Source organism: Mesorhizobium sp. USDA 4413 (genome assembly GCF_056280365.1).
The window spans coordinates 3,445,809-3,498,825 of the sequence record NZ_JBVPRP010000001.1; the positions used below are offsets into that span (position 1 = coordinate 3,445,809).

Consider the following 53,017-nt stretch of genomic DNA (forward strand, 5'->3'; position numbering starts at 1 on the left):
AGATGGGTGTGGCGCAGCGCTATCCCGTCGAGCACGCCGCCTTCCTGAAGCGCTGCCATGAGGAGGGCCAGACGAGGCCGACGCCGCTCCTGCTGCAATACGGCCCCGGCGACTTCAACTGCCTGCACCAGGATCTCTACGGTGCGCTCGCCTTTCCGCTTCAGGTGGCAATCCTGCTCTCGGAGCCCGGCGAAGATTTCACCGGCGGCGAATTCGTGCTCACCGAGCAGCGCCCGCGCATGCAAAGCCGCGCCGAGGTGGTGCCGCTCAAGCGCGGCGACGCTGTAATCTTCGCCGTGCACAACCGGCCGGTGCAAGGCACCAAGGACTATTACCGGGTGAATTTGCGCCACGGCGTGAGCCGGTTGCGTTCGGGGCAGCGGCATACGGTGGGCATCATCTTCCACGACGCCAGGCAGTAGGCAGTAGGCAGTAGGCAGTAGGCAGTAGGCAGTAGGCAGTAGGCAGTAGGCAGTAGGGTTACGTCGAGGCCATGCAGCGATGAGGGGTTCCCTTATTCGGCGCATTCGCTTATTGGCCCTACTCCCTACTCCCTACTCCCTACTCCCTACTCCCTACTCCCTACTCCCTACTCCCTACTCCCTACGAGCCCATGATCCGTCTCGAAAATATCGGCAAGCAGAACGGCCGACAGATCGTCTTCATCGAAGCCTCGGCCGCCTTGCAGAAGGGCGAGAAGGTCGGGCTCGTCGGCCCGAACGGCGCCGGCAAGACGACCTTGTTCCGCATGATCATCGGTCAGGAGCAGCCCGACGAGGGACAGGTCTCGATCGATCGCGGCGTGACCATCGGCTATTTCAGCCAGGATGTCGGCGACATGGGCGGCATGAGCGCCGTCGCCGAGGTCATGGAAGGGGCGGGGCCGGTCAGCGCGGTGGCCGCGGAGATGCGCGAGCTAGAGCACGCCATGGGCGATCCCGAGCGCGCCGGCGAGATGGATCAGATCATCGAGCGCTACGGCGAGTTGCAGCACCGTTTCGAGGAACTCGAAGGCTATGCGCTGGACGGCCGCGCGCGCGAGGTGCTGGACGGCCTCGGCTTCAGCCAGGAGATGATGGACGGCGACGTTTCAAAACTCTCCGGCGGCTGGAAGATGCGCGTGGCGCTCGCCCGCATCCTGTTGATGCGGCCTGACGTCATGCTGCTCGACGAGCCGTCGAACCATCTCGACCTCGAAAGCCTGATCTGGCTGGAGAAGTTCCTGAAGGACTATGACGGCGCGTTGCTGATGACCTCGCACGACCGCGAGTTCATGAACCGCATCGTGTCGAAAATCATCGAGATCGACGCCGGTGCGCTGACGTCCTATTCCGGCAATTACGAATTCTACCAGGAGCAGCGTGCGCTGGCCGACAAGCAATTGCAGGCGCAGTTCGAGCGCCAGCAGGCGATGCTGGCCAAGGAGATCGCCTTCATCGAGCGTTTCAAGGCGCGCGCTTCGCATGCGGCCCAGGTGCAGAGCCGGGTGAAGAAGCTCGACAAGATCGACCGCGTCGAGCCGCCGAAGCGCCGCCAGACGGTGGCCTTCGAGTTCCAGCCGGCGCCGCGCTGCGGCGAGGACGTGGCGACGCTGAAGGGCATCCACAAGGCCTATGGCAGCCGCACCATCTATTCAGGCCTCGACTTCCAGATCCGCCGCCGCGAACGCTGGTGCGTGATGGGCGTCAACGGCGCCGGCAAGTCGACGCTTCTGAAGCTGGTCGCCGGGGCTTCCGAGCCGGACGAAGGCACGGTCGCGCGCGGTCCGAGCGTCAAGATGGGCTATTTCGCCCAGCACGCCATGGAGTTGCTCGATGGTGAGCGCACCGTCTTCCAGACGCTGGAGGATAATTTTCCGCAGGCCGGCCAGGCGCCGCTGCGCGCGCTTGCCGGTTGCTTCGGCTTCTCCGGCGACGAGATCGAGAAGAAGTGCCGCGTGCTTTCCGGCGGTGAGAAGGCGCGGCTGGTGATGGCGCTGATGCTGTTCGACCCGCCCAACCTGCTGGTGCTCGACGAACCGACCAACCACCTCGACATCACCACCAAGCAGATGCTGATCGAGGCGCTGTCGCAGTACGAAGGCACCATGCTCTTCGTCTCGCACGACCGCCACTTCCTGGCGGCGCTGTCGAACCGCGTGCTGGAACTGACGCCCGATGGCATCCACACCTATGGCGGCGGCTACACCGAATATGTCGCCCGCACCGGCCAGGAAGCGCCGGGGCTGAGGGGATAGCGACCGCTTCTCAGCCGAACAGCTTGGTCACGAAGCCGCTGAACCAGGCATGCTGCGCTGTGTGGTGGGCTTCCATCAGCCGGTCCTGTTCGTCCCGGTCCTGCGCGCCGAGCGTTCCATAAGGCGCGCCTTGCCGCTCCTGCCATCGCCGGAAGCCGGCCGGACCCTGCTCGGCGTGGAATTGCAGCGCGTAGGTGTTGCCGCCGATCCGGAACGCCTGGTTGGGAAACGTTTCGCTCGAGGCGAGATGCACCGCGCCGGCCGGAAGGTCGAATGTGTGAAAATGGTTCTGCGGCAGGAAGAGCGGCCGATCGAGGAAATCGCCGGCCTCGGCCGTCGGCGTGATCTCGAAATAGCCGAACTCCCTGATGCCGCTTTCCACCGGCCCGACATCGGCGCCAAGATGCCAGGCGATCTGCTGCGCGCCCTGGCAGATGCCGAGCAGCGGCAGATCGTTGTCAAGGCAATGCTCGATCAGCGCCGCTTCGTGATCGAGGAACGGGTGCTTCTCGGTGTCGAAGACGTTGAACGGGCCGCCATAGATCACGGCGCCTTCGACATTTTCGAGATCGATCGTCTCGCCCTTGAACGGCATCGCGGTCGTGACCGCATGGCCGTTCGCTTCAAGGGTCGTCTGGACATGATCGTCGCCAGGCTCTTCCGAGTGCCTGACCAGAACAATGCGCTTCATCGGGGCTCCCGCCGCTCATTCCGCAGAATACTCGATAAAGCTTAGCAGGCTGCTGGGAATGTGCCAGCGCCCAGTTCCGACTGGACGCTGACAGACTGCACAAGCGCGCCACCGGCGCGCTTACCCCTTTGCCAAGCCGCGATCAATCAACCGTGCGAGGCGCGCCGAGAAAGCCTTGGCGTCCGCCGGCTTGTCGCCGTCGAGCACGCGCGCTTCGTCGTAAAGCAGATGCGCGGCATCTTCCTTGAACGCCTTTTCGTCCTCGCCGAGCTTTGCCAGCGCCGCGACGCGCTCATGGCGCGGGTTGATCTCGAGGATCGGCTTGGCCGCCTTGTCGAGCCGGCCGGCGGCGTTGAGCAGGCGCTCGAACTGGCGGTCCGGGCCATGCTCCGGCGCGACAAGGCAGACGGCGCTTTCCGTCAGCCGGTCGGAGGCCTTCACGTCCGACACCTCCTCGCCGAGCGTCGTCTTCACGAAAGCCAGGAACGTCGTGATGTCCGATGACGTTTCGGTGCCCGGCTTCGCCGCATCGTCGGGCAGCGGGATGTCGGCAAGCTCTGCCGCGCCCTGCGTCACCGACTTGAACGGCTTGCCGTCGAATTCCGGCGCCATCGTCACCCAGAAATTGTCGACCGGATCGGTGAGCAAGAGCACCTCGATGCCGCGTGCGCGAAACCCTTCGAGCTGCGGCGAGGCCTCCAACCGGGCACGGTCGTCGCCGGCCATGAAGAAGATAGCTTTCTGGCCCTCCTTCATTGCTCCGACATAGTCGGCAAGGCTGCGCCAGCCTTCGCCCGAAGCCGTGGAACGGAAACGGGCAAGCTTCAGCAACTGCTCGCGCCGCTCGTAATCCTCATAGAGACCTTCCTTGAGGACGACGCCGAAATTCTCCCAAATTTTTGCGTAGGTTTCGGCATCGTTTTCGGCTGTTTTGGCGAGGTCGCCGAGAACGCGGTTGGTCACGCCCTTGCGGATCGAGGCGAGCAGCGGGCTTTCCTGGATCATCTCGCGCGACACGTTGAGCGGCAGGTCGGCCGAATCGACCAGGCCGCGCACGAAGCGCAGGTAACGCGGCAGGAGATCGGCATCGTCGGTGATAAAGACACGCCGCACATAGAGCTTGATGCGGCCCTTGCGGTCTTGGTCGAAGAGATCGAACGGCCGCGATCCGGGCACGAAAGCGAGCACGCTGTATTCCTGGCGGCCCTCGGCGCGGAAATGGATCGTGGAGGCCGGCTCGTCATACTGGCCGGCGATGCTGCGGTAGAAGTCGGTATATTCCTCCGGCTTGATCTCGCTCTTCTGCCGCACCCAAAGCGCCGTGCCGTCGGCGATGTCGCGCGGCTCGGCGCCGGGTTTCTCGACAAGCGTGATCGGCACCGGTACATGGCCAGACTGCGACTTTGCCAGCCGTTCGAGCCGGTAGGGCGTGGTGTAGGAAGAAGCATCTTCCATCAGATGCAACACGACGCGCGTGCCGCGCTTGGGCGCCGCCTCAAGTGGCGCCGGTGCGATCTCATAGGTGCCCTTGCCATCGGACGACCAGCGGAAGGCCTGGTCGCTGCCGGCCTGGCGGCTGATGACGTCGACCCGATCCGCGACCATGAAGGCAGAATAGAAGCCGACGCCGAACTGGCCGATGAGCTGCGTGTCCTCCGCCGCCTTGCCGGACTCGACGCGCTCCATGAAGGCGCGCGTGCCGGAGCGCGCAATCGTGCCCAGCGCCTCCGCCATCTCGTCGCGGCTCATGCCGATGCCGTTGTCCTCGACCGAAAGCTGCTTATTGTCCGGGTCGGCGGCGATGATGATGCGCGGCTTCGGATCCTCGCCCAAAAGCTCGGGCCGGCTTACCGCCTCGAAGCGCAGCTTCTCGCAGGCGTCCGCCGCGTTGGATATCAGCTCGCGCAGGAAGACGTCGCGGTCCGAATAGACCGAATGCACCATCATGTGCAGCAGCCGCGAGACATCCGCCTCGAAAGTCCTGGTTTCCGTCGTCTTGGTGTCAGTCGTCATTCAAAATTCCTGGGTTGGTTATTTTGTCCGCCGCGCCAGCACGTGCGGGGTTCAATCGTCAGCCATTGTTGCTTGTGGAGGCCCGCCGTGCCAGCGCTGCGGGCGCCATCGAAACCATGTCCGGCGCCAGAATATCGTGGCGGCGGGCGAAGGCAACAAGGGTTGCCCGCACCGTTTCCGGGTCGATCTCGCCGGCAATGCCGGCCTTGCAGGCGTTGAGCGCGATCACATGCGCGCTGCTCCTGCTCACAGCCGGCCAATCCTGCAGCAGGGCATGGGCTTCCGCCACGGTCTCGATCCGCGCCGGCAAACCCATGCCGACGAGCACGGTGACAGGTTCTTCAAAGCGGTCGTGGGTCATGGTCCGAAGCTCCTGTTGGATGCATGCCCCTGATTCCGGGGCGAACGCCGGCCGTCCCGGCCAGCGCATGTCGGCGCGGGTAGGGCGGTTGCAGGACGATGCCATGCGGCTGGCCGGGGAAGGCGTGCACAACCACCGGCCCGGCCGACGTGATGTGCGTCGCTGAACTTTGCTGGTTCAGGCGCGGCGGCGGCAGCGCGCCATGCGCCTTGGTCAGGGCTTCGATCCAGGCGGCGACCGCCAGCGGCACCGGCGCGCGCCCCTCGATCCAGCGCGCCGCATCCGTCCTGGAACAGTCAAGCTCCTGCGCAAGATCGGCGGCATCCCATCGCAAGGTTCTCAGGCATTCCCGCAAACGTCCCGCAATCATGGCAATCGTGTTCCCCGTGCAAGCGTCTTATCCCATTTCGATGCAGTTGATGGACCCCGCCCGCGAGGGGCGGGGTCGATCTCGTTCAGTTTCACGCGGGTGTTTCGGCGGCCGACACCTTCTGTGCGGCAAGAAACATCAAGGTCGAGGCGACGGTCCGCCGATTCCATCCGGCGGCTTCGGCCGCGTCGAGCAGGCCTGCCAACAGCGGCTTTAGTGCGCTTCGGCATTCGGCTTCATAAGCGAGGAATTCGCTTGCCGGATGCGTCGGCGCCGGAATTGAGCCGTTGCCGCTCATCATATTCATCAGGGCCCTCCCATCTACCTGTTGAAGCGCCCGCTCCCGTAGCCGGGAGCGAGCTTTTCGTCAGCGTCTTAGAAGTCCATGCCGGCGCCGGCCGGCATGGCGGGAGCGGTTTCCTTCTTCGGCTTCTCGGCCACCATTGCCTCGGTGGTGACGAGCAGACCGGCGACCGAGGCCGCATCCTGCAGGGCGGTGCGCACGACCTTGGCGGGGTCGATCACACCCTGCTTGTAGAGGTCGCCATATTCGCCAGTCTGGGCGTTCCAACCATAGGCGAATTCAGTCTTCTCGCGCAGCTTGCCGACGATGATCGACCCTTCCGATCCGCTATTCTCGGCGATCTGGCGCGCCGGAGCCTCGATCGCGCGCCGCACGATGTCGACGCCATATCTCTGGTCTGGGTTGTCGACGGCCACCGCATCGAGCGCTTTCGCAGCCCGGAGCAGGGCAACGCCGCCGCCGGGCAGGATGCCTTCCTCGACCGCGGCGCGCGTGGCGTGCAGTGCATCGTCGACACGGTCCTTCTTCTCCTTGACCTCGACTTCCGTGGCGCCGCCGACGCGGATCACCGCGACGCCGCCGGCGAGCTTCGCCAGCCGCTCCTGCAGCTTCTCGCGATCGTAGTCGGAGGTGGTCTCCTCGATCTGCGCCTTGATCTGCGTGACGCGGCCCTGGATCTCGGCCTTCTTGCCTGCGCCATCGACGATGGTGGTGTTCTCCTTCTCGATGGCGACCTTCTTGGCGCGGCCGAGCATTTCCAGCGTGACGTTCTCCAGCTTGATGCCGAGATCCTCGCTGATGGCCGTGCCGCCGGTCAGGATGGCGATGTCCTCCAGCATGGCCTTGCGGCGGTCGCCGAAGCCCGGGGCCTTAACGGCGGCGACCTTCAGCCCGCCGCGCAGCTTGTTGACCACCAGCGTGGCCAGAGCCTCGCCTTCGACGTCCTCGGCGATGATCAGCAGCGGCTTGCCGGACTGGACCACGGCTTCCAGCACCGGCAGCAAGGCCTGGAGATTGCTGAGCTTCTTCTCGTGGATCAGCACATAGGGCTCTTCGAGCTCGACGCGCATCTTGTCCTGATTGGTGATGAAGTAGGGTGAGAGATAGCCGCGGTCGAACTGCATGCCTTCGACCACTTCCAACTCGGTCTCGGCGGTCTTGGCCTCCTCGACGGTGATGACGCCCTCATTGCCGACCTTCTGCATTGCCTCGGCAAGGAAGCGGCCGATCTCGGCATCGCCGTTGGCTGAGATCGTGCCGACCTGAGCGATCTCGTCATTCTTGGTGATTTTGCGCGCGTTGGCCTTGAGTTCGGCGACCACCGCATCGACCGCTTTGTCGATGCCGCGTTTCAGATCCATCGGGTTCATGCCCGAGGCGACCGCCTTGGCACCCTCGCGAACGATCGCCTGGGCAAGCACCGTGGCCGTCGTGGTGCCATCGCCGGCAAGGTCATTGGTCTTCGAAGCGACTTCGCGCACCATCTGCGCGCCCATGTTCTCGAACTTGTCCTCGAGCTCGATCTCCTTGGCGACGGTGACGCCGTCCTTGGTGATGCGCGGCGCGCCGAACGACTTGTCGATAACGACGTTGCGGCCCTTCGGTCCGAGCGTCACCTTCACCGCGTCGGCGAGGATGTTGACGCCGCGCAGCATGCGCTCGCGAGCGTCGGAATGGAATTTGACTTCCTTGGCAGCCATTGGATCACTCCTTGCTTAGGCAGTTTTCATTGACTGGGTTGCGGTTCGATAGAAGCCCCGGTCAGGCGGCTTTCTTCAGCGTCGCGGCCTGTTCGATCACGCCCATCACGTCGCTTTCCTTCATGATGAGCAGATCCTCGCCGTTGAGCTTGATCTCGGTGCCGGACCACTTGCCGAACAGGATGCGGTCGCCGACCTTCACGTCGAGGGGCACGAGCTTGCCGCTCTCGTCGCGGGCGCCCGGGCCGGCGGCGATGACTTCGCCTTCCTGCGGCTTTTCCTTGGCAGTGTCGGGAATGATGATGCCGCCGGCCGTCTTCTCTTCGGCCTCGATGCGGCGGACGAGTACACGGTCATGCAATGGACGGAACGTCATATCGTTCTCCTTCAGGACAAACAGATTGCGAGAGGTTCCTCCGCTCCGGACCGGCAGGACCGGAGCGGGGCTCGCGCGACCCTTTCGGCATCGCGCGCATGTCGAGCTAATTTTGCCTTCTTCTACTTTCAAGGGGGTGTCGCAAAATTTTTGGCACTCTCGACCATGGAGTGCTAGCGCGCTGAAAACATGCGGTAAATTCGATCGGGCCGATAAGGGAGAGGCTTGAATTTGCGATTGAGCTGAACAAAATTATCGGCGCCCGGCAGCGCCGGGTCTGCGGAGAAATTGAATCCTGAAACAGCAAGGAGTTTTTGGAGACGGAGGACAGAAATGGACCGACAGACACTTTCGCCGATCATTCCTTCCCTAGCTCCCGAAATATCAGACCTTTCGCTCGACCGGCTGCTGTCCCCGGCCAGCCATTTCCAGCACCCGCAGGATGTGCTGGAGGACAGCTCGCTCGACATTTGGGAAAAGCGGGCGATCCTTTCGTCCTGGGCATCCGACGCCTGCGCCGTGGAATCGATGCCGGCGCTGCGCCAGCCGCCAGGGGCCGAACGGCCGGTCTCCTTCGACGAGATCATGGATGCGCTGCGCCGGCTGGATGCGCTCGCTCCGCTGCCGACCGGTCCTGCCGATGAGGACCACCGGCAACTGGTCGACCGGCTGAGCGCGTGAGGGCCCAAGGCGATGGCGAGCACGGTCAGCGCGGAATTCCGCTTGCAGATGAATGGCTATGGCTTGACCACTGCCGAGATCCACTACCATCTGCCCGACCATCCCAGCCTGCTCCAGCTCTACGTGTGGCAGGACTATGATCTGGCCCCGGATTTCCCCACGCTGAGGGGTTTTCTGGGATTTTGGGAGCGCGAGCTGGCAGGCGTCTTGCATTCTGTCCGCGTCGCCCATCATCGGCTCATCAGGCCATCGGAATGGCGGGCCGTCGACGGGATCATCGCGATCCATTGAAGATCGGCTCCGCCGCCAAGGCGCTCGTCGTGCGGCCGCTCTTCCGCATGCAGGCGAAGACTTTTTCACGACGTTGAAAGCGGCTTCCGGGCTGGGCCTTGACGTCCCGGCCCTGAATTCCCAGATCGATTTCGCCGGTGCTTGAGAGACCGGCAAGGTCAAGGGGCGCCGCTTCCTTGGCGCCCCTCGTATCTATGTTGCTCAATGGAGGATGTAGCTATGAGAACCACGTTTGACTTCAGTCCCCTGTTCCGGTCGAGCATCGGTTTCGACCGAATGCTGAACGCTCTCGAAACGGCGAGCCGGATCGACACCGTCGACAATTGGCCGCCCTACGATATCGCCAAGACCGCGGAAGACGACTACCGCATCACCATGGCGGTGGCAGGCTTCGCGCAGGACGAGCTGGCCATCACCCAGGAGCAGAACATGCTCATGGTCTCAGGCCAGAAAGCCGGCGAGGATAAGGGTGAGTACCTGCATCGCGGCATCGCCGGTCGCGCATTCCAGCGCCGCTTCGAGCTTGCCGACCACGTCAAAGTCGTCGGTGCCAGCTTGGTGAATGGCCTGCTGACGATCGATCTGAAGCGTGAGATTCCCGAAGAGATGAAACCGCGCCGGATCGAGATCGCAGCCGACAAGGCGCCCAAAGGCGCAACGAAGAAGATCGAAGGCGAGAAGCAGGCCGCCTGAGGAGCCGCCTGTCAGCGAATCCGCGCAACGCGCCGGGCACATTGCCCGGCGCGGCAGGAAGCTTTTGCAAGCCGGTGAACAGAAAGGAGGAAAGCATGAGCGTCCGTGATCTGATTCCCTGGGGCCGGAGCAGCGGCAACCAGGTTCCAAGCTTGTTCCGCGACGGCGAGCGCGATCCGTTCCTGTCGCTGCATCGTGAGGTGAACCGCCTGTTCGACGATGTCTTCCGCGGCTTCGACAGCCGGTTACCGTCCTTTGGCGGTGTTTCCGCCGTCGGCGCTGGTTGGCCCAGCGTCGAGATCTCCAACGGCGAGAAGGAGATCAAGGTGATGGCCGAGGTGCCGGGCCTCGAACAGAAAGACATCGAGGTTCTGCTCGACGACGGTGTGCTGACGCTGCGAGGCGAAAAACGCTCCGAGACGGATGACAAGGATAGACAGTTCTCCGAACGTTATTATGGCCACTTCGAACGCCGCATCCCGGTCGGCTACGAGGTCAAAGAAGACGAGGTGGAGGCGCGCTTCAGGAACGGCGTCCTGACCGTCACCCTGCCGAAGAGCGAAAAGGCCCAGTCGCAGGTCAAGCGCATCGACATCAAGAGTTGATGCATCGACGCGGGAGGTCGGTCGATGCGCCTCCCGCGTCGCAATCCCTAAGAACCGCGGCGACCGGACGCTCGCGCAGCGCAGGCCGCCGAGGACAGAGAAATCCTAAAAAGCGGGAACTTCTCTTTTTTGTTCAGACGTCTTCGCATCGGTCATGTGAATGATGACAAACAGCTCGCTGTCTTTCTCCTTTGCAGCGCCTGCTTTTAGCCCTGCCGATTAACACATGGTGGGAGCGGAAGAGGGGATCACTCGGCTGCGGATCCGCATGGATTGAAACGACGATAACCTTAATTTTGGTTCCTTTGCAGAGGCTTCCCGAACGGAAGGTAAAGGGATAGATTAGCAATTCGTTAAGTACGTCCGGGGCGAGCGTAAAAGGTATGTCGTTGAGCGTAAGGGATGTGTCGTGATGAATTTCAAGTCTCTGATCAAACGGGCCGAGGACGTCGATAAGGAATTTCAGGAACTGCAATCGGATCTGGCGGAAGCATTCGAGGACGTTCTTAAAGATGATGAACAGCCGCCGGCGGAGAATGATGTCGTTGCCGGCCAGGAACTGGTGGCAAGCGATGAGAATCCGCCGCCCGAAGCTCAGCCCGAGGCAGCTCCATCGCGGCTGACGCCACATACCCAGACGCGGCTCGCCGCCTTGGAGGCGGTTGCCGGGCTTTTCCGCGATGGGCAGGGGCATCTGCAGGAGATCGAGGCGAAACTGGCGGAGATCGCCACCGCGCATCATATGACGCGCGAAATCCTCAATGTCTTTCATCGCGACGTGTTGCGTTCCAACGAGCTGGAGCTGGCAAACCTCGCGCTCACCACCGAGCACAAGGCGCTCTCGGAACAATTGCTCGACGCCGCACGCAAGCAGCGTGAGCGCGACGGCGCGGCCGAGGCCTGGCAGCAGCGCGAGGCGAGCCTCGTTCAAGACCGGGAGCAGTTGCGCTCCGCGTTGGCGGCCGTGCGCCTGGAGCTGGTGGAGATGAGCAATGAGAACGCCAGGCGCGAGAAGGAGTTCGGCGAGATCGTCAAGGTCCTGACCGCCAAGACCGTCGAAGTCGACAGGCGCGGCGCCGAGAACAAGCTGCTGCGCGAAAAGCAGGTCGGCCTGGCGGTAGATCTGGAGCAGGCGCAAAAGCGCGAGGCGGAGGCCCGGCACAAATTCGACGAGTTCGCGGCAACCCACGCCAGCGAAACCGCCCATATCGCCGAGCTGATGGCTCAACTCGGCAACCACGAAAAGGAAGAGACGCGGCTGCAGAAGGCGCTGGAGGCAACTCAGGCCAAGCTTGCCGAAACAGCCGAGGCGGCGCGGATCGCCGAAAGCGACAGCGCCGCCGAATTGGCGCGCAGCCAGGCGGAAATGCGCGGTTTGCGTGCCGAGATCCAGGAGCTGCAGTCGCGTCTGGATCAGGTCTCGACCGACAATGGCGAAGCCACGGCCGAAATCACCAGGCTCAAGGCGCAGTTGAGCGACGCTGCCACCGAACGCCAGATTGCGGAGGAAAGGCTCGCCGTACTCAAGGACGAGAGCGACGCCGATAAGAAGAACCTGTCGGTAGTCACCACCAATCTCTCACAGCTTTCGCTGCAACAGGCTTCCGAGCAAATCCAGCTCGATATCCAGAAGCAGGAATGCGAGGATCTGCGCGCCGAGGTCGAAGCGCTCAATGCCCGCATCCGGGAATTGCTGCCTTACGAGCGCCTGCATCGGGTGACCGACGCGAGGTCGCGCAAGGATGGCGCGCCTCAAGCCAATGGGATCATCGCGGAAACGGTGCGTCCCGCCCCGCGGCGTGTCCCCCGGCGCAACATGCGGGCGAACGGAAGCTGAGAAATTTCTGCGCAGTTTCGGAGATCGCTCTGGCCGGCTATTTCCCCGCCATGTCGTCGGCGAGGTCCTGCGCCTGCTTGAGCAGCGCCGGGAAGGAAGGATCGCCGGGCAGGCGCTGGGCCATGCAGGCACGGTAGTCGGCGTCGCCTTTCTCCCAGGCAGCGTTTGCTGGATCGGAAACCTGCGGGTCGTCCTGATCCGAGCCCTGATCGGCCTGCTGGGCTTTCTGCGCTGCGGCGTCGGCGGCTGCCCAGATCGAATCGCAGGCCGCGATCTTCGGCACCGCAGGCGAGGCTGGCGCCTCGGCGATCAGCACGCGGTCGCCTTTCACGACCGCCACCACCACATGCTGGTCGTAGATCGGCCCGACATCCTGCGTCCAGCCGCCGAGCCGGGCGACCGCCATGTCGGCGCCGTCAGGCTTCTTCAGCGAAAAGTCGAGGGTGCCGGAGAAGGCGGCGTCACTGCCGATGGCCTGAGTGTAGAAACCATCGAGCTTCAGCGCCGCGCCGATGTCGGTGGGCAGCTTGAAATCCGCTTCCGTCTCGGCCGATTTGGACTGGAGCCAGCGCTCGGTCAGCCCACGCGTCGAGACGACGATGCTGGGGCCGTCGTCGCTCTGGGCATACCGTAACCCGTCGAGCATGCCGTAGCCGATGTCGGAGGCGTTCAGGCTCTCGATGTTGTTGGTGCCGGTCGCCGGAAAACCCTTGACCGAAAGCGGGCCGAGAATGGCGGCGAGACGCTGCTGGAGATCGGCCAGCGCCTTCTCGTTCTGCGCGTCGATGGTTTCGATGGCCGTATTGGAGCTTTCCTGCGCGGTGATATCGGCGATCGCCTTGTCGCGCGCGGCGATATAATCGTCTTCCGGCGAGGCGGCGAGTGCCGTGCTGTCCGTCAGTGCAAAGAGAAGCGTAAAGATCAACCGCATGCTGCAACCCCAAGGTTAGCGATCAAATGCCCTTGGCAGCCATCGCCCGACTTGGCGGCTTTTGCGTGGCGGAAATCGAGGGAGGCAAATCTTTATTCCGCTTTCCGCTTCTCCACCTCGGCCTTGCGCAGCAGGAAGCGCTGGATCTTGCCGCTCGGCGTCTTCGGCAGCTCGCTGACGAACTCGACCTCGCGCGGATAGGAATGCGCCGACAGCCGCTTCTTCACATGCTGGGCGAGTTCCTCCGCCAGTGCTTCGCTGCCCCTGAAGGCGGGCGCCAGCACCACGAAGGCCTTGACGATCTCGGTGCGCTGCGGATCGGGGACGCCGACCACCGCCGCTTCGTTGACGGCCGGATGCTCGATCAGCGCACTTTCGACATCGAACGGCCCGATGCGGTAGCCGGCCGAGGTGATGACGTCGTCGGCGCGGCCGATGAAGGAGACGGAGCCGTCCGGCTCATATTCCACCGTATCGCCGGTGCGGTAATAGCCGCCCGCGATCGCCGGCGTCTCCGCCTCGTGGTAGCCGCCGAACCAGCGCAGCGGCGAGTTCGCGATGTCGACCGCGAGCACGCCGGGCTGGTTGGGGCCGAGTTCGTTGCCTTCGTCATCCAGCACCACCATGCGATAACCCGGCATAGCGAAGCCGGCGGAGCCCGCGCGGACAGGATGCCTAAGTCCGTGGTGGTTATTGACCATCATGCCGTTCTCGGTCTGGCCGTAATGGTCGTGGATGGGCGCGGCGAGGTTGGCGTCGAACCAGCGGATCACTTCCGGATTGAGCGGCTCGCCGGCGCTGCTCACCACGCGCAGTTTCCCTTTGACGCGCGCGGCTGCCTCCGGTCCTTCCGCCATCAGCAGGCGATAGGCCGTCGGCGAGCCGGCAAGGCTGGTGACGCCGAGGCGCTCGATGATGTCGTAGGTCGATTTGGCGTTGAAGGCGCCTTCGTAGAAGGTGGTGGCGATGCCCAGCAGCAAAGGCCCGGTGATGGCGTAGTAGAGCCCGTAGGCCCAGCCGGGATCGGCGATGTTCCAGAACACGTCGTCGGGCGTGAGCCCGATCGCGTCGCGCATATAGGTGCCGAAGGCAAGCAGCGCGCTGAGCGGCACCGGCACGCCCTTCGGATGCCCGGTCGTGCCGGAGGTCGACATCATCATGAACAGGTCCGACCCCTTGCGCATCACCGGTTCGCAGTCGGGGGAGGCGGCGGCGAGGGCGGCGCGGGAATCGACATCGCCGGCGCGCAGGACGTCACCGGGGCCCAGGATGGTGGCAATGCGCGGATGCTTGCCCACCTCGTCGAGCTTGCCGCGATTGGCGGGGTTGGTCACCACCAGCTTCGCCTTGCTGTAGCTGAGACGATGCTCGACCGCCTTCGGTCCGAAGGCAGTGAACAGAGGCTGGTAGACAGCGCCGACACGCCACGTGCCGAGGATCAGGGCCACCAGTTCCGGAATGCGCGGCAGCATGCCGGCAACGACATCGCCGGGACCAACGCCAAGCGCCTTCAGCATCGTGCCGACGCGGCCAGACATGTCTGCCAGATCGTCGAAGGAGTATTCGCGCAGTTCGCCGGCGGCCGAGATCGCGCGCAGCGCCAGCCGATTTTGGCCTGCATAGCGGCCGCAACATTCGACATAGGCGTTGATGCCGGTCGCGGGATCGCCATGCAGCCGCGCGATCTCGTCCTCGATGCGGAAGCGCCGAACGGCATCCTCATAGCGCGGCAGCGCCTGCGTCTTGATCATGGCTGTCCTCCCTCGGCGGCGGATCATCTCCCCATGATCGCCGCTGGGTGAGATTGCCTGAAAAGAGGGCGCGGGTCGATTGCGGCGAAAGTCGAGCCCCTGGCTCACCAGCGTTTCCTTCCCGGCTAATCGTCCGAAGCTCCGAGGATGGACGTGCAAGGATTGGCCGCGTGCGCGTCACCCTGTACTATGGCCTGGTGAGTGCAGGGAGGGGAGGGCGCGCATGCGGCTTGATCGGAATCTCTGTCATTTGAGAATTTGGGCTGTGGCAGCCGGGCTCGCCCTTTGGTCCCATGTGGCGGCGGCCGACCCAGTCACACCGGAGCGGATCACCGCTGCGTTATCGAAGCTCGAAATGTTGGCGCAAGACGCCGTCGCCAATGGCGGTGTTCCCGGCCTCGCCATCGCCGTCGTGCACAATGACGAGGTGCTCTTCCTCAAGGGGTTTGGTCATCGCGAAGTCGGAAAGCCGGAGGCAGTCGATGCCGACACGGTGTTCCAGATCGCTTCGCTCTCCAAGCCGGTCTCGGCGACGGTCGTAGCCGCGCTGGTCACGCGACGGAGCCATATCCTGGGATTCCAAGATCGCGGACCTCGACCCGGCCTTTCGGCTTGCCGATCCCTATCCAACGAGTGAACTCACCATCCGCGACCTGTTCTCGCATCGCAGCGGACTTCCGGGCACCGCCGGAGACGATCTCGAGGACATAGGCTACGATCGCGCCACGATCCTCCACCGCCTGCGCTTCGTGCCGCCATCGTCGAGCTTTCGCGCCGGCTACTCCTACTCCAATTTCGGACTGACCGAAGGTGCCATCGCGGCCGCCAGGCCGACAGGCAAGCCCTGGGAAGAAGTCGCCGAGGAGAAGCTCTATCGTCCGCTAGGAATGGCTTCGACCAGCTCCCGCCATGCGGATTTCCTCAAGCACGCCGATCGTGCCGCGCTCCACGTCAGGGTCGACGGCGCCTGGGCCGCCAAGGTCAAGCGCGATCCGGACGCTCAGGCGCCCGCCGGCGGCGTCAACTCCACCGCCCGCGATCTCGCGCAATGGGTCCGCCTGCTGCTCGGCGACGGCGTCTATGCCGGCAAGAAGCTGATTGCCGCCGATGCGCTGGACCAGACCCACGTGCCCCTTATGACGCGCGGCAAGAACCCGGTCACCGGCGGCGAATCCTTTTATGGCCTCGGCTGGAACATCGAATTCGGCCGCCACGGACTGAGCTGGGGCCATGCCGGTGCCTTCAGCGTCGGCGCCCGCACACTGGTGACGATCTTTCCGGAGGAGAAGCTCGGCATCGTCATTCTCGCCAACGCTTTTCCGACAGGTGTGCCCGAGGGACTATCCGACAGCTTCGCCGATCTCGTCTTCGACGGCAAAGTCGAGAAGGATTGGATCGAGGCGTGGAACGGCATCTATGACGGGCTGTTCGGCCCTGCGGTCGAGGCGGCAAAGGCCGCCTATGCCCGGCCGCCATCTCCGCCGACGCCGCCTCGGCCGGCTGGCGCCTATGCCGGCCGCTACGCCAACGACTTCATCGGCGACGCGGTCGTATCGGGGGCGGGCGACGGCCTGCTGCTCAAGATGGGGCCCGCCGGGGCGCGGTCTTATTCGCTGACACATTTCGACGGTGATCTGTTCCTGACCTATCCCGACGCCGAGACCCCGGACAGGCCGGCAGGCGTAAGCTTTGTCGTCGGCCCGGACGGCAAAGCATCGGCAATCACCATCGGGTTCCTCGACGATAATCATCTGGGCACGCTGCGGCGGGTTGGGGACTAACCACGTCGGCCCCTTTGGTCAGGACGCCCGGCCATGCTGGAGCAACTTGAAGCAATCGCCGCTGCCCGATCTCGACTGCGTCAGCACCGGCTTCGATCGGTCGAGCCATTCCTGGTGTGACTTGGCGTCGGCCTCGATCGCCTCGACCGGTGTCGCACCGACGAAGCTCTTGCCCTTGCTGAACAGCCAGCAGGCGCGGGCGAGGAATCGCCTGCTGCGTTGGCGCAGCAGATCGGCGTCATAGAATATGTCGAGCACCTCGTGCTTGATCTTCTGTTCCTTGTCGGGCTTGGCGACTGCCGCCTCGACCGGCTCGTCGCCGATGGCGTCATTCAGGTCCTTGTAGTCAAGGCCGAGCTGCGTCATGGCGTATTTGATCTCGTTCTCGTCGCGCACGATGTTGAACCACAGCGTTGGATCGAGCTCGTTGACGACGAAGGTGTTTTCGAGGTCGCGCGACAGGTTCAGGATATCGAAGTCGCGAATGTCGACATCGCGCTCGACCAGCAGGATCTTTTCGACCTGCTTGCCGAGTTCGGCTCCCTTGGCGCTGATGGCGGCGTTGTTTCCGCCGAGTTCGGGGCCGATATAGGCGCCTCCCTGGTCCAGCACCTCGTCGAACTCGCCGAGCGTTTCGATGACGGGGGCTCCGCGGGCAACGCGCGCGGCGAGCTTGGCGAGCACCTGCTGCAGCTCGGTCTCGCGTTTGCGCTGGTCCTGGTAGTTCTGCTGGAAGAAGAAGATGAACAGCGAGACGCCGATGCCGATCAGGATCACTCCCAACTGCGAGAAAATGTTGCGGTAATATTCCAGCAGTTTTTCGCGGTGGCGCACGTCGTCACGCACGCTGTGCGCCACGCGCAGATTGACGATCAGCGAAATGATCAGCAGCCCGGCCCCGACAAGGATGAGACCGCCGATGAGGAGGTAGCCATGGCCTGCGCTGAAATCCATTTCTGTCGCCCCGACGCCCCGGACAGCCCAAGGCTAATGGTATTTCGCTCAAATACCTATGGGGCATGCTGGACGCCGCGACGTCGCTCGCCATTGACCCCGCCGCCCATTGGGCCGATATCCCGCCCGAATTGCCACCCGAGATCCCGATGACCTCAGACCTCAGAGAACCGGCCGCTGCGCCCGATCCTCATTCCGCCCAAAAAAATGATGCCGCCTGGCAAGCCGACATCCGCGCTGGCGTGCGCCATGTCCGCGACCTTGCCTCTTTGCCGCTCTCGCACGCCGAGCGCGCCGCCGCGCAGGAAGCCGCCACCGCGCACAAGGTGCGCGTACCAAAACCTTATCTCGACCTGATCGACTGGAGCGTCCCGAACGATCCGATCCGTGCCCAGGTGATCCCGTCGCCGGATGAGCTGGTCGCCGCCGAAGGCGAGCTCGACGACCCGATCGGCGACTATGCCTTCAGCCCGGTGCCGCGTCTGACGCACCGCCATGCCGACCGCGTGCTTCTGTTCCCGACCTATCAATGCGCGGTCTATTGCCGGTTCTGCTTTAGGAAGGAGTCGCTGACCTCCCTCGGCCGCGGCTACACGCGCGAGGCGCTTGAACCGGCGCTGGCCTATATCGCAGGCCACCCGGAAATCCGCGAGGTGATCCTGACCGGCGGCGATCCGCTGTCGCTACCCGACAAGGCGCTGGCAGAAATCCGCGCCCGCCTGGAGGCGATTCCGCATCTGCGGCTTCTGCGCATTCACACCCGCGTGCCGGTGGCGCTGCCGTCGCGCGTCACGCCCGGTATGGTCGAGGCGCTGCAAGGCCGGCTGATGGTGAGCGTGGTCACTCACTTCAACCATCCGCGCGAGCTCACGCAGGCGGCCGAGGCGGCTTGCCGCGCCATGCGGCAGGCGGGTTTCGTGCTGCTCAACCAGAGCGTTCTGCTGAAAGGCGTCAACGACAAGGTCGAGGTGCTGGAGGAACTCTGCCGCGAGCTGATGTACAGGCTCGGCGTAAAGCCCTACTACCTGCATCACGGCGACCTTGCGCGCGGCATGGCGCACCGCCGCACCACGATAGCCGAAGGCCAGGCCCTCGTCGCCGAACTGCGCCGGCGGCTTTCCGGCATCTGCAACCCGACCTACGTCATCGACCTGCCGGAGGGCGGCGGCAAGGTGCCGCTGGCCGCGAGCCATATCGAGGGGCGGGAAGGGCAGACGTGGAGGATTCGCGGCCAGGACGGAAAGGAGAGGGCCTATACCGAGGTGGTGGCGGACATCTGAAGCGGGGGGGCTCCGCCGCTCAAACGCGGCCCGGCAGCCCTGTTGGGGCAATTTGCCGGCTGCCGGGCCTGACCGACGGGCGGGTGGCCCCCGCCGGCTGAGACCAGCGTGGGTCGAAGTTTGTCAAAACAGCACCATGTGAACGAAGGATCACGTGCTGTTACTCCTGCGTTTGCACGATGCAGCGGGCCGGAAAAGGCGCGACACTGCGCTCGATCCTTTTGGATCATCAAAGTCTGTACCGAGAAAGTCCCAAGCTAGGTCCCTTCTAGCGATCCTTGAGCCTCGCCTGCCTCTCCCCGGGGCATGCGGGGCTCTCCCGCTGCTGCTGGGCGGGTCTCAACATTGCCCTCTTCCCGTTGGGAACTGGATTCCGCGCCCCGCATTCTATGAGCGGGGGCTGAAGGAGCGTTGCGTGAAGGCTTTGTTGGGAATTGTCGGCGGCTTCGTGCTAACCCTCGCCGTGTTCGCCAGTGGGCTTGCCTTCGCCACTTGGCTGCTGGCCGCCAAGCCGGTGCGCCAGGCGACGCCCGCGATCGGCGTTTCCGAGCTCTGGACGAAGGACGCCCAACCCGTCGATCCTCAGAAGCAGAACCTTCAACGCATTCCCGCTCAGCAGGCGACCGCCGCCAAGGCCGGCGAGTCGTCGAAGCCCGATAAAGGCTTGCAGACTGCGGCGGTGGCCGCGCCTGGATCGCCCGCAGCGTCACGGCAGCCTGAGTCCGCTGCGGCGCAGACGGGCCAGCCTCCAACAGATTCCAGCGCGGTTCAGCAGCCGGCCGCGTCCGATCGGCAGGCGCAGCGACAGCAACTGCCCGCTGCCCATCTGCAATGGTGCGCCGCCCGCTATCGCAGCTACCGCCCGGCGGAAAACAGCTACCGCTCCTACAGCGGCGAGCTGCGCCCCTGCATCTCGCCCTATTACGACCCCAATGGGGACCGCACCGCTTCTACCGGCCAGAACGATCAGGCCAACGATCAGACAGCAGCAAACGACCGCCAGAGTGCCGCGAGTGGCGACCGGATGAGCGACGACCAGGCCGAGATGGAAGGCTACGCTGCGTCCGGCGACGGCTACGCCACCACCTATGGCGGCCCGCCAGAAGAGATTTCACCCGAGGCCGAAGCCGCTCGCCAACAGGGCCGTGCGGTCTCCGCCGACCATGTCGACTACTGCTTCAGCCGCTATCGCTCCTACGACCCGCGTGACAACACTTACCAGCCCTTCGACGGGGGCCCGCGCCGACAGTGCGAGTAGGGGTTTCCTGACCGCAGGTTCGCTCCAACTCCTTCAGAGGCGCTCCCGCTCCGCCTCGGCTTTGCGGAGCCATCTCACCGCCATTTTATGGGGCCGAGCAAAAGCGCCTCAGAGCTTCACCACTTTTCCCGGATTCATCACATTACCTGGATCGATCAACTCCTTGATCGCCCTCGCCAAATCCCGCTTCACCGGATCCGCATGCCGCTCATAGGCCTCGCGTTTTTCCAACCCCACCCCATGCTCTGCCGAGAACGAGCCGCCGGTCCCGCGTAGGCCGTCATAGAGCACGTCCTCGATCGCCCCGTGCCGCTCATGCGAAAGCGGGCCTTCGCAATTGATGGAGATGTGCAGGTTACCGTCGGCAAGATGGCCATAGACGTAAGGCGCGTATGAGGCGTCGATCTTCTTCAACGCGGCCTCGATGCGCGCAACATAGGCGTCCAGCGCACCGCTGGGCACCGAGACGTCAAAAGAGGGCGCCATCGGGTGTGCGCGCTCGATCTCAACCGTCTCCTCGCGCAGCCGCCACATCTGGGCGGCCTGGGTGTCAGAGCTCGCAACCAGCCCGTCGATGATGCCGGCTTCTTCCCAGATCGCGGCCAGTCCGTCCTCCAGCGCGCCCCTTGCCGCCTCGATCGAGTCGGCGCCGAGCCCCAGCACCAGAAGGCAGGGTGCGTCGAGCGGCAGGCTGCCGGGTGCATAGCCCAGCGCCCGTTGCATCAGCGAAGCGAAATTGCGCCACAGGATCTCGGCTGCGGTGAGCCGGGCGCTGATCGAGGCCAGGAAATGCCGCACGATGCGTTGGGCGCTCGCCGCATCCGGCACGCCGACAAGCGCCGTGGCGGTGGCACCGGCGACCGGGTCGAGCCGCACCGCCACGCGGGTGACGATGCCCAACGTGCCCTCCGCGCCGATGAAGAGATGCTTCAGGTCGTAGCCGGCGCTGGTCTTGAGCACCCGGGTGAGGTCGGAAAACACCCGCCCGTCCGCCAGCACGGCCTCAAGCCCGAGCACGCGGTGGCGCATTGTCCCGTTGCGAAAGGCCATGATGCCGCCGGCATTGGTGGAAACCATGCCGCCTATGGTGGCGCTACCGCGCGCGGCAAGATCGATGCCCGGGTCGAGTCCATGCACGGCACAAGCCTCCTGCAGCGCGCCCAGCGTCACTCCCGCCTGCACGATCGCCACACGCGCGAACGGGTCGATCTCCTCGATCTGGTTCAGTCCGCCGAGATCGCAGATCACCTGACCGGAAGACGTCGCCGCTCCGCCCGCCAACCCGGTGCGCCCACCTTGCGCGACAAGGCTGATGCCACGCTCCGCGCAGAACCGAGCCGGCGCCGCGACCCCCTGCACATCGCGCGGCCGCACCAGCGCCGAGGCGCCGAAATTGCGAGCATCGAAGCCCGGATCGCGGGTGGCGAGCTCGGCAGCGTCCCAGATGGTGGCAGCGGGGAGGGCAGAACGGAGGGAGGGGAGGAGGAGGTTCATGAAGGGATCCGGCGGAAGAAGAAGCTTATCCTATAAAGGAACCGCAGCTCGGGAGTCACTCTGGCAAGCCAATGGCCCCTCGGGTCCAGCCTAGCGGCTCGGTTCAGGAACATTCTGCGTTTAGCGGAGTTTGGCGGGATGGCCCGCTCGTTCGAGGCCAGGACGGCTTATAGGCGGGCTTCGGGAGGAAGCTATGATCCGTGTCACGCCTTCACTTCATGTTTCTCGCCGCGGTGCATTGCAAATTGGTCTCGGAGCGACGCTCGCTTCAGCGACCGGCGTTGCCCCGGTTTCGCCTGCTTTCGCACAGGATGACATAAAGGACGAAGACATTTTCCGCTTCGCCCTCAACCTGGAATATATGGAAGCTGAATATTACCTCCGCGGCACCACAGGAAAAGGCATCGAGGATTCAGATGTCGGTTCCAAGCCCGGCGATGTGGTCGGCGGCAAAAAGGTTTCCTTCGAAACGCCCGCGCTCGGTGAATTCATGCGGGAGGTCGCGGAAAATGAACTTGCCCATGTCAGGTTCTATCGCAAGACACTTGGGTCGAATGCGGTGGACCGGCCAGCGATCGATTTCGATGCCGGCTTCGCCGCGGTCGCCAAGGCGGCCGGCCTCGGTGCCGACTTCGACCCATTCGGCAACCAGATGAACTTCGTGCTTGGCGGCATGCTGTTCGAAGATGTCGGTGTCACCGCCTACGCCGGTGCGGCAACTGTCCTGAAGAATAAGGAATTCTTGGCCGCCGCCGCTGGAATTCTCGCGGTCGAAGCCTATCACATGGGGATGGCGCGGTCGACGCTCTATCGCATGGGTGAGAAGGCCTGGAAGGCAGCGAATGCGGTTTCCGACGCGCGCGACAAGATCGACGGGCCCGATGACAAAGACCAGGGCATTCGTGTCGACGGCAAGGCCAACTTCGTTCCCTCAACGCCGGATGCGATTGCCTTCACAAGGACGCCGCAGGAGGTGCTGCGCATTGTTTATCTGACCGATCAATCGGGTGTGAGCAAGGGTGGCTTTTATCCGAACGGGATGAACGGCACGCTCAAGAGCACCTAGCCGCGAGGATGGAACCGGCCACGATGACCCACAACCCGCGCTGTGCTGCATTGGTCGCCGGCCATTCCATGTCGTATCGACGGAGCGCGCGATGAACGTCAGCAGCGAAGCGACCAGATCCCTTTGGACGCTCGACGCCAGCTTGCCCAGCGCTCCCCGTCTCGAGCAGGACGAGCATTGCGACGTGGCCGTCGTTGGAGCCGGCATGGCCGGGGTTTCGATTGCCTATGAACTGGCACTGGCAGGACGCAAGGTGGTGCTCGTGGATCGTGGCCCGTTGCTCGGGGGCATGACATCGCGCACGACCGCCCATCTGGCGCCGATCTGCGACGATGGCTTGAGCGCGCTGATCGACATGCGCGGCGAAGCCTTGGCGCGCGGATTTCAGGAGAGCCAACAAGCCGCCGTCAACCGCATCGAACGGCACGTTGCCAGGCTGGAGATCGACTGCGATTTCCGGCGGCTGGATGGCTTTCTGTTCCCGGCCGCATGGATGGACGAGAAAGAGGCCGCCAGAGAATGCAACAAGGAGTATGCGGCTGCGGCAAAGATCGGCGCCGAGGCTGAGCATGGCAAGGGCGTGCCGCTGAAGGGCCATGAATCGGCGCCCATCCTGCGCTATCCCGACCAGGCCACCTTCCACCCGCTGAAATATTTGCGCGCACTGCTGGCCGATTTCGAGAAGCAAGGCGGCAAGGCATTCGCCGACAGCGCCGTCGTCGATATCGAGGAAGGGGAGCAGATTCGCTTGAAATGCGACGGCGGCTCCACCGTTACGGCTTCGAACGCGGTGTTTGCCACCAACTCCCCGATCAACACATGGGTCAAGATCCACAGCAAGATGGCGCCTTACCGCACTTATGCGATGGCTTTCGACATCCCCAAGGGAACCCTCCCGGATGCGCTCTACTGGGACATGGACGATCCCTATTATTATGTCCGCCTGAACCCCGGCCACGGCAAGACGGACCATCTCATCGCCGGCGGCCGCGATCACAAATCGGGCGAAACGGATGACGGCGAGGCACGCTTTGCTGCGCTCGAAGCCTGGATCAGGGCATTGGTGCCCGACCTTGGCGGAGAAAGAGCGCGGTGGTCCGGTCAGGTTCTTGAAACGATCGATTATTGCGGCTTCATCGGCCGAAGCCCCGGCAACGGCAACGTCTTTATCGCCACCGGCGATTCCGGCCAGGGCATGACGCATGGCGCATTCGCCGGATTGCTGATCCGCGATCTGATCGTGGACGGATCGAACCCCTGGGAAGCTGTCTACGCACCCGACCGGACCCCGCCCGCCGCGCTTGCGCACTATGTTAATGAGAACCTTACAACGGTGAAGAACCTTGCCGGCTACTTGCTGCCCGGTGAGGTCAAGTCGGCCGGCGATCTCAAGCCGGGCGAAGGCGGCATCCTTCAGGACGGCTTGAGCAAGTTCGCCGTGTGCCGCGACCGCGACGGCAAGCTCCACCGCCATTCGGCCAGTTGCACCCATCTCGGCTGCATCGTGCACTGGAATTCGACCGAGCAATGCTGGGATTGCCCCTGCCACGGCTCCCAGTTCGCCCCGGACGGAGCTGTCCTCAATGGCCCAGCGATGCGGCCCTTGGCCTAGCTCGGTCGGAGAGCGGCCAACTGCTACCCATGCCCATCTCCTTGTCTCTCAAGGGTGGAGGGTCCTTTGGATGGTGCCTGGCCTGGCACCGCCGGTATTTCATATGGCCGAATCGCGCGCCGCTCTATCTGCTTGCGTTGGCAGGGGGAGCGATCGCCCCCGGGACAATGTCGGTGTTTTGGGCCACCTTGATCCGCCAGCCGGACTGTTCCTTCTTCACCACCAGAAGCAGAATGCCTTCCCGTGTTCCGGCGGGTGAGCCGTCCGGGGCGGACGCGCCGGTCAGGGTCCATCTATAATGCACCGATGCAAGGCCGGGAGACAGCTCGACGACTGACGAGACGACACCCTCCAACCGGCTGTCGCGAAACATCGTTGCGTGAGTGGCGCGGTGCGCCGCCTCGATCTCGGCGCGGTTTTTCCACCACATGCCCACGACATTGACGAAATTGGCATCCTCGGAAAACAGCGCCGCGAAGTCGTCCATGTCATGTCTGTTCCAGGCATCGGCGAAGGCCGTTGCGGCGTCCTCGGGTCTGCTGACCTCCAACCTCATGACATGATCTCCCTTGCTTTCCGCTGGCCGGGGGTGAGACGATAGCGGCCTCGGCAGGCCCTGTCACCACACAGCCACAGAACTTAGCCGCGCCACTTCCTTAAAGGCCCTAAGCCCTAAAATTAACCTTTTGTTAACCATTCGCCCGGCACCCTTTAACCATTGAGTAAGGATTCGCCTGGACGTGACCTTCGCCGCCCCTTTGCACAACAAATCGATCCGCTTTCGCGCCCGTTCTTTCGTCGCTTTCACGCTGACGCCGGAGGCGCCGATTGCCGACTGGCTGGAGGGGTTGGATCGCTGGATCGCCAACTCGCCGGGCTATTTCAACGGGCGCCCGGTGGTGCTGGACCTGAACGTCCTGCAGCCGGGGCCGGAGGAGATCGCAGCACTTGTCGGCGTGCTCGGCTCGCGCGGCATTCGCGTCTATGCCATCGAACTGGAAGGCGCCGAGCTCGGGCCTGAACTGCCGCCGCTCTTGGCCGGCGCCAAGGAGGCGACGGCCGAGGGGCTGCTGGGCCGAGCGGCGCGCAAGGCGCGGGCGGAGGAGCTGGAAGCCGCGGCCGAGGAGCGGGTCCATGCCGCCCAGGTGACGCAGTCAACCCCGGAGGCCCCGCAGGCGGAAGTTTCCCCCATCGAGATGTCCGGCGACGAACCAGTGGATCCCGAATTGGCAAGGCTCGAAGCGGTCCGGATCGGGCCGGCGCAGAGCGATACGGCCCAATCGGGGTCGACGAATGCGGGGCAGGGCGCGGCGGACATGTCGGCCGCCGCCGGCACGCTGATGATCAAGGCGCCGATCCGCTCGGGGCAGTCGGTGTTCCATCCACATGGCGACGTTATCGTGCTGGGCTCGGTCGCGTCCGGTTCGGAAATCGTCGCCGGCGGCTCGATCCATGTCTATGGCACGCTGCGCGGCCGCGCGATCGCCGGCTCGGAAGGCAATGTTTCGGCGCGCATCTTCTGCCGCAAGAACGAGGCCGAACTGCTCGCCGTCGACGGCTGGTACACCACGGCCGAGGAGATGGAAGGCACCTCGCGCGGCAAGGCCGTGCAGGCCTTCCTCGACAATGATGCGCTGTGCGTGGTGCCGCTCGGCTGATGCGCAAGCTTCGGACCGGTTTCGCGTGCAACTGTAGTAGGAGTCGGCCGTGTCCCAAGCGGCAGGACCGAGCATAAGAATCGCCAACGGAGGCTGGATGAATATGGGCAAGGTAGTGGTGGTCACCTCGGGCAAGGGGGGTGTCGGCAAGACGACCTCGACGGCCGCGCTCGGCGCCGCCGTGGCCAAGACCGGCAAGAAAGTGGCGCTCGTCGATTTCGACGTCGGTCTGCGCAACCTCGACCTCATCATGGGGGCCGAGCGCCGCGTGGTGTTCGATCTGGTCAACGTCATCCAGGGCACGGCGAAGCTGTCGCAGGCGCTGATCCGCGACAAGCGGCTGGAGACGCTCTATCTGCTGCCGGCCTCGCAAACACGCGACAAGGACGCGCTGACCGAAGAGGGCGTCGCCGAAGTCATCGCAAGGCTGCGTTCGGTCTTCGACTATGTCTTCTGCGACAGCCCGGCCGGCATCGAGCGTGGCGCCCAGCTTGCCATGCGCTTCGCCGACGAGGCGGTCATCGTCACCAACCCGGAAGTGTCGTCGGTGCGCGATTCCGACCGCATCATCGGCCTGCTCGACGCCCGCACCATGAAGGCCGAGCAGGGCGAGCTGATCCAGAAGCACGTGCTGGTGACCCGCTACGACGCCGCCCGCGCCGCGCGCGGCGAGATGCTGTCGATCGATGACGTGCTGGAGATCCTCTCCACGCCGCTCTTGGGCATCATCCCGGAAAGCCAGGACGTGCTGCGCGCCTCGAACCTAGGCTCCCCGGTGACGCTGTCGGAGCCGATCAATTCCGCCGCGAAAGCCTATCTCGAAGCGGCAAGACGCCTGGAAGGCGAGGACCTGCCGGTGGTCGTCCCCTTCGAACGCAAGGGCTTCCTCGACCGGCTTCTCGGAAGGAGGGCCGCATGAGCATCCTCGACCTCTTCAAGCGGCGCACCAGCGCGCCGGTGGCGCGCGAGCGGCTGCAGCTGCTGCTCGCCTATGAGCGCCAAAGCCGCGGCCAGCCGGACCTCGTCTCCATCCTGCGCGAGGAGATCATGGCGGTCATCGCCAAGCATGTGCAGATCGACCAGGACTACCTCCAGGTCTCGATGGATCGCGGCGCGACCATGTCGACGCTGGAGATCGACATCCAGATCCCCAACAAGAGCGCCGTGCCGCTGGCGATGGCGGGGTAGGACGTGGATTCCTCTCCCCCGCCAAGAAACGGGGGAGAGGTGCCCCGCGCGGCGGGGCGGAGAGGGGCCTGCGCTAACGCTTCGTCATCCTCGGGCTTGATCCGAGGATCCATGCCGTGACCTTCGGCATAGAGTGCCGCGGTGCAGAATTCTAAGCATACCAACGGCTTAGCGTCACGGCATGGATCCGAGGGTCTGCGCGCGTCGCTTCGCTCCTTGCTCCGCCCTAGGATGACGAAGACGCCAAACGCCGCCCTACGCCCCTCACTCCGGCCGGTACAGCTCATCCATGCTGCGCGCAGCGAGCTCCGCGAAAGGCGCCTGCTTCTTCACCCGCCCATGGTCCAGGATCACCAGGTCGTCGCAGAACGAGATCGTCGAGTGGTGGTGGCTGATGACGATCGTGGTGCGGCGGCCGGCGCGTGATCTCAGCGTTTCCACGATCGCCGCTTCCGAAAGCCCGTCCACCGCGTTGGTGGCCTCGTCGAGGATCAGTATGTCGGGATCGCGCACTAGCGCACGGGCGAGCGCTATGCGCTGCCTTTGTCCGGCCGACAGGTTGACGCCGCGATAGCCGACGACCGTCTGGTAGCCTTGCGGCAGGCGTTCGATGAACTCATGCGCCTCGGCAAGCTCTGCCGCGCGCCGCGCTTCTTCCACGCTCGCCCTGTCCTTGCCATAGGTGATGTTGTCCAGGATGGTGCCGTCCACCAGTTCCAGTTCCTGGCTGGCCAAGGCGATATGCGCCCGCCAGGCGACCGGATCGATCTCGCCGAGCGCCGTGCCGTCGACGAGGATTTGTCCGCCGTCCGGCTCGACGAAGCGGCAGAGCAGGTTGACGATGGTCGTCTTGCCGGCGCCGGAGCGACCGATCAGCGCGGTGGAGCGGCCGCTTCTTATGTTGAAGCTCACCGCATGCAGCACCGCCGCGCGCTGCTCCTCATTGGCATAGCTGAAGCTCACGCCCTCGAAGGCGATTTTTTCGCTTAAAGTGGTGAAGGGCCGGCTGCCCTGCGGCGGCGCTGGCTTGCCCGTCGGGTCAAGCAGCCAGTTCACCTCGTCCAGGGAGCCGGAAAGCCCCTGCAGTTGGCTCCAGATCATCTGCAGCGCCCTGACATGCGGCTGCAGGCGGTAGAGCAGGATAAGGAAGGCGGCGACCAGCGGGAAGCTCAAGCCCGCCAGCCAGGCGCCGATCACGACCGCCAGGAACAGCATGGCGTGCAGTACTTCCGTGAGCGGTCCCAGCGCGCCCTGGCGGTTGGCAAGCTGGAAGGCCGCCCGGCGCACGCCGTCCGACGCCGTCTCGAATGCCGCTTTTTCGCGCTCTTCCTGGCCGAAGATGCGGATCAGTCGGCCGGCATGCACCAGATGCAGCATCCGCGAGGCCAAGGCGCTGTTGCGCGCCGTAACGCTGCGGCTGGGCGCCTGCAGACGCGCCGACAGCGCCATGTGCCCCCCTTGCACGAGCGCCAGCCCGATCATTACCAAAAGCGTCATCTTCCAGGAAAGCAGCAGAAGGAAGCCTAGCAGGATCAGTGCGGCCGAGGCGCTGACGATCGAGCCGAGCATTGCCTGGATGGCGTCGGAGGCACGCCAGGATTCATTGGAGATGATGTTGAGCAAGCGTCCTGGGCTCTCCTTCAGGAAGAAGGGATAGCCGACCTCAAGCAGCCGCCCCGCGAGCGCCGCGCGGATCGCCTGGCCCGCCTTGCCGTAGATATGGGCCGTGAGCACCGAATTGGCGAAGGCAAGCAGGTTCTTGAGCAAGATCGAGCCGAGTATCGCGGCCGCAATCGCGATCAACCGCTCGCGCTCGCCAAGCCCCGCGCCAACCTTTTGCAGCAGGGCCGAGAAACCTGCCATGCCGGCTGTGTCGCCATGCCCCATGATGATGCCGAGCAGCGGGATGATAAGGCCGATGCCGAAACCTTCGAGCGCTGCGCTTGCAAGCCCGAGCGCGACGACGATCGGCAGCAGGCCGAGCTGCCGGCGGCCGAGCGCCTGGCGCAGCATCGACAGCGTCGGCCACCCGTTCATGGCGCGCTTGCCTCCATCCCGGCCTCGGTCGTTTGCTGGGCGCTTCGCGCTTTTCGCGGCGGACGTCTGGCCAGCACCAGAAACGCGAATTTCGCCGCGCCCGCGAGGTTCATCAGAACGATGGGCCAGTGCGATAGACTGAGCTCGCCATCGAATCTGGGCCCGCCGGCAAGCTCGCGCAGAGCGGCGCGCGCGCCCCAGTAGAAATGTCGCAGCAGCCACGGCGCGCGACATAGATGCTTAAGGCAGAGCGCGCCGTTGCCGAAATGATAGTCGCGGTGCAGACCGTCGATCGCCTCGCGGTCGCGCCGGCCATGATGGTGGAAGATAGTCATGTCGGGCACATATTCCACCGCCATGCCGGCAAGCACCGCCCGCACCAGATAGTCGGTGTCCTCGGCCGAGCGGAGCGCTCCACCGGCGCCGAACCGTTCGTCGAAGGGGCCGATGCGGGCGGCGACGTCGCGGTGCATGGTCATGTTGCAGCCCAGCACGAAGCCGCCCGGATGGACGGTCGGCGTCAACCGTTCGCGCTTGTCGCAGCGCTTGATGGTGAAGGGCAGGTCGCGCGCGTCGCCGATCTCGACGCGGCCGCCGCGGATCAGCCATTTCTCTCCGCTCGCATAATGCCGCTCCAGGTCGACGAGGTAGCTGCTGTCGAGCCGGCAGTCGTCGTCGATGAACACCAGCACCCGCCCGCGTGCCCGCGCCAGCCCCGCATTGCGCGCCGCCGCCAGCCCAGGGCGAGGCTCCGAGATTGCGGTCAGCGCAATGTCCGAGGTCGCGGCGGCGGCTGAAAGATAACTGGCGGTGCCGTCGCGAGAGCCGTTGTCGACCACCACCAGCTCGGCGGTGAAGGCGGGATGCGCCCGGCAGGCGGCGTGGATCGAATCGACACAGGCCTCGAGCACCGCCGCCCGATCGCGCGTGCACACGATGAAGGAGACCTGCGGCCGCTGCCTGGGCCACGGAGGAGGGGGCAGGGCGGGGCGCAGGTGCCGCGGCAGCGGATGGCGTTCGGCGTTCATGCCACCCCCGTCCGGTAGGGCGCGAGCACCGATGCCGCCGGCGCGGATTTGAAGCGATAGGCAAGCCAGTCGGCGCATTTGCCGGCCCGCATCGAAGCCTGACTCAACCAGGGTGCCTGGGCGCCAGGGATGAGCGCGTATTTCTCGCGGCGGCGGATCACGTTCCATTTCCCCGTCAGCGTCAGCAATTCATGCGCCAGCGCCGGCCGCTCCTCGTCATTGACGAGCTGGTAGAGGAAATAGAACAGGTTGAGCGCGCCGGCCTCGAAGCTCGGCCTCGTCGTATCGGGAAGGGCGGCGATCCGCTCCTCAAGAGCACGGATGAAAGCCGCGGCCTGGGCCACGGTGTCGAAGGTGACGGTCTCGCCGATCGCGCGCAGGTTCGCGCCGTCTTCCGTCAGCCCCCCGCTCTCCAGATTCTCGCTGACAATTCTGAGATGCGTGCGCCGCATCTCCCTGGCGTGCCGGCTCGTCACGCTGCCGGGATGCAGGCGGTAGACGAGCAGGCTTTCCGGCATCAGCGCCGCCGGATAGCGCTCGGCCAGCCGCCGGAAGAGGTCGAAATCCTCGGCATGCCGATAGAAGCCGTCGTAGTGCAGGTCGGCCTCGCCGATGATCCGGCGATTGTAGACCACCGTCGGATGCATGAAGATCGTGAAGAATTTTGAGAGCACGGAGAGGTCGAGACGGAACACCGGATCGAGCCGTCCCTTGGCGACGCGGCCGTGCAGCAGCATATCGACGAGCGCGCCGCAGAAGCCGAGCTCGGGCCGGGCGGCAAACAGCGCCGCCTGGCGCGACAGCCGCCAGGGATAGGCGAAGTCGTCGGCGTCCATGCGCGCGACGAGCTCACCCTGCGCGATCGCCAGTCCCTCATTGAGGCTGGCGACAAGCCCACGGTTTTCGCGCGAGATAATGGAAACGCGACTGTCGTCCCGGCGGCAGCGGTCGAGGATCTCCAGCGACCGGTCGGTCGATCCGTCGTCGATGGCGATAAGCTCGAGCCGGCCGTAGTCCTGCCGCAGGATCGATTGTACCGCCGCGGCCACATAGGGCTCGGCATTGTAGACCGGCAAAAGCACGGAGATGAGGGGTGCCGCGTTCATGGCCCGCTCCGGTCCGTCGGCTGCAGATTGAGCGCCGGGGCGGTGCGCAACCTGCGCCCCTCGCTCGCGCCGCGCGGGCGCGATGGCTCGACATAGGGGAAATAGCGCTTGAGACCGTTGAGCGGCTTTTCGAAAAACGCCCAGGAGAGCGAGGCGACGATCAGCGTGGCGGCGCCCGCGACGAAGAACCGCCCCGGCCCCTGTTCCGAGACGTTGACCGGAATCCACGACTGGGCTCTGACGGTCAAGGCGAGAAGGATCGAATGATAGAGGTATACGCCGTAGCTGATGCGGCCAAGCCACAGCAGCGGCGGGAGTTCGGCCAGCCTGCCCGGCACGCCGCCGAGGCCGTTCGAGCACGCCGCGACGATTGCCAGCATTGGCACCAGCGGCAGCACCTGCACCAGGATCCAGCGAGGCCACTCCCAGGCGGAATTCGCCAGCCCGGGATCGGACCGGACCACGAGCAGGAACATCACCGCCAGGGCCGGCCAGCCGAGCCGCATCCATTGCGGCGCATCCGCGCCCCGGGCGCGGCGCACGGCAAGAAGGGCGCCGCAGCCAAGGGCGTCCATCGAGGCCGGCGGCAGCAGGTCGCGGGCAAGCGCCGGGCTGGCGGCAATCGGCACGTAGAACCGGTAGGCGAGCGAGAAGGTGATGACGCCGATGGTGATCGCCTCGATGCGCCGGCGCGGCGCGAGAAGCACGATCAGCGGCCAGACCAGGTAAAACTGCTCCTCGATGCTAAGACTCCAGAAATGGCAGAGCAGCCAGGGCGTCCAGTCGTTTTGCTGCGCATACCAGAAATTCGAGAGGTAGAGTGCATGCCAGGCGAACGATGGCCTGGATTGTTCCGAAGCCAGCCACACCACTCCCAGCACCGCGAAATAGGGTGGGAATATCCGGATCATGCGCCTGGCATAGAAGGAACGCAGCGCCGGCCCGGCGGCGAATGCACCGGTGTCACGCGCGTCCAGCAAAAGCCGGGTGATAAGGAAGCCGGAAAGCACGAAGAACAGCCTGACCCCGAGATGGCCGACGAATGACGAGCCGCCTGGAGCGAAGAAATGCGAGTAGAGCACCAGCGTCACCGCAACGCCCCGCAAGGCGTCGAGCTGGATGTCGCGCGCGTTCGCCATCAGCGGCATCCGCCGTATCGGTCGCGCCGCGCGGCAGGGATCGAGCAAACCTCGCCGCTGCGGGCCGACGACTCGCGGTCCGGGCCGGGGGCGCAATCCGTGCGGGCCAGCGGAATGCCCATCCGAGTCACAATAATGGCATCCTCCAACAGGCATGCCCCCGGCCCACGATTGTCTCGGCCGGATGTTGCGGCGCAACACACAATGCTTACGCCCATGAAACAAGATGTGATGTGGCGCTGTGACGGAAATAGTTGTGCCTTAAAAATATAATCAGAGATGTCCAATGGTCCTATTCAAGCGTCGGTAATTGGTCTGAGTTTTGGACAACATCAATCGCTGGGAGATGTCGGAAAGCTTCCAACCAACCGTAGCGAGTATGATGGGAAATATTGAGAGAAGGCTCGATCGAAACCGTAAGTTCTATGGAGAGCCTCTGTAAAAAACCTTGCTTTTCAAGCTCTTGTGCGGTGCAGCAGGCTCGCCCCCCGGTCGGTCGGAGCCGCTTGTCCCACCATTCGCCGCCTGCTGCCTCACGACGGCGCAGCCCCAAAGGCCTTATCTCCAATCCCGACAAGAGCAGGGAAATGGAGAGCAAGTGACGTCGACGCCGATTGCACGACCGGACGCTCACATGGGCACAATGCCGGTGCTTGGCCTGCTCGGCGCAATCCTGTCGGTGCAGATTGGCGCCGCTTTCGCCAAGGGCCTGTTCCCGGTGCTGGGGTCGGAAGGCACGACTATGCTGAGGCTCGCCATCGGCGCGCTGATGCTGGCGGCGGTGCTGAGACCTTGGAAGGTGCTGCCCTCGCGGAGAAACCTGCCTTGGCTCGCAGCCTATGGCGTCACGGTCTGCGCCATGAACATGCTGTTTTATGCCGCGCTCCAGCGCATTCCGCTCGGCATCTGCGTGGCGCTTGAATTCACCGGGCCGCTATTTGTCGCCACGCTCGGCTCCAGGCGCCTGCTCGACCTCGTCTGGGTGGCGCTGGCCGTCGTCGGCATCGTGCTTTTGTCGCCCTTTGCCGGTATCAGCCGCGGGCTCGATCCGCTGGGCGTGGCGCTGGCGCTCGCGGCGGGCGCCTGCTGGGGGCTCTACATCATCTTCGCGCAGAAGGCCGGCGCCGAGCTCGGCGTGCGCACCTCCGCCTATGGAATGGCGATCGCCGCGGTGCTGGCGCTGCCTTTCGGCTTCAGCGCCGCTCAAGCCTATCTCACCGACCCGCACATCATGGCGGGCGCGGCGGTGGTTGGCCTGTTCTCCAGCGCGCTGCCCTTCTATCTGGAAATGCTGGTGCTGGCCCGCATGCCGGCCAAGGTCTACGGCATGCTGGTCTGCCTGGAGCCGGCCGGCGGCGCGCTGACCGGCTTCCTGTTCCTGGCGGAGAAACTCAGTCTTTTGCAATGCGTGGGCATCGTCGCCGTCATTGCCGCCGCCTTCGGCGCGGCGGTTGCGGCGCGGCGGCCGGTGCCATTGCCGGCCTGAGCGCGTCCTGCGAACAGCCGCGAGCGCGAACTCGTTAACAGCTTGGTCGGCCTGGAAAAACTGATTCCAGAACGGAAGTGTTCGACCACATCCGGTGGCTGAAGTAAGACTTAGGTCCTACGACGAACTGAAATAGGTCCCAGTGGACAAGACAAGGGTCGTGGGCCACTTCCTAATGACCTGCTGATTGGGGATGCTTATGCTGCGACATTGCCGGTGGGGTAGCTCGGCCGACGGGCTGAAGGGCTGGCATGGGGAGAGCGGAATGCGCTTAAAGCGCAGTGGCTGCAGGCTGGTCTTGCGAGCGCTGACCGCGTTGGCGCTTATTGTCGCGCCTTTCAGTCTCTCCCTCGATGGCCCGGTCGTGACCAAAGCCTATGCCGGCAAAGGCGGCGGTGGAAACGGCGGCGGCAAGGGTGGTGGAAACAGTAACGGGGGCGGCAATAGCGGCAACGGCAACGGAGGCGGGAACAACGGCAACGGAAATAGCGGCAATTCCGGCTCGGCCGGTGGTTCCGGCTCGGCTGGCGGCTCGAATTCCGGCAATGGCGGCAACAACGGAAACGGTAATAGCGGCGGCAACAACGGAAACGGCAACAGCGGCGGCGACGACGGAAACGGCAACAACGGCAAGAACAACGGCGCCAGCGCGGCGAGCACAGCCGATGTCGATGATCATGTGAATGCCCTGACGGGCGACAAGGTCGAGGCCACCCGCACCAAAATTCAGGTCACGCACCGCAATGGAATGAAGGAGAAGATCGAGAACGGACGGTTCAGGATGGAAGACAAGTACGGACGCACCATCGTCGACCGCAAGGCCACCATGGCCGATCTCAATCGTCTGAAGAGTTTGTGAGAGCGAGGTTTTATCAAGATTAGATCTTAAGGGACCGAAGGTCAGCGCTGCAAAATCAGGTTGCCACCTTTTGCTTCGTCTCCTCGGTCCTGATCGTCTTGCGGTAGAAACCTGGCTACTCACCTTACCCCCGCCTTCGTGCGGGGGTAATTTTTTCTGCGCGGCGATGTTCGCCGCCTGCGACATTGGTCAGTCATGGCGGCGGAAATGGTCCGACCGGTCGGGGCATGGGTCGTGGGCCGCTTCCGTCTTCTGCCGGAATGTGAATTCTCGCCTGTGTCAAGATATCGGTTGCGCCTCGGCGTGCGCGAGCGGCGCTTCGGCATGTCGAAGCGGAACCGAACGAGGAGAAAAGATGCAAAACCTTCCTCTCAGCAAGCTCGTCTGGCTCGCCTTGCGCGCTTCGACCGCGCTTGCTCTCACCGTCGCGCCCTATCATCTGACGCTCGACGGCGCCAAGCTGGCCCCATCCGCCGCCTATGCGGAGAGCGAAGGTGGCGGCGGCGAAGGTGGCCATGGTGGCGGCGGCGATGGGGGTCATGACGGTGGCGGTGACGGCGGCCACGACGGCGGTGACCATGATGGTGGCGATCATGACGGCGGCGACCATGATGGCCACGGTGGCGATCACGATGGCGAGGGTGGCGGTCATGATGGCGGTGACGATGACGGAGCCGAACATGATCATGGTGAAACCGCCGACGATCAGGGTGATGACAATGATGATCAGGGCGAGAACGACGGCGCTGCGGCACCTTTGGTCGCGCCGAACTAGACCATGAAGGCGGCCAGGACATTCAGGATGGTCTGGTTGGTCCTGCGTGCCTCCAGCGCGCTGGCGCTGGCGCTTGCGCCATGGCACGTCACCCTTGATGGCGTGCCAGGGATCGCTGCTGCCACGGCCTATGCCGGCAACGGCAATGGCAATGGAGGCGGCAACGGGAACGGCAATGGAGGCGGGAACGGCAACGGCAACGGCGGCAATTCGGGCTCGGCCGGCGGCTCGAATTCCGGCAACGGTGGCAACAACGGCAACAGCAATGGTCAGGGCAACAGCAATGCCGGTGGCGACAATCCCAATGCCGGGCCGGGCAACAACAGCGGCAAGGGCAATACCAATCCCGGCACCAAGAACAGCTACACCAACGCCGCGACCGGCGACACCCTCTCGATCGACGGCGACAGGGTCACCGTGATTCATCGCAACGGCATGAAGGAGCAGGTCCAGAACGGCCGTTTCGAGATGAAGGACGCGCAGGGCCGCACCATCATCGAGCGGCAGGCGACGGAGGAGGACGTGTCGCGCCTGCTGAATTTGTGAAGCGACTGAGGAACTGAAGAATTGAAGAATTGAAGAAAGAGGGGGTAGGTCACCGTTTCCGCAGTTCCACAGTTTCCTCAGTTCTTCAGTTCTTCAATCCCCAATTCCCCATTCCCCAACTCCCCAATTCCCCAACTCCCTCAGTTCCTTTCCCTCGCCTCGTGCATCAGCAGCGCCGCCTCGGTGCGGTTGCGCACGTTGAGTTTAGCGAGCACCCTGGTCATGTGATGCTTGACCGTCTTCTCCTGCAGCGACAGCCGGGCGGCAACCTCCTTGTTGCTCAGCCCCTCCGCGACCAGCTTCAGGATTTCGGCCTCGCGGCCGGTGAGCTGGCTGAGCGGATCGGGCTTGCTGCCGGTGGGCTGCAAAAGGTCGGAAAGCAGCCTGGCCGAGAGGCTCGGCGATACGTAGCTCTGGCCGTTGGCGACGTCGCGCAGGATCTCGGCCAGCGCCTTGGAGCCGACGCCTTTCAGCACATAGCCGCGCGCGCCGGCCTTCAGCGCCTGGGCGACGTCAACATTGGTCTCCGAGACGGTGAGCATGACGATCTTCTGGTCGGGCATCGTTGAAAGGATGCTGGCGAGCGCGTTGAGGCCTCCGCCCGGCATGCTGATGTCGAGCAGGAGGATGTCGGGCGTGCTGGCGCGCGCCAGCCTTTCGGCGTCCTCGGCGCTGGCGCCTTCGCCCACGAGTTCGAAGCCGCCTATTTCGCCCAGGCTGCGCGCCACGCCCTCGCGAAACAGAGGATGGTCGTCGACTATTGCGATGCGGATGGACGTGCTCACGGTTGCTCCTCGACAGACAAAGTGATCACCAGTCTTGTTCCTCCCGGGCCGGTCAGCGTTTCGAACTGTCCGCCTATGCTTTCGATACGTTCCCTGAGTCCCGCAAGCCCAAGGCCCTCGCTTCGGGCCGGATCGAAGCCGGGGCCGGTGTCCACAACCTCGACGACGAGCTTGCCGCCTTTCGTCGTGGCTCTGACCTGCTGGCCCTTGCCCTTGCCGTGCCGGAAGGCGTTGTTCAAGCCTTCCTGCACGAAGCGATAGATGCTGATCTTTTCCGAGGTGCCGAGTTCCGGCAAGCGCTCGGGCAGGGTCAGCAACACTTTCGTGTCTGTCCGCCGCTCGTGCTCGGCCACCGCGAGCCGCAAAATGTCGGCAATGGCCTGCGTCTCGATCTGCGGTAGCACCAGCCCGTTGCAGATGCCGCGTATCTCGCGCATCGCTTCGCCGAGCGTCTTGTGGATGCCGGCGATCTCGGCCTCGCGCAGCGTGCTCGATGTGGTCGGATCGACCAGCACCGGGCTGTCCATCCTGAGCGCGGCGAGCGCTACCAGTTGCGCCGGCCCGTCATGCAGGTCGGCGCCGATGCGCCTCAGATACCGCTCGTTGATGGCGGTGGCGCGGCGCGAGGCGCGTTGCACGCGCTGGCGCAGCGACGAATTCTGCGCCAGAGCCGCCTGCAATTCGGAAACCTTGGCCTCGAGCGCAGCCTGTTGGGTGACGATGGTGCGGCTGCCGCGGAAAACAATGCCGGAGAGAAGCGCCAGCGCCGCCGCCGTGGCGCCCGCCACCACCAGCCATGTCCACAACAGGGCCGAGTGCAGCGATTCCTCGAAGTCGCCCGACAATTCGTAGAATTCGGTCACGGCCACGACCTCGCCCGACCAGGGCTCGCGCACCGGGTTGTAGATTTCGAGCAGCGGAACGCCCATTGACCGCTCCTTGTCGTCTTCCTCGTCTTCGAGCCTGTTGTATTTGACCATGACGTTGCCGGCGAAAGCGGCGATGAGGTTGGCGTTGGGCTTGATCTGCCTGCCAATAAGGGTGGCATCCTTTGAATAGAGAATCGTGCCGTCGTGCCGCCACAGCTTGAACGACACCAGCCTTTTCCCAAGCGCACCCTGGCCGAGCGTCTCGTCCAGCGCCCGCTTGACCGTGTCGTCGAGCTCCCGGCTCTTGCGCATGTCCGGCAGCAGCGGCGCGATCACGCTGTCGACATAGAGTGCGGTGGTCGCGGCGGAATTATGCATGACGCCGTCACGGATCTGCGATGTCACCCACAGCCCGACCACGAGCATCACGGCCAGAAGGCCGATACCGCCCGCGATCACGAATTGCCAGGCAAGCGAGAGCCCGCCCCAGATTCGTGCAAGACGTTTTAGATACCTCCCGAACATCGGCACCGCTCACCCGCCCGTCCAGGAGAGTATAGGTGAGGGCAGGCAATTGCGACACCGACCTTGGTCCGTGCCCGTAGGGAAGGTTAATGGCCGGCGATTTGCCGGCCGTATCGGCGGGCGGCTCCGATTCGCAGCCAGGGAAGGCTGCTCTGTTTCCCGACACCAAAAGTCCGCGCCACTCCTGTTGACGGGGCAGACGCGGGCCGGTTGCCACCTGATTTGGATCATCTCTTGCGCCCTGTGACGCCGAGACAACCATCATTGAGGCCCGAGGTCCATATCAAAAGACTTATCCTTCGGCGAGTACGGCGCCAAAGGCGGCCAATGCCGGCCGTCCAACAGTCGCCTGTCGTTCATTGTGGTCCCAATCATGTAGCGGTCCACCCATCGGATGACGCCGCTCGCCACCCCGCATCCCTGCCGGCTGCTCCATGCCGACATAGCCGCTGGAGTCGCAGCAAGATTTGCCCCCAAAAGAAGTCAGGACCAAGCTGTTGATGGGGCGAACAACCGCCGCCTATATAATCAGCTAAAACCTTGCGGGTCTTGGCAACGCATTATGGACGCCGGTACAAACAAGCAAAAAAGAAACCAGCGGTTGTCGATCTTTGAACTCGAGGCGCTGCGGGAAGCTTTCAGGCAGTCTGTTCGTGAGAACGATGTCGCGGAAGCGGAATGGGCCCAGCACGCCGAGCTTTTCGTCAAGAAAACATCGCAAAAAAGCGACCGTCTTACGCGGGCTTGACGCGTCGGGCGCTCCGGCGCCGGATGGATTTCATTGGCGCCGGCCGGTCGGACCATTGCGCTGGCGCATAGGACCTCAGCAACAATTGCAGGCGCAAGGCGAAACCGACAGTCTATTTCCTGCGCCGGCTCCCCCCAAGGAAACCCAATGGTCGGCGCGTCAGCCCGGCTTGCCTGTCAAAGAGCCGTACTCTTTCACCGCCAAGGCAAGCCGGGCTACCTCAATCACCGGTTTGGCATCCTCCCACGTTCACGCAGCCATGCCGGCTGAAGCACCTAAGCCGGCTTCGGCCAGAACAGCCGGGCGAGCGCCACCGCCCCCAGCGCCCAGAGCGCGATCACGAAGGCGAGCCCGGCCTTGCTCACCGGCTTCTCGCGTCGCATGGCCTCTTCGCGGAATTCCCGCATCAGATCGTCCGGGACCAGCTTCACCGCGAGCATGATGCCGACAGGCACGATCAGCAGGTCGTCCAGGTAGCCGATGATCGGGATGAAGTCCGGAATGAGGTCGACAGGGCTCAACGCATAGGCCGCGACGGCGCCCGCGGTGGCTTTTGCGTACCAGGGCACACGCGGATCGCGGGCGGCAATCCAGAGCGCTACTACGTCGCGCTTGATCTTGCGCGCCCACTTCTTTGCCGCATCGAGCATAGACATGCCGCCTATATACCGGCGCGCGGGTCTTCAGGCCATTTGGCGCTTAATGGCTCCGCCGCTCAGGCGCAATCCTTCAATTCCACAACCTCGACGCCGAGGCGGAAAGCCTGGCCGTCGGCATAGGAGCGCGCATGCTGCTCGGCTTCGAAGGGAAAGGTGAGCGTCGTGCCGTAGGCGGTGACGCGCACCGTCCACTTCTGGCCCCTGACGAGTTCAACGCCATGAAGCTTCGCCGTAACCATCTCGTCCTCCTCAGATGCGGCACTTCAGCGACATCCGCATAACGTCGCGAAAGTCATTTGAATACAAATAATCCGACCAAATCGTGTCGTTGCGGCGTCGATTCCGACATTTGACCGTTTGCGTCCGTGAAATGGTTCACCGACAGCAGCGCCTTTTTGCTGCCGGGCCGCAAAGGGGGCGGCACTGCCTGCCGGGAAGGGGGCGGCACTGCCTGCCGGGAACCGCGACGGTTCCGGCCGGGTTAGAGTCCTGGTTCACAAGGAGACGGTCATGATCCGCAAGCTGAAAACCGGCGAATATCGGCTCTATTCGCGTAAGGTCGATCCCAGGACCGGCAAGCGCCGCAATCTAGGAACCTTTAAATCGCGCGAAGCCGCGCAAAAGCACGAACGCGAAGTGCAATATTTCAAGCGCCATTAAGCAGCTTCACGATTTGACGGCGCAAGGGCGCGCGAAGAGGGGCCGTGAGCCGCTTGTTCAGCCATGTGGTGTCGGCGGCGTGCGAGGGCGCGGGTGGCCAGGCACGTTGGAGCCGATATGGTCGAGGTCGCAACGTCGCGTGATCATCTCGACCGACTTGGTGTCGACGCTCACGCGCCCCAGCACCTGCACGGTCGTACGGCCGAGGTCCTCATCGACATGGACGACCTCTCCCTCGAACCTGAGCTTGTCGCCCACTTTGGCGTTGGGCTCGACCATCGAATAATTATGGCTATCGCCGTCGAGCGTCAGCATCACGCGGTCCTTGACGCGCTCCGTCACCGTCGCGACCACCGCCACCCTGTCCCCTATTTCCACAACGGGCCGTATCATTTCGGCCTCCTTTCTGCTCCGTGCGATTGTTGGCTGGAGCCCATTGGCTGGCGACACGGCGGGTGCCGGCAGCTACTGAAATTAACGGGAAAACAAGTGTTTGGTTGCCTCCGGGCTGCCGGCCGCCGCGGTCCGGCCGCTCACATGAAGCCAGGATTTCGCGGCAGATACTGCATGGAGTCGCGATGGCCGGGTGATGCCATAACGGCATCGGAAAGGTGATGCGCATGTGTTGATCGGCGCAAGACCGAGCGCGCTCTCGCATATGCCTTCGTCTTGCCCCCTGATTGCTGTGGCGCGGAACCACCCGGGCCGCCAGATGTTGCTTTTGATCACAAACGACAACAGGGATGGCACATGGTAGCGCCACGCGCGGTTTGGAAGGGTTTTTTGAAGGTCGGGTCGGTCTCGTGCGGGGTCAAGCTGGTTGGCGCGACCAGCGAAACCGGAAAGGTTCATTTCAAGATCCTGAACCGCAAGGACGGCTTGCCTGTGAGAAGCGCTTATGTCGACGAGCAGACCGGCGATGTCGTCGAGACCGAGGATCAGACCAAGGGCTTCGAGTTGGAAAAGGATGATTTCATCGAGATCGAGCCCGACGAGATCAAGAAGCTGAAGCTTACTTCGGCGCATACGCTGGAGGTCGACGAGTTCGTCGCCTTGGATGACATCGATGCTCGCTATCTGGAAAAGCCCTATTACCTCATTCCCGCTGACGGCGCCGCCCTGGAAGCCTTCAGCGTGCTGCGCGAAGCGATGAAGGAGAAGCGGGTCGCTGCAAGGTCCTGCGTGGTGCTCTACCAGCGCGGCCGCGAGGTGGTGATCCAGCCTTTCGGCAAGGGCATGCTTCTCACCGAACTGCGCACCCACAACGAGATGGTTTCGGAGAAAAGCGTCTTCGAGGATCTGAAGTCGCCGAAATACGACAAGGACCTGCTGGAGATCGCCGAGCTCCTGATCGACAAGAAGGTAACGAAGTTTGACCCGTCGAAATTCCAGGACACTTATGAGGATGCGCTTATCGCGATGATCGATGCCAAGCGCAAGGGCAAGAAGCTGCCGAAGGCCGCACCCACGCCGAAGGAAAACGTCATCGATCTGGCTGCGGTGCTGAAGAAGAGCCTCGCCAAGGAAGGCATCAAGGCCCCGTCCAAGGCGAAGCCCGTCCGCAAGTCTGCCTGATCAAGACTGAGATAATCGTCCAAGCCGGGATCGATCGATGCCAAGCGCAAGGGCAAGAAGCTGCCGAAGGCCGCACCCACGCCGAAGGAAAACGTCATCGATCTGGCTGCGGTGCTGAAGAAGAGCCTCGCCAAGGAAGGCATCAAGGCCCCGTCCAAGGCGAAGCCCGTCCGCAAGTCTGCCTGATCAAGACTGAGATAATCGTCCAAGCCGGGATCGCCGGGTAATCCGTTCGCTTCAGGTGGAGCTGCGATGCATCGCTTGCTGCATCCTACCCTGGAGGATAGGATGGTTGCATGACGATCCACAGCTCCCATCCCGATATCATCGCCCGACTCAAGCGCGCGCACGGCCATCTCGCCGCCGTGCTTACTATGTTCCAGCAGGGCCGCTCCTGCCTCGATCTCGCGCAACAGCTCCATGCCGTCGAAAGCGCCGTCGGCAATGCCAAGCGCGAACTGATCCACGACCATATGGAGCATTGCCTGGTCGAAGGCGGCGAGCCGACCAGGGATACGCTCAAGGAGCTGAAGCAGCTCACCAAATATCTGTGAGGCGTTCGATGTGGGGAAAAGTTCTGGACTGGTTCGGCTTCGGCGCGCATGGACATCACCATGACCGGCATGACCATGACGGACATGACCATGGCGGTCATGGCCACGACCGTTACGGACCGCACGGTCACACGCATGGCGTGATCGATGCCACCATCGTCACCACCGATCGCGGCATCTGGGCGATCAAGTGGTCGTTCGCGATCCTGGCGATCACCGCCGCCTTGCAAATCGTCGTCGTCATCGCCTCGGGCAGCGTGGCGCTGTTTGCCGATACCATCCACAATATCGCCGACGCGACCACGGCCATTCCGCTGTGGATCGCTTTCGTGCTGGCGCGGCGCAAGCCGACCCGCACCTTCACCTACGGCCTCGGCCGGGTCGAGGACCTGGCCGGCATCATCATCGTGCTCATCATCCTGGCGAGCGCGCTTGTGGCCGGATATGAAGCCGTCAACCGCCTGTTCAACCCGCGGCCGGTCCAGTTCCTGGGTTGGCTTGCGGCGGCCGGCGTGATCGGCTTCCTCGGCAACGAGGCGGTGGCGGTGTTCCGCATCCGCGTCGGCCGCCAGATCAACAGCGCGGCCCTGATCGCCGACGGCTATCACGCCCGCACCGACGGGCTCACCAGCCTTGCCGTCGTTGCTGGCGCGGTCGGCGTCTGGCTCGGTTACCCTTCAGCCGATCCGGTCATCGGCCTCATCATCACGGTCGCCATCTTCGGCATCGTCTGGCAATCGGCGCGCTCGGTGCTGACGCGCATGCTGGACGGTGTCGAGCCCGGCCTTGTCGGCGAGATTCACCACGCCGCAGAGCATGTCGCCGGGATCGAGAAGGTGACCGACGCCAAGGCCCGCTGGCTCGGCCACAAGCTGCATGTCGACGTGGAGATCGCAGTCAATGACGGGCTGCTGCTCGCCGCCGCGAACAATATCGCTGAAACCCTCAAGGCCGAACTGTTCGCGCACATTCCCGCGCTCGACGTCGCCACGGTGCGCTTTGCCGAGCCAAAGACGGAAGGCGGCCACCATCATGCGCCCGATCCGTTCCTGGTCTCGGGCAAGCTGGCCAGCGGTCTGCTCGAAATCGTCGACACGCCGCAAGGCGAGCGCATGCGGCTGCGCCTATCGCGTCACGCCGAGGGTCTGCGGGCGAACGTCGCTATCGAAAGGGCGGACGGTGCGGTCGAAAGCCTGCCGCTGTCGCCGGTCGGCGGCGATCACCACTATCTGCAAAGCCTGGTCGCCCCGGCCGAGCCGCACGAGTTCAGCGCCAGGCTGCAACTGGTTGCGGGTCCCGACAGCGAGGATCTGCCTTTCGCCATGGCCGAGCCGGAAGGGCATCACCATGAGCACGCGCACGCGTGATGTAGGCGATATTTGAGTGCCGGCGCGAATCCAACTGACGTTATCGCGACACAGGGCGCGCAGCGCAGATGTCTGCCTTCCGCCTCGCAGCTCGGCTGTTCGACGCCAAACGGACCAACGTAGCTGCCCTTCGGAATCACGAAACGACCGCGTGAAAGTCAGCTGCCCGTCCTCGAATCCGGGAGCCGGACAATGGCCGATGCGTACGCCGGTGCGCAGCGCCCGGCTAAGCTGTGCGGGTCCGCGGCCCGCCGAAGATCACCCAACTGGCCCCGATCAGCGCTGCAACGGTGGCAAGCAGCACCGCCAGGCTCGGCAGGTGGAAGAACATATCCCGCCAGCGCGGTTCGACGACCGCGCCGGTGCTGAAGGCCTCGCCGCTATACTGGCAAAGGATCCAGGATGCGCCGCTGCGCACCATCTCGGCATCGATGTCGGAGATCAGAGCTTTGGCCTCGCGCTCGGCTGACACCATCGTCGCCATATGGGTGAGCAGCGCCTTGGCGGTGGCGAGATAGGCGTGGCTGCATTCGTTGAACGGGCTTTCCTCGTCGCTAAGGCTGCTCGGCATCAGGCCCCAGAGGCAGTAGGTGAACTGCAGATTGCCGTGATTATAGAGCCGTCTGAAGGTCGGATCGGTCGCGGTCTGGCGCTGGGCAAGGTCCAGGATATCGCCGCGATAGCGCGCGATCACCGCCATCTGGCCGTGGGTCAGGCTGGGGATCTGGATGCCGGGGGGAGGCGGGGCCGAGGACCCGTTATGCGCTTGCGCGGATGTGGCCAGAATGACCAGCAGGGTGGTCGCCAAAAAGAAATTGGCCGCCAGGGCATGAGACCATGGCAGCCAACGCATCGGATTTCAGGCGTAGCGGCGTGTTCTGCTGCGCTGGTCGCGCACTGCGACCACCCGCTCGGCAACAGCGCCGAAGCCGAGCCCGACGACGGTCCACAGCACCAGTTGGATGCCGAGCGAGGCGATGCGGAACTGCCAGAGCACCGTCGCCGAGAAGTTCTCCGGCACTTCATTAATGTCGGGCAGGGCCGCCTTCACCAGCGCGAAGACGACGAGGAAAGCGAGGCCCGCGACGATCGAGGCGTTCCAGGCGCCGAGCCGGTTCCATAGCCGCTGCGCCAGCCCGACCGCCGCCACCATCGCCGCGATCGAGACCACGATCATGATGAAGAACAGCTCGGTGCGGTAGCCGATGGTCTCGGCATTGCCGACCGCCGGCGGGTTCGCGGGGTATTTCAGGCTGGGAACCACGATCACGGCAAGGAAGCCGAGCAGCGCGATGAGCGCCGAAGTGCCGCGCGGACTGAGCGAGCCCAGGCGGCCATAAGCATAGGCGAAGACCAGCGAGAACAGTCCGCCGAGGGCGGCGCCATAGACCAGCACGCCTGTCGCCAGGCCAATGCCGGCTTGCGTGGCGCGGCTGACCATCTCGGGTTCCGGCGCCTCGCCGGCGGCCTGGGCCTGCTGTTCCTCGAAGGCGATCGCCTTGTCGACCTGCGGCTCGCCATAGACGCGGGCGAAGGCGAATGCCAGAATCCCCGCAACCAGCCCGACAAGCATGCCGCGCAGCAAAAGTTTTCCAACCATGTCCAAGAACCCTTTGTCGAAAGCGGGTTCAGCGATGCTGAACCGCTTCAGTGGCAGGGGAAGCCCAGCAGGTGACGGCCGTCATGCACGAATTCGTGCACCGCCGTGCCGCGGATCAGCGAGGTGGCGCCTTCTTCCGCACCGACGAAATAGATCGCCATCATCAGCATCAGGCCCGCGAAGATGGCCCAGGGCAAAAGCTCGCGAACCGGAATCGCAACCGGACCGTAGCTGGGGGCGAAGGTGGTGTCGGACATATTGACCTCCCGTGGGATACTGCGTCCCGTTGATCGAACAATGCTGCGGAATAAGGCCTGACTTTCGGCTGGTGCCGATCACAGTGGCGCGACCGTGCCGGATTCGCACCGGCTTCCAATCCCGTATAGCGCTAAAACACTTGTCAGCACTTCGTTCGCCTGTCAACGACATGTAATGGCCAAGGCGGCTTCGCGCGGCCGAAATTTCACTGGGCCACGGAGTTTTGGGATGCTCGCCCGCCTGACGATGATCGCAAGCGGCGCGACGCAGGCCACGCGCAAGGGCCGGTTTCCGAACGACGAAGCGCTGGAGCCGAGAGCCCTCGATCGCGCCGGCTCGCTGGCCGCTTCGCTGCGCCGCGCCGATCGCATCTGGACAAGCCCGGCGCTTGCAGCGCGCCAGACGTCCGACGCGCTCGGCCTCGAGGCAACCGTCGAGCCGCTGCTTGCCGAGCAGGATTTCGGGCGCTGGGCCGGCAAAGGTTTCGAGGAGGTGCGGGCGGAAGATCCAGAAGGCATGGCGGCTTGGCTTTCCGATCCGGACGCAGCACCCCACGGCGGCGAGTCGCTTGCCGCGGTCGCCCTCCGTGTCGAGGCGCTGATCGAGCGCCTGGCCGGCGCAAGCGGCCACACCGTTGCGCTAACCCATGCCGTGCCGATCCGCGCCGCCATGGTGCATGTGCTGGGCGCGCCGCTCTCCGCGGTCTGGAAAATCGACATCGAGCCGCTGTCGCTCACCGAATTCCGCAGCGACGGCCGCCGCTGGGTGCTGCATACGAGCGGCATGGTCGTCGGCGCGAAATAGCGCCGGGAAAGCGGTTACCTGGCGACGAGCGGCCGCCGGCGAAGACGAACTTCGCCATTTCAGCGATCGCTAACGGAACGGAAACGCCTCGCTGCTATGGTGCTGTCTCGCGGCGAGGAGAGCCTTGCCCGAGGAGTCCGTCGCCTATGGCCGATTATCCCGAGATCGAGCGCCGTCTTCATGTGCGCGAATTCGTACTCAAGGAGGCCACCATCATTGCCAATGGCGTTCGGATCGGCTGCTCGCTCAGGAATCAGCACGAGCAGGGTGCGGAATTGCGCGTGGCCGCCGATATGGACGTCCCGGAACGCTTCCTGCTAGAGGTTCCGGCCGACGATACGGCCTATCGCGCACTGGTTCGGTGGCGGCGCAACGACCGCGTTGGCGTGGCGCTCTACAGCAACGCGCCGAAGGACTGACGCGCGGCCATCTCACCCATTCATCCCTTGATCCGATGTGCGACCCGGCACATTCGAAAGCTCAACAGCAGCCGCTCGCTCCGCAGCATGGCTGGCTGGCGGCTGCCTGTTCCTTCAGCCAGCGGTCGCGCGGCTTGCAGCTTGCCGGCCGTGGCGTCAGCTCGACCTCGATGAGGTCGCCAACGATCCTTGGCTGAGCCGCCCGGTGCAATTCCATGGGGCGGACGCCGTCACTGACCTCGAAAGTCAGCTTCGCCGCCCGATCGAGAGCGACATGGTCCGAAACTTTGCGGATGATCGCGGTAAACTTGCCGGCTGGCATGTGGACCGGCCCGCCTTCGTTCACGTCCCATAACTGGACGAAGATTTCCGACCATGATTCCGGATTTGCTTCGCAATCCAGCGCCGCGAACTGTCCCGCCTTCACCTCGGTGACGTGGTAGCCCGGCTTTACCGGTCGTCCATCATAGCGAAACACCAACGGCCTGTCCTTGTGATCAGCCAGCGCCGCTAGCAGATCGCCGATGGTCAGGTCGGAGGGGTCGATTGGGGCGACGTTTTTCCGGTTGTCAGAAGAGAGCATGTCGGCTATTCCTCATTCATCATTTCAATATTTCAAGGATTATTGAAACGTGGATGAACGTCAAGCCCTGATCGCCTTTGGCGCGCTGTCGCAGGATACACGCCTGCGCCTTCTGCGATTGCTGGTCGTTGCCGGACCGGAAGGCATCGCTGCCGGCTCGCTTGCCGAACAGGTCGAGGTCTCGCCGTCCAACGTCAGCTTCCATCTCAAGGAATTGGAACGGTCTGGTCTCGTCACCGCGAGGCGTGATTCCCGCTCGATCGTCTACAGCGCCGAGTACGATGCGCTGTCCGGGCTGATCCGCTTCCTGATGGAGGATTGCTGCTCGGGCCGCCCGGAAATCTGCGCGCCGGCGCTTGCGGCGCCTTGCTGCGCGCCGGGCGAGGGGACCCGGCAATGATCGTCACGCGCGTTGCCCAATTCCCCGTTGCCGACCCAAGGGCCGACCAATGAGCGCTTTTGACCTGTCGCGCCGGTTCGTGGCTGAAGCCCTGGGCACTGGCCTCCTGGTAGCAACCGTGGTCGGCTCCGGCATCATGGCCGAGACGCTGACGCACGACACCGCGCTGGCGCTGCTTGGCAACACGCTCGCGACCGGCGCCATGCTGGTGGTGTTGATCACCGTCCTTGGCCCGATATCCGGCGCGCATTTCAATCCCGCCGTTTCGCTGGTGTTCTGGCTAAACGGGTCGCTGCCAGCCCGCGACCTTCCTGCTTATCTCCTCGCGCAGGTGGCCGGCGGCATTGCCGGCACGATGGCGGCGCACCTTATGTTCGCCCTGCCGATGCTGGAGGTCGCAACAAAGCTGCGCGCCGGACCGGCTCAGTGGTTCTCGGAAGTGGTCGCGACATTCGGCCTTGTCGCCGTCATTCTCGCCGGCCTTCGTTTCGAGCGGCGGGCCGTCCCGTGGCTGGTCGGGCTATACATCACGGCGGCCTATTGGTTCACGGCGTCCACCTCCTTCGCCAATCCCGCCGTCGCCGTGGCGCGCTCGCTCACCAACACCTTTTCGGGCATCAGACCGGTCGATCTGCCGGCCTTCATCGCGGCCCAACTGCTCGGCGCGCTGATCGCGCTCGCGCTGATGGGCTGGCTGCTCAAGCCCGAAACCGTTGAGCAACACCAGCCAATGAAAGCAGAGCCATGACGGTTACGATCTATCACAATCCCGCTTGCGGAACCTCGCGCAACACGCTCGCCATGATCCGAGCCAGCGGCGAGGAGCCGATCGTGGTCGAATATCTGAAGACGCCACCGAGCCGCGAACGGCTGCTCGAACTGATTGCGGCAATGGGGATCTCTGCGCGCGGGTTGTTGCGGGAGAAGGGAACGCCTTACGGCGAACTCGGCCTTGCCGATCCGAAATGGAGCGACGACGAGCTGATCGATTTCATGCTCGCCCATCCGATCCTGATCAACCGGCCGATCGTCGAAACGCCGAAAGGGACAAAACTCTGCCGACCGTCGGAGGCGGTGCTGCCACTGCTCGACGATCCGGTGCGCGAATTCGTCAAGGAGGATGGCGAGAAGGTGGCCTATACGCCGCCGGCTTGATGCAGTTCGGCCCGACGCGCAGTGCGCGGCGGTGTCCGCGATGCCGGGGAAGCGCTTGCGGTATGCGGCCGGCGCCACGCCGATAGACCCGATCGGCGTTACGCCGATATGGCGCGAAAAGGCGCGCGCGCAGCGTGTCGGCGCGGGCGGCCGTACTTTACATTTTTGTAAATTGCCCTCGGCGGTTAATTCGCGATACGGCTCGCCAGCGGTTCGGCTCGGTTATCCGCGTGATGGGCACTTCCGGATGAATGGGCCGAGCCGAATTCAACTTGGGAGAACGCTATGATTCGCAAGGTTCTGGTTGCAGCTTCGGTTGTTGCGCTTTTCAGCATGCCGGCATTTGCGGCCACGCAATATTGGGTGGCAAAGGACGCCACCACCAAGAAATGCTCGGTGGTTTCCACGAAACCGGACGGCAAGAAACTGACCGATGCCGGGACGAAGGCCTACACGTCCCAGGCCAATGCCGAAAAGGCGCTGAAGATGCTCAAGGACTGCAAGTAAGCTTTCTGTCCTAAAATTTGTGCCCGCTCCGGCATGCCGGAGCGGGCTTTTTTCTTCGGCGGGACTGCCGTCGGCGAAAATCTTCTCGGAGCGCTGTTTTTGGGCGTGGGCGGAATGCGGTCTAGGCGAAGCTAGCGCTCGCGGGCAACGCTCAATTGGGGGTCTGTATTTGCCTGCCTGCGGCGTGCGCCGCTGACCCTCGGAGCGGCTCAGCGGATGCGAGATTGGTGTGAAGCGGATGCGGAAGGCGATTGGCGTTGAGGCCGGCGACCCTATTTGCCGCGCCGCGCAAAAAACCCGACCCGGCAATTGCCGGATCGGGTTCTTCTCATTCATCTCACAATGGTGGGCTTCTGCCTCAGTCCCGATGCTCCGGCATCGCCTTCAGCTGGTCCTTCGTCCAGTTGGTAACGGCATGCACGTCACCGTCCTCGTCGCGCATAAAATCGAGTTGGCTGGCGGTAACGGCCACCGGTTTGGCGCCGATACCGAGGAAGCCGCCGACATCGATGACGACCTGGCTGCCATGCAGGTGGTCGACCGAGCCGATCTTCTCGTCATCCGGGCCGTAGATGGTCGCGCCTTCGAGGATGTCGGGCGTGAGCTCGGCATTGGTCAGTCTTACGTGGCTGGTGTGGTCCATGACGCATCTCCCGTGGTTGTACAGGGGATGAACCTCCGATCGGGCCGAGGGTTCCGCCGACGGAGCGAAAAGCGGGCGCTGGTCAGCGAAGCGCCGCCCATCCCGTCACGAGGACGAGCACAAGCGTGACCAGCGCGCCCGAGACATAGAGGATCGTCCTGACATTGCCGCCTTTGGCGGCGTTTCCGCCACGCAGGTAAATCACCATGTGGACGAGGCGTATCGCCACGTGAACCCAGACAAGCACGGCGAGCGTCACCGGCCCGACGCCGACCGTCATCGCCAGCACCGCGGGCACGACGAAGGGCGCCAGCGCCTCGACCGAGTTCATGTGGACGCGATCGATCCGGTAGAGCGGGTTGTCGTCGTCGGCCGGGATGACCGGACCCGAGAGCTTGCCCGCAAATCCCTTGGACGAGCCGGAATAGATCGCCAGCGCCACCGATAGCAGGCAGAGCGCAAGCACGCCGAGAATGCTCAACCAATAGGCTTCCATTTGCTGCGCTCCTTCCAATTGCTGTCATGCGGGCTGCGGCCTTTGGTTTGGCGTGGTGCCGTCAGACCGCCTGCGCAAAAATCGCCTGATACCGCTGCAGGTAGAGCGGCCAGCCCTGATCGCCGTCGACCCCGCCGCGCACGCTTTCCCAGCCCTGGCCGTGGCGCTCGATATGGCGATGCTCGATTTCGACACGGGTGCGGCTTTCCGCCTCGGCCGTGAAGCGGACTTCCCACTCGCTGGTCTTGGCGAGGTCGGTTTCGATCTGCCAGCGCGGGCTGATGTCCCAGCTTAGGAGCAGCCGGTTCGGCGGCTCGTAGGCAAGCACCCGGGCGAAGCGGCACTCCGAGCCGTCGACACCACGGTCATAGACATGGCCGCCGACCCGCGGCTCGAAGATCGTTTCCACGATCGGAACGGCGAGCAGATTGTGCTCGCGTGGTTTGAAGCTGCCGAAATCCTCAATGAACACCTTGAAGGCGCGCGCGATCGGCGCCGCGACGACGACTGAATGTTTTACGGGCGCGGGTGCCGGCTGCTTGATCATGTCTCGTCCTCCGTCGGCTGCTCGACAATTTGCGTGTAGGCGGCAAGCGTTTTCACCCAGAACTGGTCGATCTCCGCCCGGAAGGCCGCGAGGCCGTCCGGGTCGATCCGGTAGATGCGCTCCTTGCCCGAGCGCGTGTCGGCCACCAGCCCGGCATCCTTTAGAACCTTCAGATGCTGCGAGACCGCCGGCCTTGTCACCGGCAGCACGTTGGCGAGTCCGCTGACCGAACTGGGTCGGTCGACCAGCAGTTCGAAGATCATGCGCCGCGTCGGGTCGCCGAGCGCTGCCCAGTATTTCGCGTTAGTGGCCACTAACGCGAACCTTAGGGCGGTGCATCTGCCCTGTCAACCTGCATGGTGAGTGGCACCCATGTGGCCGGCCCGATTGTCGCCGGTTTCGTTGCGCGGTTTCTGCACACATCCGACATCATCCGGGCGACAATTTCGGCCAGCTTCTCGCTGGTGTGGGCCCGGGGGGAAATTCATTGCGCAAGGCAATCTCGACCGTCGTTATCCTGTTGCTGATCGTCCTGATTTCGGGCGCATGGTTCCTCTGGCAGAGGAGCGGCGCCTATGGGCTGAATGTTCTTCTGCGCCGGGGCGGCAGCTACTGGATCACCGTTGCGGCCGACGATGCGCGGCTCTCGCCGTCGATGCGGCTTGCCTTGCAGCCGGCAATCCCTGACGTCACCGCCGGTGCCGGCGCATGGAAGCAAGTGGAACTTGGGTTTGAAGCCAGGGAAGTACCTGTTGTCGCGGGCGGGCAGGAGGTTGACCGCCTTTATCTCAACCGCTTCGATCCGGCCAGATTCCGCTTCATTGCCCGCAGCGAGCCGGGCGGTACGAAAGACATCGACCAATGGGAAGCCGCACTTCACGCAGGTGGCCAGGGCGGCACGGTGCTGATCGTCAATGGCAGCTATTTTGGGCTGAAAGGCGAAGCCGACACGCCCCTGGTCAGCATGGGCGAAAGGCTCGGCCCGAGCGACTATGATGCCAAAGCCGGCGCCTGGGTCGCCAACGCGTCAGGCACGCATGTCGTAGATCTTGCCGGGCGCGACTGGCGGGCGGTTCTGGACGGCGCCGAAAATGCAATGGTGTCCTATCCGCTGCTGATCGGCGAGGATGGCGGCAACGCAGTACGCGCAAAGAGCAACTGGCTGGCCAACCGCACCTTCATCGCCGAAGACCGTCAGGGCCGCATCATTGTGGGCTCGACCAAGGACGCCTTCTTCTCGTTGGACAGGCTGGCGACCTTCCTGCTCAAAACCGACCTCGACATCAAGACCGCGCTCAATCTCGACGGCGGCCCCATCGCCGGTCTCAGCGTGCGCTCGGACAGCTACCGCCTGAAGCATTATGCGAGGTGGGAAGCCCAGGTGGCGGAGGGCAAGGTCTCGCTGCTGCAGGCGCCGAGGGACGTGCCCTGGGGCATGCCTGTCGTTCTCACCGTGGAACGCAAATAGAACGTCCTCGGCTTCTCAACTGCGCCGTTTCGCCTTGAGACTCCGCGCCGCCTCTTCGATCGCGGCGCGATCGTTGCCCAGCCGGTCGAGCAGTTCCTGCGCCTCATCGCCCGAAATGCCGGTGCGCACGGCAAGCGCCTCCACCGTCTGCACATCCGCGCTGTCGATCTCGCGCGTTTCGGGTAGCGCGTCGTCCGCCGTCAGCGGCAGGGCCGCCTCGCGGTCGATCTCCAGTTCGGCCTGATGCCAATGCCGTTCGTGATTGCCGAGGATGCCGCCCTCGCGTTG

60 protein-coding genes, 1 pseudogene and 1 riboswitch (2 of these 62 only partly in view) are annotated in these 53,017 nt (G+C 64.0%); of the genes and pseudogenes, 31 read left to right on the forward strand and 30 right to left on the reverse strand.

All coding sequences use genetic code 11. The features are described 5' to 3' along the window. Positions 1 to 422 carry the 3' portion of a 2OG-Fe(II) oxygenase gene (locus ACVMIM_RS16575; RefSeq protein ID WP_476113266.1) on the forward strand. 325 nt of this gene lie to the left of the window's left edge, so 422 of the gene's 747 nt are visible here — the last part of the coding sequence; its start codon lies beyond the left edge, outside the window; the stop codon is at positions 420 to 422. A gap of 191 nt (positions 423 to 613) precedes the next feature. Beyond that, a complete protein-coding gene (locus tag ACVMIM_RS16580; RefSeq protein WP_476113268.1) occupies positions 614 to 2,236 on the forward strand; it encodes an ABC-F family ATP-binding cassette domain-containing protein in 1,623 nt (540 codons plus the stop codon). 10 nt (positions 2,237 to 2,246) lie between these two features. Here ACVMIM_RS16580 and ACVMIM_RS16585 read toward each other — a convergent pair whose 3' ends face one another. From ACVMIM_RS16585 to groES, 7 genes are all read right to left on the reverse strand, one after another. After that, a complete protein-coding gene (locus tag ACVMIM_RS16585; protein WP_476113270.1) occupies positions 2,247 to 2,927 on the reverse strand; it encodes a type 1 glutamine amidotransferase in 681 nt (226 codons plus the stop codon). 120 nt (positions 2,928 to 3,047) lie between these two features. Beyond that, complete coding sequence (gene htpG / locus ACVMIM_RS16590; protein WP_476113271.1) at positions 3,048 to 4,940, reverse strand: molecular chaperone HtpG; 1,893 nt, start codon at positions 4,938 to 4,940, stop codon at positions 3,048 to 3,050. Positions 4,941 to 4,998: 58 nt separating this feature from the next. Continuing rightward, positions 4,999 to 5,301 carry a DUF982 domain-containing protein gene (locus ACVMIM_RS16595; protein ID WP_476113272.1) on the reverse strand — a complete coding sequence of 101 codons (303 nt, stop codon included), beginning with the start codon at positions 5,299 to 5,301 and terminating at the stop codon, positions 4,999 to 5,001. Continuing rightward, positions 5,282 to 5,671, reverse strand: a complete 390-nt coding sequence (locus ACVMIM_RS16600) for a helix-turn-helix domain-containing protein (RefSeq protein WP_476113274.1) — start codon at positions 5,669 to 5,671, stop codon at positions 5,282 to 5,284. The genes ACVMIM_RS16595 and ACVMIM_RS16600 overlap by 20 nt, the downstream gene beginning before the upstream one ends. Positions 5,672 to 5,762: 91 nt before the next feature. Then, entirely contained in the window at positions 5,763 to 5,978 is a 216-nt protein-coding gene (locus ACVMIM_RS16605; protein ID WP_476113275.1) for a hypothetical protein, read from the reverse strand. Positions 5,979 to 6,046: 68 nt separating this feature from the next. Continuing rightward, complete coding sequence (gene groL / locus ACVMIM_RS16610) at positions 6,047 to 7,675, reverse strand: chaperonin GroEL (protein WP_476113276.1); 1,629 nt, start codon at positions 7,673 to 7,675, stop codon at positions 6,047 to 6,049. 61 nt (positions 7,676 to 7,736) lie between these two features. Then, complete coding sequence (gene groES / locus ACVMIM_RS16615; RefSeq protein ID WP_476113278.1) at positions 7,737 to 8,051, reverse strand: co-chaperone GroES; 315 nt, start codon at positions 8,049 to 8,051, stop codon at positions 7,737 to 7,739. 333 nt (positions 8,052 to 8,384) lie between these two features. On the opposite strand from groES, the gene ACVMIM_RS16620 reads away from it, so the two are divergent. From ACVMIM_RS16620 to ACVMIM_RS16640, 5 genes are all read left to right on the forward strand, one after another. Then, positions 8,385 to 8,732, forward strand: a complete 348-nt coding sequence (locus ACVMIM_RS16620; protein WP_476113279.1) for a hypothetical protein — start codon at positions 8,385 to 8,387, stop codon at positions 8,730 to 8,732. A gap of 12 nt (positions 8,733 to 8,744) precedes the next feature. Beyond that, complete coding sequence (locus ACVMIM_RS16625; protein ID WP_476113280.1) at positions 8,745 to 9,023, forward strand: usg protein; 279 nt, start codon at positions 8,745 to 8,747, stop codon at positions 9,021 to 9,023. Positions 9,024 to 9,242: 219 nt separating this feature from the next. After that, a complete protein-coding gene (locus ACVMIM_RS16630; RefSeq protein WP_278050029.1) occupies positions 9,243 to 9,716 on the forward strand; it encodes an Hsp20 family protein in 474 nt (157 codons plus the stop codon). A gap of 95 nt (positions 9,717 to 9,811) precedes the next feature. Continuing rightward, a complete protein-coding gene (locus ACVMIM_RS16635) occupies positions 9,812 to 10,321 on the forward strand; it encodes an Hsp20/alpha crystallin family protein (protein WP_041001712.1) in 510 nt (169 codons plus the stop codon). A 412-nt stretch (positions 10,322 to 10,733) separates the two neighbouring features. Continuing rightward, the gene (locus ACVMIM_RS16640) at positions 10,734 to 12,158 is read left to right on the forward strand and encodes a coiled-coil domain-containing protein (RefSeq protein ID WP_476113282.1); all 1,425 of its coding nucleotides are present in this window, start codon (positions 10,734 to 10,736) and stop codon (positions 12,156 to 12,158) included. A 37-nt stretch (positions 12,159 to 12,195) separates the two neighbouring features. Here ACVMIM_RS16640 and ACVMIM_RS16645 read toward each other — a convergent pair whose 3' ends face one another. Together ACVMIM_RS16645 and ACVMIM_RS16650 are read right to left on the reverse strand one after the other, a co-directional pair. Beyond that, a complete protein-coding gene (locus ACVMIM_RS16645; protein ID WP_476113283.1) occupies positions 12,196 to 13,089 on the reverse strand; it encodes a hypothetical protein in 894 nt (297 codons plus the stop codon). Positions 13,090 to 13,181: 92 nt separating this feature from the next. After that, a complete protein-coding gene (locus tag ACVMIM_RS16650) occupies positions 13,182 to 14,840 on the reverse strand; it encodes an acyl-CoA synthetase (RefSeq protein ID WP_476113285.1) in 1,659 nt (552 codons plus the stop codon). A gap of 223 nt (positions 14,841 to 15,063) precedes the next feature. On the opposite strand from ACVMIM_RS16650, the pseudogene ACVMIM_RS16655 reads away from it, so the two are divergent. Beyond that, positions 15,064 to 16,621 (forward strand): annotated as a pseudogene (locus ACVMIM_RS16655) (serine hydrolase). 18 nt (positions 16,622 to 16,639) lie between these two features. On the opposite strand, the gene ACVMIM_RS16660 reads toward ACVMIM_RS16655, so the two are convergent. Beyond that, on the reverse strand, positions 16,640 to 17,575 hold the full coding sequence (locus tag ACVMIM_RS16660; protein WP_476113286.1) for a hypothetical protein: 936 nt from the start codon (positions 17,573 to 17,575) through the stop codon (positions 16,640 to 16,642). A gap of 149 nt (positions 17,576 to 17,724) precedes the next feature. Between ACVMIM_RS16660 and ACVMIM_RS16665 the strand changes: the two genes are divergently transcribed. Together ACVMIM_RS16665 and ACVMIM_RS16670 are read left to right on the forward strand one after the other, a co-directional pair. After that, complete coding sequence (locus ACVMIM_RS16665) at positions 17,725 to 18,855, forward strand: KamA family radical SAM protein (protein WP_476117260.1); 1,131 nt, start codon at positions 17,725 to 17,727, stop codon at positions 18,853 to 18,855. A gap of 415 nt (positions 18,856 to 19,270) precedes the next feature. Then, positions 19,271 to 20,113: a BA14K family protein gene (locus ACVMIM_RS16670; protein WP_476113288.1), complete on the forward strand. Its 843-nt coding sequence runs from the start codon at positions 19,271 to 19,273 to the stop codon at positions 20,111 to 20,113. 108 nt (positions 20,114 to 20,221) lie between these two features. On the opposite strand, the gene ACVMIM_RS16675 is transcribed toward ACVMIM_RS16670, so the two are convergent. Then, the gene (locus tag ACVMIM_RS16675; protein ID WP_476113290.1) at positions 20,222 to 21,607 is read right to left on the reverse strand and encodes an FAD-binding oxidoreductase; all 1,386 of its coding nucleotides are present in this window, start codon (positions 21,605 to 21,607) and stop codon (positions 20,222 to 20,224) included. A gap of 193 nt (positions 21,608 to 21,800) precedes the next feature. Between ACVMIM_RS16675 and ACVMIM_RS16680 the strand changes: the two genes are divergently transcribed. Both ACVMIM_RS16680 and ACVMIM_RS16685 read left to right on the forward strand, forming a co-directional pair. Further along, positions 21,801 to 22,673, forward strand: a complete 873-nt coding sequence (locus ACVMIM_RS16680) for a ferritin-like domain-containing protein (RefSeq protein WP_476113291.1) — start codon at positions 21,801 to 21,803, stop codon at positions 22,671 to 22,673. A 91-nt stretch (positions 22,674 to 22,764) separates the two neighbouring features. Next, on the forward strand, positions 22,765 to 24,285 hold the full coding sequence (locus tag ACVMIM_RS16685) for an FAD-dependent oxidoreductase (RefSeq protein ID WP_476113293.1): 1,521 nt from the start codon (positions 22,765 to 22,767) through the stop codon (positions 24,283 to 24,285). A 124-nt stretch (positions 24,286 to 24,409) separates the two neighbouring features. On the opposite strand, the gene ACVMIM_RS16690 is transcribed toward ACVMIM_RS16685, so the two are convergent. Continuing rightward, a complete protein-coding gene (locus tag ACVMIM_RS16690; RefSeq protein ID WP_041001692.1) occupies positions 24,410 to 24,841 on the reverse strand; it encodes an SgcJ/EcaC family oxidoreductase in 432 nt (143 codons plus the stop codon). Positions 24,842 to 25,025: 184 nt separating this feature from the next. On the opposite strand from ACVMIM_RS16690, the gene minC reads away from it, so the two are divergent. The 3 genes from minC (at position 25,026) to minE (ending at position 27,131) form a co-directional block, all read left to right on the forward strand. After that, positions 25,026 to 25,943, forward strand: a complete 918-nt coding sequence (gene minC / locus ACVMIM_RS16695) for a septum site-determining protein MinC (RefSeq protein ID WP_476113295.1) — start codon at positions 25,026 to 25,028, stop codon at positions 25,941 to 25,943. Between the two features lie 103 nt (positions 25,944 to 26,046). Then, positions 26,047 to 26,862: a septum site-determining protein MinD gene (minD, locus tag ACVMIM_RS16700; RefSeq protein ID WP_041001688.1), complete on the forward strand. Its 816-nt coding sequence runs from the start codon at positions 26,047 to 26,049 to the stop codon at positions 26,860 to 26,862. After that, positions 26,859 to 27,131, forward strand: coding sequence for a cell division topological specificity factor MinE (gene minE / locus ACVMIM_RS16705; RefSeq protein ID WP_040973218.1), 273 nt, complete (start codon positions 26,859 to 26,861; stop codon positions 27,129 to 27,131). Before minD ends, minE begins: the two co-directional genes overlap by 4 nt. Positions 27,132 to 27,395: 264 nt before the next feature. Here the strand turns inward: minE and ACVMIM_RS16710 are convergent, their stop codons facing one another. The 4 genes from ACVMIM_RS16710 to ACVMIM_RS16725 are packed head-to-tail and all read right to left on the reverse strand — an operon-like array spanning position 27,396 to position 32,441. After that, a complete protein-coding gene (locus ACVMIM_RS16710; protein WP_476113297.1) occupies positions 27,396 to 29,168 on the reverse strand; it encodes an ABC transporter ATP-binding protein in 1,773 nt (590 codons plus the stop codon). Beyond that, positions 29,165 to 30,196, reverse strand: a complete 1,032-nt coding sequence (locus tag ACVMIM_RS16715; protein ID WP_476113298.1) for a glycosyltransferase family 2 protein — start codon at positions 30,194 to 30,196, stop codon at positions 29,165 to 29,167. The genes ACVMIM_RS16710 and ACVMIM_RS16715 overlap by 4 nt, the downstream gene beginning before the upstream one ends. Continuing rightward, a complete protein-coding gene (locus ACVMIM_RS16720) occupies positions 30,193 to 31,302 on the reverse strand; it encodes a glycosyltransferase family 2 protein (protein ID WP_476113300.1) in 1,110 nt (369 codons plus the stop codon). The genes ACVMIM_RS16715 and ACVMIM_RS16720 overlap by 4 nt, the downstream gene beginning before the upstream one ends. Further along, positions 31,299 to 32,441, reverse strand: a complete 1,143-nt coding sequence (locus ACVMIM_RS16725; RefSeq protein WP_476113302.1) for an acyltransferase family protein — start codon at positions 32,439 to 32,441, stop codon at positions 31,299 to 31,301. Before ACVMIM_RS16725 ends, ACVMIM_RS16720 begins: the two co-directional genes overlap by 4 nt. Positions 32,442 to 33,075: 634 nt before the next feature. On the opposite strand from ACVMIM_RS16725, the gene ACVMIM_RS16730 reads away from it, so the two are divergent. The 4 genes from ACVMIM_RS16730 (at position 33,076) to ACVMIM_RS16745 (ending at position 36,107) form a co-directional block, all read left to right on the forward strand. Then, positions 33,076 to 33,927 carry an EamA family transporter gene (locus ACVMIM_RS16730; RefSeq protein WP_476113303.1) on the forward strand — a complete coding sequence of 284 codons (852 nt, stop codon included), beginning with the start codon at positions 33,076 to 33,078 and terminating at the stop codon, positions 33,925 to 33,927. A 265-nt stretch (positions 33,928 to 34,192) separates the two neighbouring features. Further along, positions 34,193 to 34,786: a hypothetical protein gene (locus tag ACVMIM_RS16735; protein ID WP_476113305.1), complete on the forward strand. Its 594-nt coding sequence runs from the start codon at positions 34,193 to 34,195 to the stop codon at positions 34,784 to 34,786. Positions 34,787 to 35,141: 355 nt separating this feature from the next. Further along, positions 35,142 to 35,561, forward strand: a complete 420-nt coding sequence (locus ACVMIM_RS16740) for a hypothetical protein (RefSeq protein ID WP_476113306.1) — start codon at positions 35,142 to 35,144, stop codon at positions 35,559 to 35,561. Between the two features lie 27 nt (positions 35,562 to 35,588). Continuing rightward, positions 35,589 to 36,107 (forward strand): hypothetical protein, encoded by a 519-nt coding sequence (locus tag ACVMIM_RS16745; protein ID WP_476113308.1) that lies wholly within the window; start codon positions 35,589 to 35,591, stop codon positions 36,105 to 36,107. 140 nt (positions 36,108 to 36,247) lie between these two features. Here ACVMIM_RS16745 and ACVMIM_RS16750 read toward each other — a convergent pair whose 3' ends face one another. Both ACVMIM_RS16750 and ACVMIM_RS16755 read right to left on the reverse strand, forming a co-directional pair. Further along, a complete protein-coding gene (locus ACVMIM_RS16750) occupies positions 36,248 to 36,892 on the reverse strand; it encodes a response regulator (protein WP_041001673.1) in 645 nt (214 codons plus the stop codon). Continuing rightward, entirely contained in the window at positions 36,889 to 38,286 is a 1,398-nt protein-coding gene (locus tag ACVMIM_RS16755; RefSeq protein ID WP_476113310.1) for a sensor histidine kinase, read from the reverse strand. Before ACVMIM_RS16755 ends, ACVMIM_RS16750 begins: the two co-directional genes overlap by 4 nt. A gap of 394 nt (positions 38,287 to 38,680) precedes the next feature. Here ACVMIM_RS16755 and ACVMIM_RS16760 point away from each other — a divergent pair, with 394 nt between their 5' ends. Next, positions 38,681 to 39,034, forward strand: coding sequence for a hypothetical protein (locus tag ACVMIM_RS16760; RefSeq protein ID WP_476113312.1), 354 nt, complete (start codon positions 38,681 to 38,683; stop codon positions 39,032 to 39,034). Positions 39,035 to 39,309: 275 nt separating this feature from the next. On the opposite strand, the gene ACVMIM_RS16765 is transcribed toward ACVMIM_RS16760, so the two are convergent. After that, complete coding sequence (locus ACVMIM_RS16765; protein WP_476113314.1) at positions 39,310 to 39,690, reverse strand: YkvA family protein; 381 nt, start codon at positions 39,688 to 39,690, stop codon at positions 39,310 to 39,312. A 59-nt stretch (positions 39,691 to 39,749) separates the two neighbouring features. Then, positions 39,750 to 39,932, reverse strand: coding sequence for a hypothetical protein (locus ACVMIM_RS16770; protein ID WP_041001663.1), 183 nt, complete (start codon positions 39,930 to 39,932; stop codon positions 39,750 to 39,752). Between the two features lie 271 nt (positions 39,933 to 40,203). Between ACVMIM_RS16770 and ACVMIM_RS16775 the strand changes: the two genes are divergently transcribed. Beyond that, positions 40,204 to 40,353, forward strand: a complete 150-nt coding sequence (locus ACVMIM_RS16775; protein ID WP_476113316.1) for a hypothetical protein — start codon at positions 40,204 to 40,206, stop codon at positions 40,351 to 40,353. Positions 40,354 to 40,410: 57 nt separating this feature from the next. Here the strand turns inward: ACVMIM_RS16775 and ACVMIM_RS16780 are convergent, their stop codons facing one another. Continuing rightward, positions 40,411 to 40,746, reverse strand: coding sequence for a hypothetical protein (locus ACVMIM_RS16780; RefSeq protein WP_476113318.1), 336 nt, complete (start codon positions 40,744 to 40,746; stop codon positions 40,411 to 40,413). A 357-nt stretch (positions 40,747 to 41,103) separates the two neighbouring features. On the opposite strand from ACVMIM_RS16780, the gene ku reads away from it, so the two are divergent. The 3 genes from ku to ACVMIM_RS16795 all read left to right on the forward strand — a co-directional run bounded on the left by ku (position 41,104) and on the right by ACVMIM_RS16795 (position 43,849). Further along, the gene (gene ku, locus ACVMIM_RS16785) at positions 41,104 to 41,928 is read left to right on the forward strand and encodes a non-homologous end joining protein Ku (protein ID WP_476113319.1); all 825 of its coding nucleotides are present in this window, start codon (positions 41,104 to 41,106) and stop codon (positions 41,926 to 41,928) included. A gap of 296 nt (positions 41,929 to 42,224) precedes the next feature. Then, entirely contained in the window at positions 42,225 to 42,482 is a 258-nt protein-coding gene (locus ACVMIM_RS16790) for a metal-sensing transcriptional repressor (RefSeq protein WP_476113321.1), read from the forward strand. Positions 42,483 to 42,490: 8 nt separating this feature from the next. Continuing rightward, positions 42,491 to 43,849: a cation diffusion facilitator family transporter gene (locus tag ACVMIM_RS16795; protein WP_476113323.1), complete on the forward strand. Its 1,359-nt coding sequence runs from the start codon at positions 42,491 to 42,493 to the stop codon at positions 43,847 to 43,849. A gap of 226 nt (positions 43,850 to 44,075) precedes the next feature. Here ACVMIM_RS16795 and ACVMIM_RS16800 read toward each other — a convergent pair whose 3' ends face one another. The 3 genes from ACVMIM_RS16800 to ACVMIM_RS16810 are packed head-to-tail and all read right to left on the reverse strand — an operon-like array spanning position 44,076 to position 45,706. Continuing rightward, positions 44,076 to 44,702: a hypothetical protein gene (locus tag ACVMIM_RS16800; protein WP_476113324.1), complete on the reverse strand. Its 627-nt coding sequence runs from the start codon at positions 44,700 to 44,702 to the stop codon at positions 44,076 to 44,078. A 6-nt stretch (positions 44,703 to 44,708) separates the two neighbouring features. Beyond that, entirely contained in the window at positions 44,709 to 45,449 is a 741-nt protein-coding gene (locus ACVMIM_RS16805) for a CbtA family protein (protein ID WP_476113326.1), read from the reverse strand. A 47-nt stretch (positions 45,450 to 45,496) separates the two neighbouring features. Next, complete coding sequence (locus tag ACVMIM_RS16810; RefSeq protein ID WP_476113328.1) at positions 45,497 to 45,706, reverse strand: CbtB domain-containing protein; 210 nt, start codon at positions 45,704 to 45,706, stop codon at positions 45,497 to 45,499. After that, positions 45,707 to 45,850, reverse strand: a riboswitch (adenosylcobalamin (AdoCbl) riboswitch). An 85-nt stretch (positions 45,851 to 45,935) separates the two neighbouring features. Between ACVMIM_RS16810 and ACVMIM_RS16815 the strand changes: the two genes are divergently transcribed. Together ACVMIM_RS16815 and ACVMIM_RS16820 are read left to right on the forward strand one after the other, a co-directional pair. Next, positions 45,936 to 46,511: a histidine phosphatase family protein gene (locus ACVMIM_RS16815; RefSeq protein ID WP_476113330.1), complete on the forward strand. Its 576-nt coding sequence runs from the start codon at positions 45,936 to 45,938 to the stop codon at positions 46,509 to 46,511. Positions 46,512 to 46,657: 146 nt separating this feature from the next. Further along, a complete protein-coding gene (locus ACVMIM_RS16820; protein WP_278050055.1) occupies positions 46,658 to 46,930 on the forward strand; it encodes a PilZ domain-containing protein in 273 nt (90 codons plus the stop codon). A gap of 61 nt (positions 46,931 to 46,991) precedes the next feature. On the opposite strand, the gene ACVMIM_RS16825 is transcribed toward ACVMIM_RS16820, so the two are convergent. Then, complete coding sequence (locus ACVMIM_RS16825) at positions 46,992 to 47,513, reverse strand: DUF6428 family protein (protein WP_476113332.1); 522 nt, start codon at positions 47,511 to 47,513, stop codon at positions 46,992 to 46,994. A 49-nt stretch (positions 47,514 to 47,562) separates the two neighbouring features. Here ACVMIM_RS16825 and ACVMIM_RS16830 point away from each other — a divergent pair, with 49 nt between their 5' ends. From ACVMIM_RS16830 to ACVMIM_RS16845, 4 genes are all read left to right on the forward strand, one after another. Further along, entirely contained in the window at positions 47,563 to 47,913 is a 351-nt protein-coding gene (locus tag ACVMIM_RS16830; protein ID WP_476113334.1) for an ArsR/SmtB family transcription factor, read from the forward strand. 49 nt (positions 47,914 to 47,962) lie between these two features. Then, positions 47,963 to 48,661 carry an MIP/aquaporin family protein gene (locus ACVMIM_RS16835; protein ID WP_476113336.1) on the forward strand — a complete coding sequence of 233 codons (699 nt, stop codon included), beginning with the start codon at positions 47,963 to 47,965 and terminating at the stop codon, positions 48,659 to 48,661. Continuing rightward, entirely contained in the window at positions 48,658 to 49,068 is a 411-nt protein-coding gene (gene arsC / locus ACVMIM_RS16840; RefSeq protein ID WP_476113338.1) for an arsenate reductase (glutaredoxin), read from the forward strand. Before ACVMIM_RS16835 ends, arsC begins: the two co-directional genes overlap by 4 nt. Positions 49,069 to 49,353: 285 nt before the next feature. Next, entirely contained in the window at positions 49,354 to 49,575 is a 222-nt protein-coding gene (locus ACVMIM_RS16845; RefSeq protein WP_224669944.1) for a hypothetical protein, read from the forward strand. A gap of 358 nt (positions 49,576 to 49,933) precedes the next feature. Here the strand turns inward: ACVMIM_RS16845 and ACVMIM_RS16850 are convergent, their stop codons facing one another. From ACVMIM_RS16850 to ACVMIM_RS16865, 4 genes are all read right to left on the reverse strand, one after another. Further along, positions 49,934 to 50,218, reverse strand: coding sequence for a hypothetical protein (locus tag ACVMIM_RS16850; RefSeq protein ID WP_041001639.1), 285 nt, complete (start codon positions 50,216 to 50,218; stop codon positions 49,934 to 49,936). Between the two features lie 82 nt (positions 50,219 to 50,300). Continuing rightward, positions 50,301 to 50,714, reverse strand: coding sequence for an MAPEG family protein (locus tag ACVMIM_RS16855; RefSeq protein ID WP_476113339.1), 414 nt, complete (start codon positions 50,712 to 50,714; stop codon positions 50,301 to 50,303). Positions 50,715 to 50,775: 61 nt separating this feature from the next. Next, the gene (locus tag ACVMIM_RS16860; RefSeq protein WP_476113341.1) at positions 50,776 to 51,261 is read right to left on the reverse strand and encodes an SRPBCC family protein; all 486 of its coding nucleotides are present in this window, start codon (positions 51,259 to 51,261) and stop codon (positions 50,776 to 50,778) included. Beyond that, complete coding sequence (locus tag ACVMIM_RS16865) at positions 51,258 to 51,575, reverse strand: ArsR/SmtB family transcription factor (protein ID WP_476113343.1); 318 nt, start codon at positions 51,573 to 51,575, stop codon at positions 51,258 to 51,260. Before ACVMIM_RS16865 ends, ACVMIM_RS16860 begins: the two co-directional genes overlap by 4 nt. A 173-nt stretch (positions 51,576 to 51,748) precedes the next feature. Here ACVMIM_RS16865 and ACVMIM_RS16870 point away from each other — a divergent pair, with 173 nt between their 5' ends. After that, positions 51,749 to 52,729 carry a phosphodiester glycosidase family protein gene (locus ACVMIM_RS16870; RefSeq protein WP_476113345.1) on the forward strand — a complete coding sequence of 327 codons (981 nt, stop codon included), beginning with the start codon at positions 51,749 to 51,751 and terminating at the stop codon, positions 52,727 to 52,729. 15 nt (positions 52,730 to 52,744) lie between these two features. Here the strand turns inward: ACVMIM_RS16870 and ACVMIM_RS16875 are convergent, their stop codons facing one another. Next, positions 52,745 to 53,017: the 3' portion of a DUF2934 domain-containing protein gene (locus tag ACVMIM_RS16875; protein WP_278050065.1), read on the reverse strand. The gene runs 51 nt beyond the window's last position; only the last 273 of its 324 coding nucleotides appear in the window; the start codon falls outside the window, past its right edge — the gene reads right to left on this strand; the stop codon is at positions 52,745 to 52,747.

Excerpts from the sequence above, each read along its gene's own strand:
- ACVMIM_RS16730 (WP_476113303.1), top strand. The coding sequence starts at position 33,076 with ATGGGCACAATGCCGGTGCTTGGCCTGCTCGGCGCAATCCTGTCGGTG.
- ACVMIM_RS16585 (WP_476113270.1), bottom strand. The coding sequence starts at position 2,927 with ATGAAGCGCATTGTTCTGGTCAGGCACTCGGAAGAGCCTGGCGACGAT.
- ACVMIM_RS16650 (WP_476113285.1), bottom strand. The coding sequence starts at position 14,840 with ATGATCAAGACGCAGGCGCTGCCGCGCTATGAGGATGCCGTTCGGCGC.
- ACVMIM_RS16795 (WP_476113323.1), top strand. The coding sequence starts at position 42,491 with ATGTGGGGAAAAGTTCTGGACTGGTTCGGCTTCGGCGCGCATGGACAT.
- ACVMIM_RS16645 (WP_476113283.1), bottom strand. The coding sequence starts at position 13,089 with ATGCGGTTGATCTTTACGCTTCTCTTTGCACTGACGGACAGCACGGCA.
- ACVMIM_RS16735 (WP_476113305.1), top strand. The coding sequence starts at position 34,193 with ATGCGCTTAAAGCGCAGTGGCTGCAGGCTGGTCTTGCGAGCGCTGACC.
- ACVMIM_RS16810 (WP_476113328.1), bottom strand. The coding sequence starts at position 45,706 with ATGTCCGACACCACCTTCGCCCCCAGCTACGGTCCGGTTGCGATTCCG.
- ACVMIM_RS16770 (WP_041001663.1), bottom strand. The coding sequence starts at position 39,932 with ATGGTTACGGCGAAGCTTCATGGCGTTGAACTCGTCAGGGGCCAGAAG.
- ACVMIM_RS16635 (WP_041001712.1), top strand. The coding sequence starts at position 9,812 with ATGAGCGTCCGTGATCTGATTCCCTGGGGCCGGAGCAGCGGCAACCAG.
- ACVMIM_RS16665 (WP_476117260.1), top strand. The coding sequence starts at position 17,725 with ATGACCTCAGACCTCAGAGAACCGGCCGCTGCGCCCGATCCTCATTCC.
- ACVMIM_RS16765 (WP_476113314.1), bottom strand. The coding sequence starts at position 39,690 with ATGTCTATGCTCGATGCGGCAAAGAAGTGGGCGCGCAAGATCAAGCGC.
- ACVMIM_RS16755 (WP_476113310.1), bottom strand. The coding sequence starts at position 38,286 with ATGTTCGGGAGGTATCTAAAACGTCTTGCACGAATCTGGGGCGGGCTC.
- ku (WP_476113319.1), top strand. The coding sequence starts at position 41,104 with ATGGTAGCGCCACGCGCGGTTTGGAAGGGTTTTTTGAAGGTCGGGTCG.
- ACVMIM_RS16815 (WP_476113330.1), top strand. The coding sequence starts at position 45,936 with ATGCTCGCCCGCCTGACGATGATCGCAAGCGGCGCGACGCAGGCCACG.
- ACVMIM_RS16745 (WP_476113308.1), top strand. The coding sequence starts at position 35,589 with ATGGTCTGGTTGGTCCTGCGTGCCTCCAGCGCGCTGGCGCTGGCGCTT.
- ACVMIM_RS16800 (WP_476113324.1), bottom strand. The coding sequence starts at position 44,702 with ATGCGTTGGCTGCCATGGTCTCATGCCCTGGCGGCCAATTTCTTTTTG.
- ACVMIM_RS16855 (WP_476113339.1), bottom strand. The coding sequence starts at position 50,714 with ATGGAAGCCTATTGGTTGAGCATTCTCGGCGTGCTTGCGCTCTGCCTG.
- ACVMIM_RS16675 (WP_476113290.1), bottom strand. The coding sequence starts at position 21,607 with ATGAACCTCCTCCTCCCCTCCCTCCGTTCTGCCCTCCCCGCTGCCACC.
- ACVMIM_RS16630 (WP_278050029.1), top strand. The coding sequence starts at position 9,243 with ATGAGAACCACGTTTGACTTCAGTCCCCTGTTCCGGTCGAGCATCGGT.
- ACVMIM_RS16580 (WP_476113268.1), top strand. The coding sequence starts at position 614 with ATGATCCGTCTCGAAAATATCGGCAAGCAGAACGGCCGACAGATCGTC.
- ACVMIM_RS16760 (WP_476113312.1), top strand. The coding sequence starts at position 38,681 with ATGACGCCGCTCGCCACCCCGCATCCCTGCCGGCTGCTCCATGCCGAC.
- ACVMIM_RS16690 (WP_041001692.1), bottom strand. The coding sequence starts at position 24,841 with ATGAGGTTGGAGGTCAGCAGACCCGAGGACGCCGCAACGGCCTTCGCC.
- ACVMIM_RS16620 (WP_476113279.1), top strand. The coding sequence starts at position 8,385 with ATGGACCGACAGACACTTTCGCCGATCATTCCTTCCCTAGCTCCCGAA.
- ACVMIM_RS16825 (WP_476113332.1), bottom strand. The coding sequence starts at position 47,513 with ATGCTCTCTTCTGACAACCGGAAAAACGTCGCCCCAATCGACCCCTCC.
- ACVMIM_RS16805 (WP_476113326.1), bottom strand. The coding sequence starts at position 45,449 with ATGGTTGGAAAACTTTTGCTGCGCGGCATGCTTGTCGGGCTGGTTGCG.
- ACVMIM_RS16740 (WP_476113306.1), top strand. The coding sequence starts at position 35,142 with ATGCAAAACCTTCCTCTCAGCAAGCTCGTCTGGCTCGCCTTGCGCGCT.
- ACVMIM_RS16850 (WP_041001639.1), bottom strand. The coding sequence starts at position 50,218 with ATGGACCACACCAGCCACGTAAGACTGACCAATGCCGAGCTCACGCCC.
- minE (WP_040973218.1), top strand. The coding sequence starts at position 26,859 with ATGAGCATCCTCGACCTCTTCAAGCGGCGCACCAGCGCGCCGGTGGCG.
- ACVMIM_RS16595 (WP_476113272.1), bottom strand. The coding sequence starts at position 5,301 with ATGACCCACGACCGCTTTGAAGAACCTGTCACCGTGCTCGTCGGCATG.
- minD (WP_041001688.1), top strand. The coding sequence starts at position 26,047 with ATGGGCAAGGTAGTGGTGGTCACCTCGGGCAAGGGGGGTGTCGGCAAG.
- ACVMIM_RS16600 (WP_476113274.1), bottom strand. The coding sequence starts at position 5,671 with ATGATTGCGGGACGTTTGCGGGAATGCCTGAGAACCTTGCGATGGGAT.
- ACVMIM_RS16780 (WP_476113318.1), bottom strand. The coding sequence starts at position 40,746 with ATGATACGGCCCGTTGTGGAAATAGGGGACAGGGTGGCGGTGGTCGCG.
- ACVMIM_RS16605 (WP_476113275.1), bottom strand. The coding sequence starts at position 5,978 with ATGAATATGATGAGCGGCAACGGCTCAATTCCGGCGCCGACGCATCCG.
- ACVMIM_RS16685 (WP_476113293.1), top strand. The coding sequence starts at position 22,765 with ATGAACGTCAGCAGCGAAGCGACCAGATCCCTTTGGACGCTCGACGCC.
- ACVMIM_RS16860 (WP_476113341.1), bottom strand. The coding sequence starts at position 51,261 with ATGATCAAGCAGCCGGCACCCGCGCCCGTAAAACATTCAGTCGTCGTC.
- ACVMIM_RS16625 (WP_476113280.1), top strand. The coding sequence starts at position 8,745 with ATGGCGAGCACGGTCAGCGCGGAATTCCGCTTGCAGATGAATGGCTAT.
- ACVMIM_RS16725 (WP_476113302.1), bottom strand. The coding sequence starts at position 32,441 with ATGGCGAACGCGCGCGACATCCAGCTCGACGCCTTGCGGGGCGTTGCG.
- ACVMIM_RS16680 (WP_476113291.1), top strand. The coding sequence starts at position 21,801 with ATGATCCGTGTCACGCCTTCACTTCATGTTTCTCGCCGCGGTGCATTG.
- ACVMIM_RS16790 (WP_476113321.1), top strand. The coding sequence starts at position 42,225 with ATGACGATCCACAGCTCCCATCCCGATATCATCGCCCGACTCAAGCGC.
- arsC (WP_476113338.1), top strand. The coding sequence starts at position 48,658 with ATGACGGTTACGATCTATCACAATCCCGCTTGCGGAACCTCGCGCAAC.
- htpG (WP_476113271.1), bottom strand. The coding sequence starts at position 4,940 with ATGACGACTGACACCAAGACGACGGAAACCAGGACTTTCGAGGCGGAT.
- ACVMIM_RS16660 (WP_476113286.1), bottom strand. The coding sequence starts at position 17,575 with ATGGATTTCAGCGCAGGCCATGGCTACCTCCTCATCGGCGGTCTCATC.
- groES (WP_476113278.1), bottom strand. The coding sequence starts at position 8,051 with ATGACGTTCCGTCCATTGCATGACCGTGTACTCGTCCGCCGCATCGAG.
- ACVMIM_RS16845 (WP_224669944.1), top strand. The coding sequence starts at position 49,354 with ATGATTCGCAAGGTTCTGGTTGCAGCTTCGGTTGTTGCGCTTTTCAGC.
- ACVMIM_RS16835 (WP_476113336.1), top strand. The coding sequence starts at position 47,963 with ATGAGCGCTTTTGACCTGTCGCGCCGGTTCGTGGCTGAAGCCCTGGGC.
- ACVMIM_RS16820 (WP_278050055.1), top strand. The coding sequence starts at position 46,658 with ATGGCCGATTATCCCGAGATCGAGCGCCGTCTTCATGTGCGCGAATTC.
- ACVMIM_RS16775 (WP_476113316.1), top strand. The coding sequence starts at position 40,204 with ATGATCCGCAAGCTGAAAACCGGCGAATATCGGCTCTATTCGCGTAAG.
- groL (WP_476113276.1), bottom strand. The coding sequence starts at position 7,675 with ATGGCTGCCAAGGAAGTCAAATTCCATTCCGACGCTCGCGAGCGCATG.
- ACVMIM_RS16720 (WP_476113300.1), bottom strand. The coding sequence starts at position 31,302 with ATGAACGCGGCACCCCTCATCTCCGTGCTTTTGCCGGTCTACAATGCC.
- ACVMIM_RS16710 (WP_476113297.1), bottom strand. The coding sequence starts at position 29,168 with ATGAACGGGTGGCCGACGCTGTCGATGCTGCGCCAGGCGCTCGGCCGC.
- ACVMIM_RS16640 (WP_476113282.1), top strand. The coding sequence starts at position 10,734 with ATGAATTTCAAGTCTCTGATCAAACGGGCCGAGGACGTCGATAAGGAA.
- ACVMIM_RS16715 (WP_476113298.1), bottom strand. The coding sequence starts at position 30,196 with ATGAACGCCGAACGCCATCCGCTGCCGCGGCACCTGCGCCCCGCCCTG.